Genomic DNA, 57,499 nt, shown 5'->3' on the forward strand with positions numbered 1-57,499 from the left:
GCTCACTGCCTGCAAACCGAACTGCAGCCAGTGGGCGTGAAGTCAAAGTCAAACAACGCGCCCGTCGCACCTCAAAGCTTGTAGACCTCCTGTGTAAACCCCGCTCCGTCCCGCCCTACCTCTGCGTCACCCCTGAGCGCCCCCCTGTCGACCGTGTGCCTCCCACCTGACGAAGCTGATTGCAGATTTGCGTCGTCGTCGCTTGTGCCCGCTGGCAAAGCGGCAAGGTTCATTCGTCAAAACAGGGAACACATCCATGATTTTTTTTCAGGGCAAACGTATTTTCAGCGCCCTCTTCGACATGGACGGCACCATGTTCGACACCGAGCGCTTGCGCTTCAAAACGCTCAAGCAAGCTTCGCTGGAGATCTTCGGCAAGGCGCTGAGCGAGCAGACGCTGATCGGCTCGCTGGGCCTGAGCGCCAAAAAAGCCGAGGCACTGGCCAAGGCGCACAACGGTGAAGACTTCCCGTATGCGCAAATTCGCCAACGCGCCGATGAACTTGAACTGGAGCACGTGCGCAATCACGGCGTGCCGATCAAGCCCGGCCTGCTGGAAGTGCTCGAACGGCTGCGCAAGTCTGGCCTGACCATGGCGGTGGCCACGTCCAGCCGCCGGGCCATTGCCGAGGAGTACCTGATCAACGCCAACGTGCTCAAGTATTTCGACGTCACCGTGTGTGGCGACGAAGTGGGCCAGGGCAAACCCCACCCGGAAATTTTCCTGCGCGCTGCCAGTGCGCTCAACTGCGAGCCGGGCCAGTGCCTGATGCTCGAAGACTCCGAGAACGGCCTGCTGTCGGCCATTCGCGCCGAAGGGCAGGCCATCCTGATCGAAGACATCAAACCGCCGGCCCCCGAGGTCAAGGCAGGCGCGTTCAAAGCCTACCGCAGCATGCATGAATTCCTCGCCGACCTGAGCGAGTGCGTTCCGCACCTGGGCACGCCAGCACTGCACGAGCCGTTTCCCGCCTCACTGAACCAGTTCCGCGTCGGCATCCATGGTTTCGGGGCCATCGGCGGCGGTTACCTGACCCAGGTGTTCTCCCACTGGGACGGCTATACCCGGCCATGCGAAATCATCGCCGCCACCCGCTCGCGCATGCTGCGCGAAACCGTCAGCGCGTTCGGCAATTACAGCGTGCGCTACGGCGCCACCTCGTTCGACCAGGCCATCGACAATGTGCGCATGATCGACATGGGCGATGAAGACGCCGTGGTCGCGATGTACACCGCGGCAGAAATCATCGGCCTCAGCCTGCCAGAGCAGGCCATTCGCAAACAGGCCCGGGTCATCGCCAAAGGCCTGCTGCAACGCTTCGAACGCCGCGGCCGCGCGCTGACCATTCTGACCGTGCTGAACAAGATCGGCGGCGCCGCATTCGTGCGGCTGCAAGTACAGGCAGAGCTTGAACTGCTGTGCCCACCCGCCATCAGCCAGCAGGTGCTGGAAAAGACCCATTTTGCCGAGACCGTGGTCAGCCGCATTGTTTCCAAAATCAGCAATGACGCACTGGTGCGGCAACTGCGCATCAAATCGCAGATGTTCCAGAACAGCCTGGAAGACGAGCCTGCGCAAGCCGGCAAACCCACCACGCCGCTACCTGAATACGACCGGCTGCTCGGCCGCTTCCGGCCCTTCGCCCAGTCCAGCAGCGTGATGAGCCAGCTGCACCTGATCCTGTTCAACAGCGAGCCGGACATGCCCCTGTACGTCGAGCGCGGCAGTGACCTGCTGGAGCGCTTGCGCCAAGTCAAGACCGTCGCCGACATCGGCTTGATCCAGCTCATCAAGAACCGCCTGTGGAACGGCCCGCACGCCATCATTGCCTGGTACGCCAGCGTGTTGGGGTATGACTGGGTAGGCCAGGGCATGGGCGATGCGCGGGTGAGTGCGCTGGCCGAGCGCCTGATCAACCAGGAAGTCGCGCCCGCGCTGACGGCCGAGCACCCACACATGGCAGACGTGATCCGCAGTTTTGCGCAAACCTTTCTGGAGCGCTGCAAAACCTCGTTCAAAGACCCCTGCACCCGGGTAGGCCGCGACCCGCTGCGCAAGCTGCAGCGCAACGAGCGCATCCTCAGTAGCATCGACCTTGCCCGCAAGCATGGCATTGCAACGCCCAGCCTGACATTCGGCGCAGCCCTTGCCGTGCACTATGCGCTGCGGTGCGCTGACAGCAAGGACCAGGAAGCGCAGCTGATGAAACGGCTGTACCAGTCTAACGGCGACAGCCTCGAGGCTGTGCTGACCCATGACGGTGACTACAACGGCAAGCCCTACCCCGGCATGGACGCGTCTGATGATGCCGAACTGATCGCTGCTATCGCCGATCATTTCGAGCAGTTGCAGCGACTGCGTTCGTGCTCAACCACAGAAAAGATGGCGCTTGCCTGATCCACATGCAGGGTGGGGGCTAGCGCCCCCTGACCTGCGCAGGGCTCACGCCAAACGCCTGCTGAAAATACTGCGCAAACCGCCCGGCATTGCTGAACCCATGCTGTAAGGCCACCTGCGCCACCGAGCCACCCCGCCCGCTCGCCAGCACCCGCCGCGCCTGCTCCAGCCGCACCTGCCGCTGGTAACCGACAATCGAAGTACCGGCAAACCGCTTAAAGCCATCCTGCAGCGCACGCAAACTTACATTCACCCGCCCCGCCAGGTCGCTGCCAGTGAGCAGGCTCAGCGGCTGCTCGTGGATATATTCCATGGCCAACTTCACATGCCTGGGCGCGATCGAAGGCATCGGGCTGCGCAAGGCCTCGCTGTAATTGTGCGGCCAGGTTTCCAGCACCGCATCGACCAGCATCTCCTGCAGCCGCACCGGCATCAGCAGGCCGCTGCTGATGAGTTGATCGAACTCCGTGCCCGTGGCCATTTCCAGCAACGCACGGATGCCTTTGAACGCCGCCACATTCAGGTCCACCACCGGGGCAAACCGAACTGGCGCGGCCAGTGGCCGGCCCAGCAACGCCGAAAGCCGTTCGGCAAACAACCCACGGCGAATCGACATCCCGCATTGGGCATGGCCCTCGGCGAAGCGCACCGAACGGATGTCCAGCTTGTCGACCGCCAGGCCAACCTGCGCCCCGCCGATCGACTCGCCACGGTGATCGAAAATGATCTTGCCCGCCGTGGGCAGCACAAAGGTGATCTCATCCTGCGGCGTGGGCAAGGCGATGGTGAAGTCGCCCTGGTAGTGCATGCGCCGCACGCTCATGCCCTCGAAGCGGCCATACACACCGCCAATGGCGATGGCCTCCCCCAGCGGCGGCATGTCGGCATACAGGTTGCCGTGCAATTGCGTGAACAGCGCAGCGAAATCGTCGCTGCGCATGTTGTCGGACCGGAGCATGAACGTGTTGCGGGTTGTGCTGGCGTACACCGTGTCGCACACCTTGTGTCGGAGAAGGGACCCGCACGCTAGCAAGCGCACGTGACAGCTACATGACGTGGCGGCTCAACCGAGCCAGCACACGAGTGCAAAGCCTGTGAAAGTCATCAGCAACGACCCCAGCACATGCGCCGATACCGTGGCCATCGCCCAGCCATAACTACCCTGCATGAGCATCGAAAGCACCTCGGCGGAAAACGTCGACGCCGGGCAATAGCCTACGCGCCCGTTATCACAGGGGTACGTAGGCATCATCAGCGCGGGGGCGGTTTGGGGAGGAATGCCCTCTCCGGACGGCTGGAATGCTAATGGCCAATAGCATGCATTGAGATGATTCTGACTTTGGCTCACGCACTCACCGAGGCTTCTAAACGGACGTCTTGGCTTCCACGAGTGGCACAATGTGAAGGACCGCTAACGACCCATTGCTGCCCTCCACAATCGGCTGGAGTCGGCGAGAAGCGGTCATTCCGCCTGCGTACAAAACTAGAAGGATTCGGACTGCAATATATGGCCTCTTCTAGGCTTGATGCGCTTATTCGGTACGATCCTTCCTTAGGGTTTAGAAACGTCCAGAACAAACACATCGATTAGCCCAGCTAGCTCTGGTGGCATCGTTTTCTCGATGCTGCTTTTCAGTTCCTGAGAGGTGTGGATATTTCGGTTTTTAATTCCTGCGACGTTCACATCTCGGCCAAACCAGATCACAAGATAAATGCCTTGGTGTTCAGCATCGGGATGGATCGAGTAGCGCGCATATAGTTGCGCCGCCGCCGCAGTATATAACTCTCTATGCCACTGACCCTTTACCTCAGTCACAAGCAGCCGTCTTGTACCGCCAATCAATTTTGTCGCAGTGAAATCGCTGCGGTTAGCACTTTTTAGCTGGTGCTCCGTCGTAATTGTGATGCCTTGAGGCTTGAGTATTAGACTGAGACGTTCAGCAATGATCTCGGTAGCTCGCACTTCGTTCAAGTGCTTATCATTGTCGTAAAAGCGATCCGCAGAGTTAAATTCACCACCATTTATTGCTTTCTGGAAATCTTGAAGCTCTTGGAGGACGACTTGGCGCAAACCCTCAACATTCACCACCATGTCGCGATCCAGTCGATCGACGATTTCCTGTGGCGTTGGCGGTTCGAAAGACCTCAGTGCAATCTGACTGATTTTACGAGCACGTATGCTCCTAAGATCGTTGTACATGTCTGCGAAATTCGGATCGGCAAGGAGACGATCAATGACACGGACGGCGTCATCGGAGACGTCTAAATCTAATAACCAAACAATTTCTTTCAAAAAGCGGTACGCATTTTCTTCATCGGGGCTTCCCGTACCCCAATGGCTCGGGAGGTCTACCTTTGGCCACTTGTCAATGAAGGCCTCTAGAACCGCCACCACTTTACTTAATGTGAGCTTGGGCCAATGGGAGTGCTCGCCATAGTTAAATCGTCCTGAGCGCTCACTAAGCCAAAATAAGTTATTCTTTTCGGTTTTTAGCCAGTTCCAATATGTTTCAGGCGCGTCTTCTAAAAAATAGAAAGCGCGCACTAACCAGAAAATGCGCCTATTTTCCAGGTCTTCATCGCCGGTCGGACTAGGCCACGCGGACATAAAAGCAGAACAACGTTCTGCGATGATTTTTTGAAGAGCATCGCGATCACCGAACTCGGCCGCAATTTCAAAGAGCGTATCAAGCGGCCCGAGCGCCAGATCAGAAAATCGGTCAAGCCATTCTATTGAGATTGCTGCCCGTAGTTGGCTGAAGACCTCATCACCGCGTAACAACCAAATTTCGGGGTGTTGACAGCCCTTTTGTGCGAGCTGGGGCTCGACATATTGCCGGAGAAAGGTTTCGGCACTTGCCGTACCTGCGAAAATCAATCGGTTGACTTCATCTTTCAGCGCATCACGTTCTTCATCCGACACTGCACCGTAGCCCATGTCGAGATTAGTTCGTAGCGCATTCAGTAACGGCAGATCGACATCTTCTAGGTTTCCGTCGCTGCGCATGATTTCCAAGCAAGCTGCAAAAAGAACAGGCTCAGTTTGCGCGCCCTGCGATGCACACTGTAATTGTGCAAGCCTGAGCAGATTAGGTACATTGGGAGCAATGAAATCCAGGCAGTTTCTGAGAGCTTTACGAACGAGCACTTCATCACCGAATTCATGCTCAATTTGATCGGGCGCATTAAGTACGAGATCAGCAAAGCGCGCAAGGCAATTCCAATGCCGACCACTTTCAATAAGCTCTCGATTGTCCCGCAAATATTGGATGTTCAACTTATTGATGTCGCTTTGTTCCCGGTGGCGGCGTCTCATTATCCGCCTGTGGGTAGACATGCTTTTTTGTTGGGATTGTGCAAGTTGCGAGATTGCTCTGTTGAACTTTGCCCACTCGCGCATTAAAGAAGGCTTATCCAATGCCTGTTCACGCATGTGTCGTCGCAATTTGTTTGGACCCCGCAGTGCCTGGCTTTGATTGAAGCTATGCATTGCGATGTAGCTCGCCCACAGGGCTGGGTTATCAATTTCAAATGCCAGGTCGACTATAAATTTGTAATCATCGGATTGAAAGCGAAGGCCGGAGTGAGCGTGAACATCAAATTTCTGTATTTTGGTCTCGAAAATATCCTCGCTATTGGTAAGTGGGCCAAGTGCTTGCACCATAATTTCTCGGCGCAATCCATGATCATTTTGAAGCACTTGAACTGACTTGCTCTGATCTGTTGATTTTTGCTCATGAAAAATCAGATTTTCGATCCAATGCCAAACCTTTTTAGCGGCAAAAGGAGGCATTGCCAGGTCAAAATATCGATCCAGCATTAGCCCTACAATTTTGCTGATTCCAATTCGACAGTCGCATTCATAATGTTTTTTCTTGCATGTGCAACCAAGATCTTTGGTTAAGTCATCAAGTAGCCACTCGATTGACATTAAATCAAGTCCGCCAACGAAGCGCCTTATGAAGTAACGAGTGCTGAGTGAGGACTTGTAAGATACTTGATGACGGGGATAAAGGCTTGAGCAGACTCGAAAAAAGCTGGCGAGGTAATCTAAACCTAAAGCTTCTACGCCGATAGTCGTTAGGATGGTTACCGCAATTTTCAGAGAAGTATGACTGGCCTCAGAGACTAGGACTGCTAAATCGGCGCGATGGTCATGGCCGGACAGGTCGAGCAGACATCTGCTAGCCAACAAGCGAGTGTGTTCGCTCTCGCTTGAGTCGAACACTAGTTGACGCAGCTCTTGCGTCAGATGCGCAATCGCTGGTGACCCCGTCAACAGTTCAAGAATTAAATCACGCAAATGCCCATCACTGCCGCTCGCTAGCAGGGGTTTAATCTCTGTCATAACCTCTTGGGTGAAGAAGCCTGAAGCACTGAACCGGCGCCAAGCATCTCCTCGGCGGAAATATGGGTCCTTCGTTTCGACGTCTTTCAGGCCCTGTATAAGTAGACGTTTTGAGGAGTGCTCAAGTTGAGAGGGATCACCGTTCGCAAGTACCGCATAGGGATCAAGCTCAATAGCAGTCTCTTGAATGGATCTGTTGCCTAGCGCCGCGAGCCAACCCAGTAATCCCCGGAGTTCATCTCGAACTGCATTGTTCGGGGCGATGATAGGTAGGCATTTATGTAATGTCAGAGGGTCAACTGGATCAGCGATCCGCTTTGCAAGGTAGTCTGCCGCACAGTATTCAGCAACGATCTTGTGGACGGGTCGATGCTGATCTGCACTATCGCCAGGTTTGAAAAGCCGAGTTGCCAAGATGCCTTCAGCAGCTGTGTGCTTGTCAAAAAGTGATGCCAGCAGTGGATAGATTCGATCTGCGGTTAACTCGCTCGTCCCTATGCCTTCTGCTCCGGACAGCAAAAGCTTGGCGAACACTTCGGACGACAGAGCAACCCTTTGCTTGATGGATAGCGTTTGCGCTACATTGACGTTAGCTTCCTTCGCCAGCCGCTCGACCGCCTGTGAAAATATATTTCGCTTATCTGTAAAGTGTCTGCCGCTTTCAATATAGGCATCTGCAAACATCTTGAGAAATTGGGGGTTAGGGAGTAACGCTCTTAAGTCGAATCGAGCTACTTCTGCTTGGAACTTTGAAAATTCCTCACCCCGGACATGATGATGAAAAATTTCTCGCTGCTCCCCCTCTTCAAACTCGCAAAGCCAAACCACCAGCGGTGAGCATCCTAGATAGTCTTCGAATGCATTGGTGGCAGCAGTACCCCACTCGCTGGATCGGCTCGAAATAATGACGTGCGTTGGCTTAGCTTTTCTGGCGTTAGCTAGAAGGCTGTGAATGCCCGTTTGATCGAGTTTGGCCAACTCATCAAACGCATCGATCACGAGTGGGGAATTCTCGGTATCGGCCCCCAAGTGTTTGAACTTATTTGCGGTAACGGTTGAGGTTCCTAGCTGTCGCGCTAGGCTTCCCATAAATTCAGTTTTTCCGCCTCCGGGTTCTGCTAGGACAACAACGTAATTCGAAGCGGCAAGCAACGCTTCTTCAGTGTAAATTCTTTCTTTACTGAAGAGGCTGCGCGGAAGGTAGAAAGTTGAATTCATAGGATAAATTCTGCGTTTTTGAATGCACCTTATTTACGGTGCTACGTCAGCTCAGTCAGGTCAGTTTCACTGACTGTTCCTGCTGATGATGGTACGCCATTTTACCCTCAATTGGGCTTGTAAAAAACTTGACGCTCAGTTTTTTCGGTACGGTGCCAATCTCAGCAAAAGCTAGCTGTCTGATCATCGGTGCGTGATGCTGTGTTTAGACTCTACATCGCCTCCAAGTTGGTAGATACATCTGAGTGACCGCTTATGGCCGTCAGCTGCCCTCCGTGAACGGCAGCTATGGGTCGAAAGCGGACGGTCTCCATTGGCCTATTTCGCCCATGGCGGACATCCGAAGGCCGGGGCCGCTTCGCGGCCCATCGCCGGCAAGCCCGGCTCCCACAGGTACTGCGCAGGCCCGGAGACTGGTTATATGTCTGTGGGAGCCGGCTTGCCGGCGATGAGGCCGGTACTGACTACACAGTGTTGGGGCGGTGTCCGCCATGGGTCGAAAAAACAGCCATTCACAATGGGCCGCTTTCGACCCAAAGCTGCCGTTGAGCCCTAACACAATCTATTGTGGGAGCGTAGCTCTTCTACGGTGACTTGATGCTACTTGAGCAAATCAAAAATTACGCGCTTCACACCGATGATCGATGCAATAAAAGCCGCACCCAGGACAGGTACCAATGCAGACATTACAGTCGCCAGCGCTGACAGCTCGAAATCTCCCGACCGAAGTCCCAGCAACTCAATACCTTTGATCGAGCCGAACACCAGGAGAAAGCAGGGAACAAGGTATACAAGATAATAGACCTGGCTTTCAGTACCCAGCAAACCCATGTGCCCTGCAACAGTGATCATCAAGCACATGACCGAGACCACCGCCAAGATTTCGTTAGCGCTGGTAAACAGCTGCCAGATATCAAAAAACAGAAAAAAAACGGATAATACACCTAAGGAGAATTTAAAAACCCCAAAGTGATCGTATATTTCAGCTACAAAAACCCAGACGCTTTTCATACCAAGCTCCAAAATGGCCTACACCCCTTATCGGCAAAAAACTCCAAAGCCTTAGCTGGGACATCCATAGCCTGGAGGACAAACAGCCAAGCAGAACTTGGTCCATACTATAGGACTAGCTCTTCACCTCTCGCCGGCTTGCCTGGCCCTGCACAGTGAGTGTCATCAGCAGCGTGCCGCACGCTGCGGTACAGCAGTTCGGCATTTCTAAAATGTAGAATCAAGAAGGATCCCACAGCCAGCAGGAGCCCACGCTATCGAACAGGAAAAGGAATCACCCGTTCAGGGACAGAACCTCAGTACTCGCGAGCTAGACGTACTCTCCTGCATGTTACAAGCCATGGGCTGCAAACAGACCGCCCGGCGGCTTGGCATTGGCGAGCACACCGTTCGTAAACACCGGGGAAGCCTGCTGCGCAAGTTCGGCGCGCGAAATGCCGCGCAATTAGTTGCGCTCGCCCTGGCGGAAAAATCTGAGATGGCGACTGCGGCATCGGACTACGCACGCTGGCGCTGGCCACTCGGCTAACGAGCCGCGAGTTCACAGTCGCCCGCCTGGTCGCGCGAGGGTCGAGCAGCAAGCAAATCGCTCGCGAGTTGGGCATCAGCGACCTGACGGTTCGCAAACATCGAGAAAATGTGTACCGGAAGCTGGAGCTGTGCGACGCGGCCCAGCTGGCGATCTGCTGGCCGTCATTTGCACAAAGCCTTGAGAGCACTGCGGCTGACAACGCTGCTGATTGAAAAAGCCACACAGTCAATACGCTATCGGTGCCGTTGCCGGCGCGACGCCAGCTGTTCGATTCTTCATTTGCCTGCTCGCAACGTCCCGGTTATGGACTGAGCCAAATGGCAGGCTTACCCAAAACGAAGTATTGATCTACAAGGAGTGTTCATCATGTCTCGTACCCTCTACGTACCTGGTACCTGGATTGGCAACTGGCCTGGCGTACGCGTGTAGCAACGCAACCATGGCCAATATGCAGACATTACCGCCAACTGGAATTGGTCGACCCAATACCACGAGCACTATGAAGTTCTGGCCCTGCAAAATGGCGCGTGGTGGGTACCGGTGTCGACCACCCCGCCACACTTCTGGGGCGGTTCAACACCGGTCATTGGCACTCAGCCTCCTGGTGTGCAGCCAGTCGATCCCAACCATGTCGAATTCCGCCCCATTGGTACCTACATCTGGATACCAAACGGCAGCATTCCCGGGTACCTTGTGCCTGGCGTGACCACAAACACGGTAATCTGTCATGCGCCAACCGCCTATCCGCCTGCCCATGCGGGCGCAGCGTTGACGCTAGAGCAAGCTCAGTTGGCCAACCCGCACGAGTTGCTGGACTCCGTACTGGCGCTGTCGGACGATGACCAGTCGGCCTTCCAGGATTCGGACGGCCTGATCTCGTTCGTTAACCTGTCCAGCTCGTTCGTGACTTCAAACCCGGAGTTCACCACCGGCCGCGGGGTATGCGACAAAGTTTCCAACTTCTTCGCCACGCTGCGTATCAAAGTGTTCCAGTTCCTGAAGGCGAACCCAAGCAAGGTATTACCTGGGGACATCGCACCGACTTCTCAGTGGTCGGCATCTGTGACGCACTACATGCAGTTCTTGCTGGCACAAGCTGGCGGTTTGACTAACTATCGCGTCACAACTGAAACCTACTCCGTGACGCAGGTAATCACCGAGTTCAACACTGCCTTTCTGAAACTTGTGTTTGACGCGGTAGTCGTGCCAGAAGCAGTAATCGCAGATGTGACAGCATTCATCCAGGGCGTCGGCAATAGCCTTCGTGCCAGCTGGGATGACCGCGAACGCAACTACGAGACCGCCATTCTCGCGCAGTGCCATGAAGCGGTGCCAACCGACAGTTCCGGCAATACTACGGTCTATTTCCCTAAGATCAAGTACTATTACCTGTCCGTCGATTCGTCTCAGCAGGCGTTCACGTCCCCCTGCAGTTCAGTGGAGAAGATCACCTTCAACTTCAAGTATGAGTACTACGTTACCGGGCTAAAGGCATCTATCCTCGACCCGAATTCCGAGGACTATGCCAATTTTGTAGCCTTCCTCGACAAGGCCCAAGGCATCTCGTATCAGCAAGCGAACAACAACCTGAATGCGGTGCTGGAGGGCACCACCTCACCGGGCTCATCGTCGGCGCCAGCGGCAGATGTTCAACTCGAGGCCGGGCAAATGCTTGGCGTCAACCTGGTAGAGTACCCGCGCACCGTCGGCAAGCCGCCTCGTACCATCGAGACCTTGCTGAACACCCGCCAGACTGTGAAGCCAGCTTACGCTAAGGCGTGATTGAGAGGGCCGGCTGCTGAAGCTATTGGCAACAGTGGCTGGCCCTGCACACCGCATTAATACAGCAGAGACACAGACTCTGCGGGAGCTTGGCGCTGATACTGATTGATGGCTTGTGTTTAGGCTCAACGGCAGCTTTGGGTCGGAAGCTGCCCTTCGCGAGTGATCGCTTTCGACCCATTGCGGACGTTCGCGTCTGAAGCGTGAGAGCAGTTGGCCTTTGTGAAGCACCTCAGATCTGCTATAACGCCCTGCCGCCTCAAAGGATTGAAATCATGAAGTTAACTGCTTTTTTGCTTATCTCTACCGCAATTCTATCAAGTTCCGCCTTCGCCGCCGACGATCTGGACTACTCCGTTTCAGAAGAACATTGCACGCCTGAGTATTGGGAGAAGCTCCCGGATGACAGTAAGACAGATGCTTTGATCGACAAGTGTGAGGATTTGGAGCCGTCCGAATAGGCGCGCCAGCGAATAGCGCCACTCAACAGTAGGAACAAGTAGAGGAGCCATCAGGCTCCTCTTTTAGTGGGCTGGTTTCGACGTGATTAATGCTTCAATACTTGCCCTCGGGGCTTTTCTCAAATTTCCACTCAGTCATCTTTTTTGCGGCCAGGAAGCTCTTGCAATTTGCAGTGAACTCGTTCCGGTTCGATTCTTTTGACAAACCAGCCAGGTTTTTTTCATACATCCCAGGAGCGCAGTTGTCTGCCGTTGGCCCAGGTATTTTTTCTTCTGTGCAACCTGCCAAGGTCACAGCCAGTCCAAGAGCTGCTACGAGCTTAGCCGATTTGATATCCATTGTTCGATCCCTGTAAATCATATCCCGTGTGAAAACGAGCCCTCTGAGCCCGGTGAAATCATACGGACGGACGCCTGCAAGGGCCACTATAGGCGTTGGTTTTTTCATCCGCCCGCGTCAGCTATGGGTCGATTGCTGCCTCTCGCCAACGGTAGTCATGGATCGAAAGCGGTCGATCATGATGCCTGCGTACTGGGAAACAAGAACACCCAATCCGAGTAAAAAATCAGATTTGCCTTCTTCCTTGTAGTCCGTTTCCCAAAGATACTCCCGCCACCTTTTTTCCGTTGCGGTCGCTCTGACAGCGCTCTAGTCTCGGCAGGTCGCTGTCTTCAGCGATCGGCTTTGACAGGCCGCGACGGTATTATGCAAACGGCTTGCCTTCAATGGCGGCTGTACGTGCGGGCACGCTTGCGTGCGCCGGAACTTTGCATAGTCCGCCGGTCTGTCAACCCACGTACAGCTGCCACCCTTCTGTTTGACAGCAACAAGGGGGCGCACCTTGGAAGGACTATGTAATGCTTAAGATCGTCCCCGATCCACCCCACAACCACCACTCCCTCGAAGACACCATCATCCAAGCTACGGAGTACGCTCTGTGCGCACAAATGGTGGCGCAGCAGGCTGTTTCGATGCAGCCCAAGTCGCCCGCGTCGGTTCTGATGATGGCCACGATGCATGAGCTTGAATCGCTGCGTGTGCTGCTTGAGTCGGCTTTGATTCAGATGCAGATGCCAGCGGCGCCGCGCACCCAGCACTAAGCCGTTAATTGTGTATTGCCTGGGCTGGCGCTATCGCCGGCAAGCCGGCTCCCGCAGTGACAGCGGCGCGGTAGTGTGAGGTGCTTACCCGCGAAGATGCCCGCCCAGGATCCAGGACTCCAGGGAGATCAAGAAATGCCTACAGATGAGATCAATATTAAAACCACGGTCGGCAAGACCAAGTTCTATCAAGGCGAGAAAAAGACACGACCGTTGTTCTGCATCGAGCCTGGCATCCCATGCCAGGATGCTCGCGAGCAAGCGTCGGAACTGATGGGATGCGTGCGGGACCTGACCATCGCGGGCCTGATGGACGATAACCCCCAGTTGATCTGGGCCTCACATTATCTGAGCGCGTTGGCCAAGGCGCTGATGGATGATGCAGAGTTGGGCATGATGCATTGAATTGACTGCCAAATCGCAGGCATAAAAAAGAGGCCTTAGGCCTCTTTATTGTGATCCCAGCGACGCACTGAGGATCGAATTTGGAGCGGGAAACGAGACTCGAACTCGCGACCCCGACCTTGGCAAGGTCGTGCTCTACCAACTGAGCTATTCCCGCGTCGTGATGGGTGCCATTCTAGCAACATCTAAAACGGCGTCAACCCCTTGATTCAAAAAAGTTTTATTTTTGCTCAGAACCTTCGCGCAGGTGCGGCCAGGCCGCCAGCAGGTAGTGCACCATCGACCACAGCGTCAGCGCGGCAGCCACCAGCAGCAGGCCGTAACCGAGAATGACCCAGAACGTCACCGCCGGTGGGTTGGCCAGCAGGATCACCAGCGCCAGCATCTGCGCTGCGGTTTTCCATTTGCCCAGGTTGGACACCGCGACGTGCGCCCTCGCCCCCAGCTCGGCCATCCATTCGCGCAACGCCGACACGACGATTTCACGGCCAATGATCACGGCGGCCGGCAGGGTCAGCCAGAAGTTGGCGTGTACCTGCACCAGCAGCACCAGCGCCACGGCGACCATCAGCTTGTCGGCCACAGGGTCGAGGAAGGCACCGAACGGCGTGCTCTGCTGCAGGCGACGCGCCAAGTAGCCGTCCAGCCAGTCGGTGGCGGCGGCGATGGCGAACACCGTGCTGGCGGCCATGTAGCTCCAGTGATAGGGCACATAGAACAGCAGGATGAAGATCGGGATGAGCAGGACGCGTAGAACGGTGAGCAGGTTTGGAATATTCATCGGTACGACTGGCTGCGGGTTGAGCCCGGCATTCTACTCGCTATGCAGGCTGGCATAAATCGACTCGGCAAGCTTTTTACTGATGCCGGGGGCTTTGGCGATCTCATCGATACTGGCGCGGTTGAGCTCTTGCAGGCCACCGAAATGTTTCAGCAGGTCGCGGCGACGCTTGGGCCCTACCCCGGCAACGTCTTCCAGGCTGGACACGCGCCGGGCCTTGCCACGGCGGGCGCGGTGGCCGGTGATGGCAAAACGGTGGGCTTCGTCGCGGATCTGCTGGATCAGGTGCAGCGCCGGGTTGTCGCCCTTGAGGGTGAACTCGTGGGCCACATCGTTGAGGTACAGGGTTTCGAAACCGGCCTTGCGGGTAACGCCCTTGGCCACGCCGAGCAGGGTCAGGTCGGTGAAGGCCAGCTCCTGCATCACTTCGCGGGCCATGTTCAACTGGCCTTTGCCGCCGTCCACCAGCAGTACATCGGGCAACTTGCCCTCACCGTCCTTGATGCGCCCATAACGGCGCATCAAGGCCTGGCGCATGGCGGCATAGTCGTCGCCAGCGGTCACACCTTCGATGTTGAAGCGGCGGTAGTCGGACTTCAGCGGGCCTTCCGGGCCGAACACCACGCAACTGGCCACCGTGGCTTCGCCGCTGGAATGGCTGATGTCGTAGCATTCAAGACGCTGTGGCACTTCATCCAGGCCCAGCACCTCGGCCAGGGCCTCGAAGCGCGCAGCCATGTGCTGGCGGTTGGCCAGTCGGGCATTGAGCGCTTGCTCGGCGTTGGTGACCGCCAGTTGCTGCCAGCGGGCGCGCGTGCCGCGCACCCGGTGGCTGATGGTCAGCTCGCGGCCGCGCAGGGTCTGCAGCGCCTCGCTGATGGCGGCGAAGTCCTCGTGCACCACGTTGACGATCAACTCGCCCGGCAATTCCCGCTCGGCGTTGCCCAGGTAGTACTGGGACAGGAAGGCCGCCATGACTTCGGCCACCTCCTCCTCGATGCCCACCTGGGGGAAGAAGTTCTTGCTACCCAGCACGCGCCCGCCGCGCACGCTGATCAAGTGCACGCAGGCACCACCTGGGTTGACGAAGGCGGCAACCACATCGACATCGCCAGAGCCGCCTTCCATGTATTGCTGGTCCTGCACCCGGCGCAACAGGGCGATCTGGTCGCGCAGTTCGGCCGCTTTCTCGAAGTTCAAGGCCATGGCGGCCTTTTCCATCTCGGCGTTGAGCTCGTTGCCCAGCTGCTGGCTGCGGCCTTCGAGGAACATCACCGAGTGGCGCACGTCCTCGGCGTACTCTTCGGCGGCGACCAGGTCGACGCACGGCCCCTTGCAGCGTTTGATCTGGTACTGCAGGCAGGGCCGGGTGCGGTTGGCGTAATAGCTGTCCTCGCACTGGCGCACCGAGAAGGCCTTCTGCAGAAGGCTGAGGCTCTCGCGGATGGCGCCGGCGCTGGGGTATGGCCCAAAGTATCGGCCCTTGGCTTTTTTTGCACCGCGGTGAATGCCCAAACGTGGGAATTGGCCGTCAGACAGGAATACATACGGGTAGGATTTGTCGTCGCGCAACAGAATGTTGTACGGCGGCCGCCACTCTTTGATGAGGTTCTGCTCAAGCAGTAGCGCTTCGGTTTCGTTAGCCGTGATGGTGGTTTCGACCTGGGCGATACGCGCCACCAGCGCGGCGGTTTTCGGCGCCAGGCCGGCCTTGCGAAAATAGCTGGCCAGACGCTTCTTGAGGTTCTTGGCCTTGCCCACATAGAGCAGCCGAGCCTCGGCGTCGAACATCCGGTAAACGCCCGGGCGACCGCTGCAGGTCGCCAGGAATGCGCTGGCATCAAAGATTTGAGACATGAGGTTTTACAGGCTTGCGTCGACCATACCGTGGCGAACGGCCAGCAAGGTCAGTTCGACGTCGCTGGTGACCGAGAGTTTTTCGAAGATCCGATACCGGTAAGTATTGACGGTCTTGGGAGACAGGCACAACTTGTCGGAGATGATCTGCACTTTCTGGCAACCGACAATCATCAGGGCAATCTGGATTTCCCGCTCCGACAGCGCGTCGAAGGGCGAGCCCTGCGGCTGGAACGACTTGAGCGCCAGCTGCTGGGCGATCTGCGGGCTGATATAGCGCTGCCCGGCAAACGCCAGGCGAATGGCTTGGACCATTTCGTCCAGGCCCGCGCCCTTGGTCAGGTAACCGGCCGCACCGGCCTGCATGAGGCGCGTGGGGAACGGGTCTTCTTCGCACACGGTGACCGCAACCACCTTGGTATCGGGGTGGCTGCGCAACAGTTTGCGGGTGGCCTCCAGGCCGCCGATCCCAGGCATCTTGACGTCCATCAGCACGACATCCGGCTTGAGCTCTCGGGCCTGTTTGAGCGCCGACTCGCCCGAATCCGCCTCACCCACCACCTGCAAGCCGTCGATGTCGGCCAACATGCGTGTAATACCGGTTCGTACCAGATCGTGGTCATCGACCACTAGGACCCTAATCAAGCAGACACCTCGTCAACAGGGCGATTGGATCCCGCCACCTTAACAAAATTTTTCAAGGTGGACCTAGCGTAAAACTTCCGACAGAAACGTCTGACGTTCCAAGCGCTGAGGCCGCGACACCTCACGGCTACCCCCCTCGCCCACCAGGCGCCCCAGCAAATGCCACAAAGCAGCCTGATCGGCCACCGGCAAGCGCCGAAAAGCGCCCAGCAGACCGGCTTCCTCCGCCGACAGGCTTTCCAGCGGCGCAGGCGTACGCATACCGCTGAGCACATACAGCGCATCCACGCCCTTGCCCGCAAGGGCCGCCAGGTAATCAAGCCGTGGGGTGCGCTCACCACTTTCGTACTTGCCTTGGGCATTGGGTTCGACGCCGCCGATATCACCGAATACCCGCTGGGTCATGCCCAGGCGTTCACGCTCTTCCCTAAGACGCGGACCGAGTCCATTCATATGACGTTTCTCCTTGTTTCCTGATCGTCACCGGATAACGCTCACGACCCTGTGAGCACTTGCAGACTGCACAGTCACTATGCCCATCGCGGGGTTTCGTCGCAAGCCAGCATCGCGCCCTCAAGCCGCGACTCCCGGCCACCCGGTCTGGCGCTGCATGCGCACAAAACACGCGTCATCGCCCATTTCCATAAAACCGTGGCGAAGGTACAGCCGCCGTGCGGGGTTGCTCTTGAACACCATCAAGCGCAACAGCGGCAGGCGCCGTTGCGCGGCCCAGGTGGCCAGCACTTCCAATACCTGGCCGCCGACACCGTGCCCGCGGTGCTCGGGCAACAGGTGCAGCTCACGAATGAACAACGCCTGGCGGTCCTGGCTGAGGCTGCAGAAACCCAGCACGCTTTCGCCGTCGACCACCAGCCACTGCTCGCGCCAGCCCCAGGCCTGATCGAATGCTTCTTCGATCCACAACAGGTCGAACTCCCGGTAGTACGGCAGCATCGCCCGGCGAGTGAGGTCACGGGCGAAGGTGCGGTGGTGGTCGGTGGCCGGGATGAGATCAATGGGCATAGCACACCGGCGAACTGCCAGGCCCGCGCCGCTCAAGCTCATCTTCAAGCCAGGCGGCCAATACCTGGGCATTGTTGTGCTCGATGTCCTTGCTGGCATACAGCAATGTGAGGTCTCCCTGGGCTGCCAGGTCCAATAATGAATACCAGTGCTCGGGATGCGCCGCGAGCTCCTGCTGGTAGCGTTGGGCGAAGCCGATGTAATCCACCTCGCCCTGGTGAAACGCCTTGCGCAAGGCGTTCGAAGGCGCGACCTCGCGCAACCACTGCCCGTGCAGATCTTCCTTGCGTTTATTGCGCGGCCACAGGCGGTCCACCAGCACACGCTGGCCATCGCACTGGTCGACCGCGTCGTAGACACGCTTGCAGCGAATCATCGGTTGCTCCTGCCTTTACCACTCGTCTTGAGCCTAGGTAATCCATTGACCGAGGTCACGTCCCAGTAACGATTTGTTTCTATGCTGACAGCCTTCGGCACCTTCGCCCGACGCCAATCGGAGCCCCCATGGCAACCCCGTCACTGGCCAGCCAGCCGCAACTGGCCCAACGCGATGCCCGCCCGCAGCTCTCACACAAACCCGGGCGTGCCACCCTCTTTCTGTTCTTCAGCCTGCTCATGGCCGGCATCGCCTACACCGCCTGGAGCCTGAAGCAGGATGTCAGCGCCAGCGGCACCGTGATCACCACAGTCACGCCGTTTCTGCTGCTGGGCCTGGCCTTGCTGATTGCCTTGGGCTTCGAGTTCGTCAATGGCTTCCACGATACCGCCAACGCCGTGGCCACGGTGATCTACACCCACTCGTTGCCAGCACCGGTGGCCGTGGTCTGGTCCGGGCTGTGCAATTTTCTGGGGGTGTTGTTTTCCAGTGGCGCGGTGGCGTTCGGCATCATTGCCTTGCTGCCGGTGGAGCTGATCCTGCAAGTGGGCTCCACGGCCGGCTTTGCCATGGTTTTTGCCCTGCTGCTTGCTGCAATCATCTGGAACCTGGGCACCTGGTGGCTGGGCTTGCCAGCGTCTTCCTCACACACCCTGATCGGCTCGATCATCGGGGTTGGCGTGGCCAATGCACTGATGCATGGGCGTGACGGTACCAGCGGGGTGGACTGGGGCCAGGCCAGCAAGGTCGGCTACGCCCTGCTGTTCTCGCCGCTGATCGGCTTTGCCTGTGCAGCCTTGCTGCTGCTCGCCCTGCGTGCACTGGTCAAACGCAAAGAGCTGTACCAGGCACCGCAAGGCCAGACACCCCCGCCGTGGTGGATCCGTGCCGTGCTGATCCTGACCTGCACCGGCGTGTCGTTCGCCCATGGTTCCAACGATGGGCAGAAAGGCATGGGCCTGATCATGCTGATCCTGGTCGGTACGCTGCCCATGGCCTACGCGTTGAACAAGACCATGCCCAGTGAGCAGGCGCTGCAGTTCTCTGCCGTGGCCGAGGTCACCCGCCAGGCACTGGTACGCAGCGACCCGCAACCATTACCGGCAGACCCTCGCCAGGTGCTTACCCTGTTTATCACCGAGCCCAAGGCCAACCCACAACTGGTGCCAGCCCTTGCAGCGCTCACCGGCATGATCGGTGAAGAGGTCAAGGGCTATGGCTCGCTCAAGCGCGTACCGGCCGAAGCCATGGCCAACGTGCGCAACGACATGTACCTGACCAGCGAAGCCATTCGCCTGATCGAGAAGCACCAGCTGGTGGCGTTCGACGCTGACACCCGCAGCCATGTGCAGCTGTTCAAGACCCAGCTGGACGACGCCACGCGCTACATTCCGCTATGGGTCAAGGTGGCTGTGGCGATTGCCCTGGGCCTGGGGACCATGGTCGGCTGGCGGCGCATCGTGGTGACGGTGGGCGAGAAGATCGGCAAGACCCACCTGAGCTATGCCCAGGGTGCGTCGGCTGAAGTGGTTGCGATGTGCACCATTGGTGCAGCAGACATGTTCGGGCTGCCGGTGTCGACCACCCATGTGCTGAGCTCAGGGGTGGCCGGGACCATGGTTGCCAACGGTTCGGGGGTGCAGACGCGTACGTTGATCAACTTGCTGATGGCGTGGGTGCTGACCTTGCCGGCGGCGATGCTGCTGGCGGGTAGCCTGTACTGGCTTCTGAACCAGATTTTCTGATCAGGTCAGCCCCTATCGCCGGCAAGCCGGCCCCACTGGTGTGACGCAGTATTCGAGGGCTGCGCTGGACCTGCAGGAGCCGGCTTGCCGGCGATAGGGCCCGACCTGCGAGCCTCAGCCCGGGATTTTCAGGCCACGCTGAACGGCCGGCCGCTCCAGGAATGTGGCCAGCACGCGCTGCACTTCCTTGAACTCATCGAACCCCACCAGCTCACGGGCGTTGTAGCGTTCGACCAGGTTGCGCACCCAAGGGAAGATGGCAATGTCGGCAATGCTGTACTCGTCGACCACCCACTGCCGGCCTTGCAGATGCCGGTCGAGCACGCCAAGCAGGCGCTTCGATTCGTTGACGTAGCGATCCCGCGGGCGCTTGTCTTCGTATTCCTTGCCAGCAAAGAAGTGGAAGAAGCCCACCTGGCCGAACATCGGCCCGATGCCGCCCATCTGGAACATCAGCCACTGAAGGGTCTGGTAGCGGGTAGCCGGGTCCTGGCTTAGCAGTTGCCCGGTCTTTTCCGCCAGGTATTGCAGGATCGCGCCGGACTCGAACAACGGCAGCGGTTTGCCACCCGGGCCATCGGGGTCGAGGATCGCCGGGATCTTGTTGTTGGCGCTGAGCGAGATGAACTCGGGGCTCATCTGGTCATCGTTGTCGAAGCTGACCTTGTGCGGCTCGTAGGGCAGGCCGATCTCCTCCAGCATGATCGAAACCTTGACGCCGTTGGGCGTGGGCAGCGAGTAGAGCTGAAGGCGCTCGGGGTGTTGCGCGGGCCATTTGCGGGTGACGGGGAATGCGCTGAGATCGGTCATGGTCAACCTGTGCCGGATGGATGGAACTGTCACTGTAGTGGACATCCCCGGCGGCTGACCATCACCTGCCTTCATCAGCCCGGTTGGCCATGCGCCTTGAGCTTGAGCTTCTCGGTGTCCACACGAACGAATACGGAATCGGCGCTGACAGTCAGCACATCCCCCGCCCATACTTCGCACACCACCCGTGTCTTGCGCCCGACTTCGCCTTCCACTCGCGCCTTGAGCAGAAGCTCGACGCCCATGGGGGTGGGCTTGAGGTAATTCAGGCCAAGGCTGCCAGTGACGCAATCAATGCGCGGCAGGCTGCCTGCTTCGCGACCTTCGGCCCGGTAGTGATAGGCCATGGCAGTCCAGTTGGAGTGGCAGTCGACCAGCATCGCCAGCAGCCCGCCGTAAACCAGGCCGGGCCAGCCGGTGAACGTGCCATCAGGCGTGTGCCGGCACAGCAGGTGAATACCATCGGCGTCCCAATGGCTTTGCACATGTAGCCCGCTAGGGTGGGCACAACCGCAGCCGTAACAAATACCATCAGGTGCGGCCAAGGCCTGCAGAGACAGAGCTTGTTCGTTCATACGCTTCCTGTGCTTGTTGGAATGGGAAGGAATGCAAGCTGTGATGGTAGCGCCGCTTCTTGTCAGCGCCAATGACAAAGGGGCGCCAGGCGCCCCTCGTGGTTCACGCCGTCTGCGCAACCACCCTGCCGCGCCGCTGGGTGAACGAAACCAGCAGGATGAACAAGGTCACGCCGGCCGTCATCAGCGTTTCATAACGGTAGGCATCGCTGAACAGCATATAGCCCAGGACCATCACGATGGTGCCGATCACCAGCCAGGTCAGCCAGGGGAACAGCCACATCTTCAGCTCCAGCGGCCGCCCTTCGCGATCGGCACGGGCACGCATGCGCAGCTGCGATACCGCGATCACCAGGTACACCAGCAAGGCGATTGCGCCGGTGGTCGACAGCAGGAAGCCGAACACCTTGCCGGGGAACACGTAGTTGACGAAGCAACCCGCAAAGCCTGCCAGGGTCGAGAGAATGACTGCCACGGTGGGCACACCGGCGCCGGAAATGCGTTTGGTCATGCTCAGCGCCTGGCCACGCGCGCCCAGCGAATACAGCATGCGCGAGGCGGTATAGAGGCCGGAGTTCATGCAACTGGTGACCGCTACCAGCACCACCAGGTCGACCAGCAGCTTGGCGCCGGGCACGTTGAGCACCTCCAGCACACGCTGGAACGAACCCACCGCCTTCAGCCCTGGGTCGTTCCAGGCTACCAGCGATACCACCAGGAAGATCGACGCCAGGTAGAAGATCGCAATGCGGTACACCACCAGGTTGGTAGCACGGCGGATCTTGTCTTTCGGGTTGGCCGTCTCATCAGCGGCGATGGTGACGATTTCGGCGCCGAAGAACGAGAAAATGGTGATCAGCACACCGCCCAGCACCGTGCCGAAACCATTGGGCATGAAGCCGCCGTTATCCCACAGCCGGCTGACCCCGGAAACCTCGGCCAGCGGCCAGAAGCCGAACACGGCCAGGCTGCAGACCGCGATGAAGGCGACGATCGCGATGACCTTGACCAGGGCAAACCAGTACTCGAACGCACCGAAGTTCTTCACGCTGATCAGGTTGGTGCACGACAGCAACAGCATGATCAGAAAGGCGAACAGCCAGGACGGTACGCCCGGGAAATACGCGTGCAGGATGTCGGCACCGGCAATGGCTTCGACCGGAATGATCAGCACCCAGAACCACCAGTACAGCCAGCCGATGGTGAAGCCGGCCCAAGGGCCGATGGCCTCGGAGGCGTAAGTCGAGAACGAACCGCTGTTGGGGTTGGCGATGGCCATTTCGCCGAGCATGCGCATCACCAGCAGCACCAGCAGGCCGGTCATGGCATAGGAGATGAGAATGGCCGGGCCGGCCGTGGCAATGGCGTTGGAGGAACCGATGAACAGGCCGGCGCCGATGATGCCGGCGATGGAGATCATGGACACCTGACGGGACGTCAGGCCGTGCTGCAGGGAACGCTGTTTGTTGTTTTCTAGCGAAGCCATGGAGAACCCTCGAATGGGTCGGCCGCCGCGCGGACGGCTGAAAGTTGGAGCAGAATTCTGGTAGGTCGTATTGCTCTTTTTTCTTGTTGTGAAGTCCCCGGCGGTGCACTTGCCTCCTCTTCGCAGTACCGGTTGTAATCGTTGACTCAGGTCAGTATTAATCTATAGGGCGAGGTCAACAAACGACCTTTTCGAAGCACATGATTCCGATATGGAATGAACTTCTTCCTTTTTTGCTCGGTACGCGCCTGCCATGTCCAAACGCCTGATGCCCTCGACCACCGCCCTGCAGTGCTTCGAAGCCGCCGCCCGGCACCTGAGCTTCACCCGTGCCGCCCAAGAGCTGCACCTGACCCAGAGCGCCGTCAGCAAGCAGGTCGCGCAACTTGAGGAAATGCTCTCGCACTCGCTGTTCCAGCGCATTCGCCGGCGCCTGCACCTGACCCCGGCCGGCGCGCTGTACCTCACCGAGGTAAACAAGATCCTCACTCAGATCGACATCTCCAGCCGCTACATCCTCAGCTACGGCGACGAGACCGAAGTGCTGCGCATTGCCACTCAGCCGACCTTCGGTGCCCGCTGGCTGGTACCCAGGCTCAAGGGCTTTGGCGACCGCTACCCGCGCATTCACCTGGACATCCGCAACGAGCTGGAGCCCTTCGACCTGGTGCAGGCCAAGGCCGACATCGCCTTCTTTTTCGGCCAGGGCACCTGGCCTGGGGCAACCTGCATCGAGCTGTTCAGTGAGGAGGTGGTGCCGGTGTGCGCCCCGCAGCTGCTGGCCAAGCACAGCTTCGGCAGTGCCGGGGCGCTTACCGAGCACCGCCTGCTGCAGTGCGCGTCGCGGCCGGAGGCCTGGCACGAATGGTTTCTGGGCCTGGGGCTGCACAGCCAGAACAGCTACCACGGCCCGCGGTTCGACACGTTTTACCTGTGTATTCGCGCAGCCATCGCCGGTTGCGGTATCGCCTTGATTCCGCGCTACCTGGTGGCCGAGGAGTTGAGCGAAGGCAAGCTGGTGGTGGCCTGGGACCACCCGGTGGCTAGCAACGGGCGGCACTTCATCGCCCATGCCGAGCACGCGGCCGAAGTGCCGAAGATCAGGGCCTTCGTGCAGTGGATCCGCGAGCGGGTGGCGGAGGGGGATTGACCAAGTTCACGAATCGAGGGAATGATCGCAATCGAATAATTCGTTTGCGGAATAACATGTCGGCGCGCTTCGATATTAAGAAACTCGAACAAGGTCCGCGTGCCCATGAATCTGGAAAGTATCAGCCAATCCATTGCCGTCGTTCACCCGATTACACTTTCCCATGGCCGTAATGCCGAAGTTTGGGATACCGATGGCAAACGTTATATCGACTTTGTCGGCGGTATCGGTGTGCTCAACCTGGGCCACTGCAACCCGGCCGTGGTCGAGGCGATCCAGGCTCAAGCCACCCGCCTGACCCACTACGCGTTCAACGCCGCGCCCCATGGCCCATACCTGGAACTGATGGAACGCTTGAGCGAGTTCGTCCCGGTCAGCTACCCGCTGGCCGGCATGCTCACCAACAGCGGTGCGGAAGCGGCGGAAAACGCGCTGAAAGTTGCCCGCGGCGCCACTGGCAAACGGGCGATCATCGCCTTCGACGGTGGCTTCCATGGCCGCACCCTGGCAACCCTGAACCTGAACGGCAAGGTCGCCCCGTACAAGCAACGGGTGGGTGAACTGCCGGGGCCTGTGTACCACCTGCCCTACCCCAGCGCCGATACCGGCGTGACCTGCGAACAGGCGCTCAAGGCCATGGACCGCCTGTTCAGCGTCGAGCTGGCAGTCGAGGACGTGGCGGCGTTCATTTTGGAACCCGTGCAGGGCGAAGGCGGCTTCCTCGCCCTCGACCCAGCCTTCGCCCAGGCCCTGCGCCGCTTCTGCGACGAGCGTGGGATCCTGATCATCATCGATGAAATCCAGTCCGGCTTCGGCCGCACGGGCCAGCGTTTCGCCTTCCCACGGCTGGGCATCGAGCCGGACCTGCTGCTGCTGGCAAAAAGTATTGCCGGCGGCATGCCGCTGGGTGCAGTGGTCGGGCGCAAGGCACTGATGGCGGCGCTGCCCAAGGGCGGCCTGGGTGGCACCTATTCGGGCAACCCGATCGCCTGTGCAGCAGCGTTGGCGAGCCTGGCGCAGATGACCGATGAAAACGTCGCCACCTGGGGCGAACGCCAGGAGCAGGCGATCATCAGCCGTGTTGAACGCTGGCAAGGCCAATACCCGTTCATCGGCCGCCTGACCGGCGTGGGTGCGATGCGCGGGGTCGAGTTCGTCAATGCCGATGGCAGCCCGGCGCCAGCTCGCCTGGCCAAGGTCATGGACGCGGCGCGGGGCAAAGGTTTGCTGTTGATGCCCAGCGGCAAGGCGCGGCACATCATCCGCCTGCTCGCACCGCTGACCATCGAGGCCGAGGTGCTCGAAGAAGGGTTGGATATCTTCGAGCAGTGCCTGGCCGAGTTGAACTGAGGCTTACAGGCCCAGTTCCTCAGGGGTGAGCATGTCCGACTCGAAGGCGATCCAGCCGCCTTCGAGTTCGGCGTGGCCGTTGACGATCGGGCCGTAGTAGGTCAGGCCGTTCTCCAGGGTCACGCAAATGTGCGTGGCCGATTTCTCGGGGGCCGCGAGCGTACCGACGAAATGCACCTTCTTCAGGGTTTCGGTCACCGCTTCCAGGCCCACGCGCATCTTGGGGTTTTCCGAGGCCTCGGTGTCACCGCCTCGGTCTTCGGCGCTGATGGTCACGGTGGCGGTGTACGGGTACTTGTTGCTCAAGCGGGTTACCTCGGTGTTGAAGGGTTTGTTCTGCGGGCGCGTAGAGTACGGCAGCGGCCAGCACTTGTCTCTATTGGCCTTATGGGCGGCACGCCACAACACATGGCCTCCCCCGCCCCGATCTGTTAGGGTGCCCGCCGATGCACGCCACACCACACGAGGACACCGAGTGAGCGCCGAAGAACCCCTGATCGCCGACCTGTTCGAGGTCGATAAACGCCTGACCCTCAAGCCCGTCGTGGACTTCAACAGCTACCTGCGCAATGCCTTCGGCGAAGGCCCGTGCCGTTGCCACCGCTGCACCGAAGGCAGCGACCAGAGTGCCTATAGTCATGCGCACAACTTCACGTTCGAAGGGCGCCAATGGCACCGCCGCTTCGCCAGCACTGCCGGCAGCGATGTCGCCCAGGTGCTGAAAAAGGCCTGGTTGTCCTACACCAAAGCCGACCTGAACCTGATGGGTGCGCTGGACCTGAGCACACTCAAGACCTTCACCGATGCCACCCTTCACGAGCGCCTGCTGGCCCTGCTGCCGGCCAGCGGCCTGGCCCGCGAAGTGGACGGCCAGTGGTTGCTGCAAGCCCAGGCCGACTGACGGCTCGGCGGTAAAGCAGGATTCTCCCGCTCTGCTACCGTGGGAGAATCCGCACAGCCGCAGGTAGTCCGTCATGGCCCGCACAACGCCCATCGAGCTGTACCGCAACATTGGTATCGTCGCCCACGTGGACGCCGGCAAGACCACGACCACCGAGCGCATCCTGTTCTATACCGGCGTCAACCACAAAATGGGCGAAGTGCACGACGGTGCCGCGACCATGGACTGGATGGCCCAGGAGCAGGAGCGCGGCATCACCATCACCTCGGCGGCCACCACGGCCTTCTGGCAAGGCTCCACCAAGCAATTTGCCGACAAGTACCGCTTCAACATCATCGACACCCCCGGCCACGTCGACTTCACCATCGAAGTGGAGCGCTCCTTGCGCGTGCTCGATGGCGCGGTGGTGGTGTTCAGCGGCGCCGACGGGGTCGAGCCGCAATCCGAGACGGTGTGGCGCCAGGCCAACAAATACCACGTGCCGCGCCTGGCCTACATCAACAAGATGGACCGCCAGGGCGCCGACTTCCTGCGCGTGGTCAAACAGATCGACAAGCGCCTGGGGCATCACCCGGTACCCATCCAGCTGGCCATCGGCAGCGAAGAAAACTTCATTGGCCAGATCGACCTGGTGAAGATGAAGGCCATCTACTGGAACGATGCCGACAACGGCACCAGTTACCGTGAAGAAGAGATCCCCGCCGAACTCCAGGCGCTGGCCGATGAATGGCGCGCGCACATGATCGAAGCTGCAGCCGAGGCCAATGATGAGCTGACCATGAAGTTTCTCGATGGCGAGGAGCTGAGCATCGACGAAATCAAGGCCGCCCTGCGCCAGCGCACCATCGCCAACGAGATAGTGCCGACCATCCTCGGCTCGTCGTTCAAGAACAAGGGCGTACCGCTGATGCTCGACGCGGTCATTGACTACCTGCCCGCGCCGTCGGAAATCCCGGCTATCAAGGGCACCCACCCGGACGACGAAGAAAAGCACCTGGAGCGCCACGCCGACGACAAAGAGCCCTTCTCGGCCCTGGCTTTCAAGATTGCCACCGACCCGTTCGTCGGCACCCTGACCTTTGCCCGGGTGTACTCCGGCGTGCTCAGTTCCGGCAATGCCGTGCTCAACTCGGTCAAGGGCAAGAAGGAACGCATCGGCCGCATGGTGCAGATGCACGCCAACCAGCGCGCTGAGATCAAGGACGTGTGTGCCGGCGACATCGCCGCACTGATCGGCATGAAGGATGTCACCACCGGCGACACGTTGTGCGACATCGACAAGCCGATCATCCTCGAGCGCATGGACTTCCCCGACCCGGTGATCTCCGTAGCCGTCGAGCCGAAAACCAAAGCCGACCAGGAGAAAATGGGCATCGCCCTGGGCAAGCTGGCCCAGGAAGACCCATCGTTCCGCGTGCGCACCGACGAGGAAACCGGCCAGACCATCATCTCCGGCATGGGCGAGCTGCACCTGGACATCATCGTCGACCGCATGCGCCGTGAGTTCAACGTCGAGGCCAACATTGGCAAGCCGCAGGTGGCCTACCGCGAAAAGATCCGCAACACCTGCGAAATCGAAGGCCGTTTCGTTCGCCAATCCGGCGGGCGCGGCCAGTACGGCCACTGCTGGATCCGCTTCGCACCTGGCGATGAGGGCAAGGAAGGCCTGGAGTTCATCAATGAAATTGTCGGCGGCGTGGTGCCGCGCGAGTACATCCCGGCGATCCAGAAAGGCATCGAGGAGCAGATGAAGAACGGCGTGCTCGCCGGCTACCCGTTGATTAGCCTGAAGGCAGCGGTGTTCGACGGCTCCTACCACGACGTCGACTCCAACGAAATGGCCTACAAGATCGCCGCTTCAATGGCCACCAAACAGCTGTCGCAGAAAGGGGGGGCCGTGCTGCTGGAACCGGTGATGAAAGTCGAGGTGGTCACGCCCGAGGAGTACCAGGGCGACATCATGGGCGACCTGAGCCGCCGCCGCGGGATGATCCAGGATGGTGACGAGACGCCTGCCGGCAAGGTGATCCGCGCCGAAGTGCCGCTGGGGGAGATGTTCGGCTATGCCACCTCAATGCGCTCCATGACCCAGGGCCGCGCCAGCTACACCATGGAATTCACCCGGTACGCCGAGGCGCCGGCGAGCATTGCCGATGGGATCGTGAAGAAAAACCGCGGGGAGTGATCAAGCGAGGGCTGCGCCCTAGATCGCCGGCAAGCCGGCTCCCACAGCTAACGCGCATGCCTCGAAACATGCGCTGTACCTGTAGGAGCCGGCTTGCCGGCGATAGGGCCATTGCAGACCGCAAAAAAATTCAGTGTTGCTCGCCCGCCCGCTTCAACAGCTTCTTGCAGCGCTCGGAAAGGTGCACCACCCGCAACTGCTTGCCGGCCTTGGCATAGCGCTCGCGCAAGGTCTTGAGAGCCGCAATTGCCGAGTAATCGACAAAGCTCAAGTGCCTGCAGTCCAGCGTCACCTTGGCCGGGTCGCCTGCCGCATCGAACTGGTTGAGAAACGGTGTGACCGACGCAAAGAACAACGTGCCATGCACCTGGTAATGCTTGACCCCTTCGCCATCCTCGTGGCTGTCGGCATACAGCTCGCGCGCGTGCTGCCAGGCAAAGTTCACCGCCGCGATGACGATACCGAACAGCACAGCCGTGGCCAGGTCGGTAAATACCGTAACCAGCGTGACCGCAATGATCGCCAGTACATCGCTCACAGGCACCTTGTGCAGCACCCGCAGGGACGCCCAGGCAAACGTCTGCTGGGCGACCACGAACATCACCCCGACCAACGCCGCCAGTGGTATACGCTCGATCAGCGGCGACAGGAACAGCACGAACAACAGGATCATCACCCCCGCCACCACACCCGAGAGCCGGCCTCGACCGTTGGAACTGAGGTTGATCACGGTCTGGCCGATCATCGCGCACCCACCCATGCCGCCGCACAGGCCCGAGACCATATTGGCCGCGCCCAGGGCCACGCACTCACGGTCCGGGTAACCGCGGCTCTCGGTGATTTCGTCGGTGAGGTTGAGCGTCAGCAGGGTTTCCAGCAACCCGACCATGGCCATCAGCAGCGCATAGGGGGCGATGATTTTCAGGGTTTCCAGGTTCCAAGGCACATCCGGCAGGGCCAGCGCCGGCAGGCCACCGGCGATGTGCGCCATGTCGCCGAGGGTGCGGGTCGGCAGGTCGAGCAGGTATACCAGCAAGCCAACGCCAAGGATCGCCACCAGCGCAGGCGGTACGGCGCGGGTGAGCTTCGGCAGTACGTAGACCACCAGCATGGTCAGCGCCACCAGGCCGATCATGAGGTAAAGCGGCGAGCCGCTGAGCCAGTGCTCGCCCTGTTTGAAGTGCTCCAGCTGAGCCAGGGCGATGACGATCGCCAGGCCGTTGACGAAGCCAAGCATCACCGGGTAAGGCACCAGGCGTACCAGCTTGCCCAGGCGCAGCAGCCCGAACAGGATCATCACCCCGCCACCCAGCAGCACCGTGGCCAGCAGGTATTGCGCACCGTGCTGCACCACCAGCGCGACGATCACCACGGCCATCGAACCGGCGACACCGGAAATCATGCCCGGGCGGCCGCCGAACAGCGCGGTCAGGGTACAAATGATGAAGGCGCCATACAGGCCCATCAGCGGATTGAGGTGGGCCACGAGGGCGAAGGCGATGCACTCGGGCACCAGGGCGAAGGACGTGGTCAGGCCGGCAAGCAGGTCGGCGCGAAGGCGAGCGGGTTTCATCAAGATCCTACAGGGACGGCAACAATCGAGGGGCGCGATGTTACGGAATTTGTCTGACAGCAGCCACCGCTTGAGGTAATCACCCGTGGCTATGTCGAGCACCATCGAGTGCGCGGCGCTGCGGGAACGGGCCTGCGATTATCCGCAACCATCATGCTGACTATAATTTGTCGCTAGCCGGATAATGCCAGGATAAAAAAGCTGCCCTTGATGTGCATCCAGTGCAAGCTGAACCCTTTTGACATCATGGCAAATTCTACCTGCGGAGATCATGGACATGCCGCTACGCCCCCTTTGCGCCTCACTGCTGCTGGCTGCAAGCCTGACCGCCCAGGCGGCTACCGAAGTGCTGCCCCTGCAGCACCGCAGCAGCGTCGAACTGCTGCCTGCCGCGCAATCCTTCATCGGCAAGGACGGCAGCGTCAACGCTTTCGAGAACAAACTGATCGTCAATGCCAGCCCCGAGCGCATCGACGACCTTCGCGCCCTGCTGCAGCAACTGGACACCGCCCCCAAGCGCCTGCTGATCAGCGTCGACAACAACGACAGCAATTACCAGGACAACCGCGGCAACGCGCGTGTCATCCATTACGGCACCAGCAACCGTGACGGCGGCCTGCAGCAGGTTCAGGCCAGCGAGGGCCAGCCGGCGCTGATCCAGGTTGGCCAGAGCATCCCGGTCACCAGCAGTAGCACCGATGGTTATGGGCGCATCCAGAGCAACACCGAATACCGCAATGTGACCCAGGGTTTCTACGTAACTCCAAGCCTTAGCGGCGAAACGGTTCGTCTGCAAATAAGCACCAATAACGACCGAATGAGCCAGGAACGTGCTGATGTAGTGAAAGTGCAAAGTACCGACACGACCATCACCGGCAAGCTCGGCGAGTGGATCACCCTGGCAGGGTTCAACCAGCAGAGCCAAGCCGACCGCAGCGCGTCAAGCCACACCTACAGCACGCAACGGGGTGAAAACATGACATTGCGTGTCAAAGTCGACCTTGTCGACTGATCCCAGGCAATTCAAGGCCTCGACCCAAGGCCTTGAAACTGACCGCCGAGTCGCATTAGACCAAAGATGTAGTAAGCCAAAAAAAGCACTACAAAACATTTGACAGGCACTTTTTACCAAGGGCATGATGGCCTCGCTCCCGCTAATCAGGGGCCCTGGCAAGGGCCTTCGAGGCGTGCTCCTCCCACCCCTGGAGGCGCCTCGTGTCTATACGGCCCACAAGGCGGTTCGACGGGATTGCGACTGCAACGAAGAAGTTGTCCCGAGGGACGGAAGCGCATCACCGCAGTTCTGGCAATCGCGTAGCACCGCAGCAAGGCAACCACGAGCCGACCTGCCGGAGCACTCCTGCGCCAGGCCTGTACCTCCTTCCCCCTTCGAGCCTTCGCGTTCGCCGCCGCCTTCCTCCGGACAGGACAGCCGCCAGGTCCCTGATTCGTACCCGAGCATCAGCACAATTACCCCAAGATCGATGCGACGAGGTTTATTTCCATGGCACTGACACGCGAACAGCAAATTGCAGCCCTCGAGAAAGACTGGGCCGAAAACCCGCGCTGGAAAGGCGTGACCCGTACCTACACCGCCGCTGATGTCGTTCGCCTGCGTGGCTCCCTGCAGCCGGAGCACACCCTGGCCCGCCAGGGCGCAGAAAAACTGTGGAAGCTGGTCACCCAAGGTGCCCACCCATCCTTCCGCCCCGAAAAAGATTTCGTCAACTGCATGGGTGCCCTGACCGGCGGCCAGGCAGTGCAGCAGGTAAAAGCCGGTATCCAGGCCATCTACCTTTCCGGCTGGCAGGTTGCCGCCGACAACAACTCGGCCGAGTCCATGTATCCTGACCAGTCGCTGTACCCGGTCGACTCGGTACCGACCGTGGTCAAGCGCATCAACAACTCGTTCCGCCGCGCCGACCAGATCCAGTGGAAAGCCGGCAAGAACCCAGGCGACGAAGGCTACATCGACTACTTCGCCCCCATCGTGGCTGACGCCGAAGCCGGCTTCGGGGGCGTACTGAACGCCTACGAACTGATGAAGAACATGATCGAAGCGGGCGCCGCCGGTGTGCACTTCGAAGACCAGCTGGCCTCGGTGAAAAAATGCGGCCACATGGGTGGCAAGGTACTGGTACCGACCCAGGAAGCAGTACAGAAGCTGGTTGCCGCACGCCTGGCAGCTGACGTGTCGGGCGTGCCGACCATCATCCTGGCCCGTACCGACGCCAACGCCGCCGACCTGCTGACCAGCGACTGCGACCCGTACGACCAGCCGTTCGTGATTGGCGAGCGCACCCGTGAGGGCTTCTATAAAGTGCGCGCTGGCCTTGACCAGGCGATCTCCCGTGGCCTGGCCTACGCACCGTACGCCGACCTGATCTGGTGCGAGACCGCCAAGCCGGACCTGGACGAAGCCCGTCGCTTCGCCGAAGCGATCAAGAAGGAGTACCCGGACCAGATTCTGTCGTACAACTGCTCGCCTTCCTTCAACTGGAAGAAAAACCTGGACGACGCCACCATCGCCAAGTTCCAGCGCGAACTGTCCGCCATGGGCTACAAGCACCAGTTCATCACCCTGGCTGGCATTCACAACATGTGGCACGGCATGTTCAACCTGGCGCACGACTACGCCCGTAACGACATGACCGCCTACGTGAAGCTGCAAGAGCAGGAATTCGCTGACGCCAGCAAAGGCTACACCTTCGTGGCGCACCAGCAGGAAGTGGGCACGGGTTACTTCGATGACATGACCACCGTGATCCAGGGTGGCGCTTCGTCGGTGACTGCCCTGACCGGTTCGACCGAGGAAGAGCAGTTCCACTGATAGTGGCTAGCGGCTGAAGAAAGGCCCGGGGCTGGTGAGGACCCTGGGCTTTTTTTTGGGGCGCGCCACTTTAGCTCAAGATTTGAGATCTTCGGCGCTCATGAAATCGAGCGCCGCCCGCGCGGCGCTTCGCGGGGCAAGCCCGCTCCCACATTTGTTGCAACGCGCCGTTCCAGTCAGGCCATGGTTGTTCGCCTTGGCGCATGACTGAAGACAGGTGAGGCGGCAGCAGTACCAGCCGAAATATCTCGTCGAGCCAACAAGGCTGACAACTATGGCCTATCAGGCCATGGCACGTTGCAACAAATGTAGGAGCGGCTTTAGCCGCGATGCGCCGCGCGGGCGGCGCTCGATCTCACAGGCACCACTCCCCTCACGCCAAGCACCTACCCGCCCCACCCCTCACCAAGGCATGCAAAGGCAGAACCCAGAATCCGGACTATGCTTGGGGCTCCATCTTTCTGGCCATCAACGCGACACCTGCCGCGCTCCCTTCGCCGCCCCACAAGCGCTCAACCGATAAAGTATTGACCCAGAGCGGTGCACGGGCCGTCGAAAGCTGCTAGAACAGGAGTCTTTCGCATTTGCAAGTAGGGCAAATCGCCAGATGAACTTTACAAGGCACAGAACAGCCAAATTACATGGCATTAGGTCAAATGATATTAATTATCATTACGGAACTTGTAATTCGTTACCAGTCGCAAGAAACATAATTAACAAAACCGCACGCAATGCCCGAATTTCAAGGCTTTCAGCCAGTTACGAAGGGCTTTTGTTCTAAATGCTACGAATAAATTTGCGACAGAAATTTTACTTGCACCGGGTTTACCCATAAAATCAGCGCGATTGATTCAGCTGCGACATTTGGTCACTGCACCTGCGACACCACGTCGCCGCTTTACTTATTTCAGACTGCAGAGCTGGGTCTCTGTATAAGGATCTCTAGCATGTCCGATTCGGCAGGACTCATCGCCCACAACTGGGGCTTTGCCATCTTCCTTCTGGGTGTCGTCGGCCTGTGCGCCTTCATGCTCGGCCTGTCCAGCCTGCTCGGTAGCAAGGCATGGGGCCGCGCCAAGAACGAACCCTTCGAATCCGGCATGCTGCCCGTCGGCAGCGCCCGCCTGCGCCTGTCCGCCAAATTCTATCTGGTCGCGATGCTGTTCGTGATCTTCGATATCGAAGCCCTCTTTCTCTTTGCATGGTCTGTGTCCGTCCGCGAAAGCGGCTGGACCGGGTTCGTCGAAGCTCTCGTTTTCATAGCAATTCTGTTGGCAGGTCTTGTCTACCTATGGCGCGTCGGTGCTCTTGATTGGGCTCCCGAAGGTCGCCGCAAGCGGCAAGCGAAGCTGAAACAATGAGGCTTTGGCAATGCAATACAATCTCACCAGAATCGATCCGGATGCGCCTAACGAGCAGTACCCGGTAGGTGAACGGGAAACCGTCACCGACCAACTGCTAGAGGACCAGGTCCACAAGAACATCTACATGGGGAAACTCGAGGATGTGCTGCGTGGCGCGGTCAACTGGGGTCGCAAGAACTCCCTCTGGCCGTACAACTTCGGCCTGTCCTGCTGCTACGTGGAAATGACCACGGCCTTCACGGCGCCCCACGACATCGCCCGCTTCGGCGCCGAAGTCATCCGGGCCTCGCCGCGTCAGGCCGACTTCATGGTCATCGCCGGTACCTGCTTCATCAAGATGGCGCCGATCATTCAGCGCCTCTACGAGCAGATGCTCGAGCCGAAGTGGGTCATCTCCATGGGCTCGTGCGCCAACTCCGGTGGCATGTACGACATCTACTCGGTCGTTCAGGGGGTCGACAAGTTCCTCCCCGTGGACGTCTATGTGCCTGGCTGCCCGCCACGCCCTGAGGCTTTCCTGCAAGGCTTGATGCTGCTGCAGGAGTCGATCGGCCAAGAACGACGCCCGCTTTCCTGGGTTGTTGGTGATCAAGGTATTTACCGTGCCGAGATGCCAGCCCAGAAAGACCTGCGTCGTGAGCAGCGCATTGCAGTAACCAACCTGCGCAGCCCCGACGAAGTCTGATCCAGCGACCTGCCGCCCGCTCCCCCTGGAGCCGGCGGCCTGGCTTCATTCTTAACGTTGACCCAAAGCGACCGAGACCATGACAGCGGACAACGCTATTTTCATTCCGCCCTACAAGGCTGACGACCAGGATGTGGTCGTCGAACTGAACAACCGTTTTGGCGCCGAAGCATTCGTCGCCCAGGAAACCCGCACCGGCATGCCTGTGCTGTGGGTCAAACGCGCCCAGCTCAAAGAGGTGCTCAGCTTCCTGCGCGGTGTCGCCAAGCCCTACAGCATGCTGTACGACCTGCACGGCGTCGACGAACGCCTGCGCACCCAGCGCCGCGGCCTGCCCGCCGCCGACTTCAGCGTGTTCTACCACCTGCTGTCGGTTGAACGTAACAGCGACGTGATGATCAAGGTGTCGCTCAGCGAAGGCGACCTGAACCTGCCGACCGTGACCGGCATCTGGCCAAACGCCAACTGGTACGAGCGCGAAGTCTGGGACATGTTCGGCATCGACTTTGCCGGCCACCCGCACCTGAGCCGCATCATGATGCCGCCCACCTGGGAAGGTCACCCGCTGCGCAAGGACTACCCGGCCCGTGCGACCGAGTTCGACCCTTACAGCCTGACCCTCGCCAAGCAACAGCTTGAAGAGGAATCGGCGCGTTTCAACCCGGAAGCCTGGGGCATGAAACGTCAGGGCGCCAACGAGGACTACATGTTCCTCAACCTCGGCCCCAACCACCCGTCCGCCCACGGTGCGTTCCGTATCGTCCTGCAGCTGGACGGCGAAGAGATCGTCGACTGCGTGCCGGACATCGGCTACCACCACCGTGGTGCCGAGAAGATGGCCGAGCGTCAGTCCTGGCACAGCTTCATCCCCTACACCGACCGTATCGACTACCTCGGCGGTGTGATGAACAACCTGCCGTATGTACTGGCGGTGGAAAAGCTGGCAGGCATCAAGGTGCCGCAGAAGGTCGACGTGATTCGCATCATGCTCGCCGAGTTCTTCCGCATCACCAGCCACCTGCTGTTCCTGGGTACCTATATCCAGGACGTCGGCGCCATGACCCCGGTGTTCTTCACCTTCACCGACCGCCAGCGCGCCTACACCGTGATCGAAGCGATCACCGGTTTCCGCCTGCACCCGGCCTGGTACCGCATTGGTGGCGTCGCCCACGACCTGCCGCGCGGCTGGGACAAGCTGGTCAAGGACTTCGTCGAGTGGCTGCCCAAGCGCCTGGACGAATACACCAAGGCTGCCCTGCAGAACAGCATCCTCAAGGGCCGTACCGTCGGCGTTGCCGCCTACAACACCAAGGAAGCGCTGGAATGGGGCACCACCGGTGCCGGCCTGCGTTCCACCGGTTGCGATTTCGACCTGCGTAAAGCACGCCCGTACTCCGGCTACGAGAACTTCGAGTTCGAAGTACCGCTGGCCCACAACGGTGATGCCTACGATCGCTGCATGGTCCGTGTCGAGGAGATGCGCCAGAGTATCCGCATCATCGACCAGTGCCTGCGCAACATGCCGGAAGGCCCGTACAAGGCGGACCACCCGCTGACCACGCCGCCGCCGAAAGAGCGCACCCTGCAGCACATCGAAACCTTGATCACGCACTTCCTGCAAGTCTCGTGGGGCCCGGTGATGCCGGCCAACGAGTCGTTCCAGATGATCGAGGCGACCAAGGGCATCAACAGTTACTACCTGACGAGCGATGGCGGCACCATGAGCTACCGCACCCGGATCCGCACCCCGAGCTACCCGCACCTGCAGCAGATCCCTTCGGTGATCAAAGGCAGCATGGTCGCCGACCTCATTGCGTACCTGGGCAGTATCGACTTCGTTATGGCTGACGTGGACCGCTAAGCATGAACAGCACGCTTATCCAGACAGACCGTTTCGCCCTTAGCGAAACCGAGCGCTCGGCCATCGAGCACGAAATGCATCACTACGAGGACCCGCGCGCGGCGTCCATCGAAGCCTTGAAGATCGTCCAGAAGGAACGTGGCTGGGTGCCGGACGGCGCCATTCACGCGATCGGCGAAGTGCTGGGCATCCCTGCCAGCGACGTCGAAGGTGTAGCCACCTTCTACAGCCAGATCTTCCGCCAGCCGGTTGGCCGCCACATCATCCGTGTGTGCGACAGCATGGTCTGCTACATCGGCGGCCATGAGTCGGTGGTCAGCCAGATCCAGAGCGAACTGGGCATCGGCCTCGGCCAGACCACGCCTGACGGGCGCTTCACCCTGCTGCCGGTATGCTGCCTGGGCAACTGCGACAAGGCCCCGGCGCTGATGATCGACGACGACACCTTTGGCGACGTGCAGCCTGCTGGCGTTACCAAACTGCTGGAGGGTTACGTATGACCATTACTTCCTTCGGCCCGGCCAACCGCATCGCGCGTTCGGCCGAAACCCACCCGCTGACCTGGCGCCTGCGTGACGACGGCGAACCGGTCTGGCTGGCCGAGTACGAATCCAAGAACGGCTACGCCGCTGCCCGCAAGGCGCTGGCGCAGATGTCGCAGGACGACATCGTTCAAGCGGTCAAGGACTCCGGCCTGAAGGGCCGCGGCGGCGCGGGCTTCCCCACTGGCGTGAAGTGGGGCCTGATGCCCAAAGACGAATCCATGAACATCCGCTACCTGCTGTGCAACGCGGATGAAATGGAGCCGAACACCTGGAAGGACCGCATGCTGATGGAGCAACAGCCCCATCTGCTGGTCGAGGGCATGCTGATCAGCGCCCGCGCCCTCAAGGCCTACCGCGGCTATATCTTCCTGCGCGGCGAATACACCACCGCAGCGAAAAACCTCAACCGCGCCATCGACGAAGCCAAGGCCGCAGGCCTGCTGGGCAAGAACATCCTCGGTTCGGGCTTTGACTTCGAACTGTTCGTGCACACCGGTGCCGGCCGCTACATCTGCGGTGAAGAAACCGCACTGATCAACTCGCTGGAAGGCCGCCGCGCCAACCCGCGCTCCAAGCCGCCCTTCCCTGCCGCCGTCGGCGTGTGGGGCAAGCCGACCTGCGTAAACAACGTCGAGACCCTGTGCAACGTGCCGGCCATCGTCGCCAACGGCAACGACTGGTACAAGTCGCTGGCCCGCGAAGGCAGCGAGGACCACGGCACCAAGCTGATGGGTTTCTCCGGCAAGGTGAAGAACCCAGGCCTGTGGGAACTGCCGTTCGGCGTGACCGCCCGCGAGCTGTTCGAAGACTACGCCGGCGGCATGCGTGACGGTTTCAAGCTCAAGTGCTGGCAGCCAGGCGGCGCCGGTACCGGCTTCCTGCTGCCCGAGCACCTCGATGCGCAGATGTACGCCGGTGGTATCGCCAAGGTCGGCACCCGTATGGGTACCGGCCTGGCCATGGCGGTCGACGACAGCGTCAGCATGGTCTCGCTGCTGCGCAACATGGAAGAGTTCTTCGCCCGCGAATCGTGCGGCTGGTGCACCCCATGCCGTGACGGCCTGCCGTGGAGCGTGAAGATGCTGCGCGCACTGGAAAACGGCCAGGGCCGTGCCGAAGACATCGAGACCCTGCTGGGTCTGGTCAACTTCCTCGGCCCAGGCCGCACCTTCTGTGCTCACGCACCGGGTGCCGTCGAGCCATTGGGCAGTGCCATCAAATACTTCCGCTCCGAGTTCGAGGCCGGTGTCGCACCAGCCAGTGCTGCCGACGCCCTGCGCCCGAACCTGGCCAAGCCAGTGCCGAGCGGGCCGATCGTGGTCGGCGCATAACAAGATGAGCTGCGGGTGGTCCGTGCCACCCGCCAGCCTGCAGGCCGGCCCGAACGATTCGTGGCGGGCCGCAGGCGTACAGATTTCCATTAGCCACGCCCGCTCACGCGGGCCAACGAAGAACTTTGAACAATGGCCACTATCCACGTAGACGGCAAAGCGCTCGAAGTCAACGGTGCAGACAACCTGTTACAGGCCTGTCTGTCACTCGGCCTCGACATCCCTTATTTCTGCTGGCACCCGGCGCTTGGTAGCGTTGGCGCCTGCCGGCAGTGTGCGGTCAAGCAGTACACCGACGAGAACGACACCCGTGGTCGTATCGTCATGTCGTGCATGACCCCTGCCTCCGACGGCACCTGGATCTCCATCGAAGATGACGAGTCCAAGGCATTCCGCGCCAGCGTCGTCGAGTGGCTGATGACCAACCACCCGCACGACTGCCCGGTGTGCGAGGAAGGCGGTCACTGCCACCTGCAGGACATGACGGTAATGACCGGCCACAACGAGCGCCGTTACCGTTTCACCAAGCGTACCCACCAGAACCAGGACCTCGGCCCGTTCATCGCCCACGAGATGAACCGCTGCATCGCCTGCTACCGCTGCGTGCGTTACTACAAGGACTACGCAGGCGGCACCGACCTGGGTGTCTATGGCGCCCACGACAACGTGTACTTCGGCCGCGTTGAAGACGGCGTGCTGGAGAGCGAGTTCTCCGGCAACCTGACCGAGGTCTGCCCGACCGGCGTGTTCACCGACAAGACCCACTCCGAGCGCTACAACCGCAAGTGGGACATGCAGTTCGCCCCAAGCATCTGCCACGGCTGCTCCAGCGGCTGCAACATCAGCCCGGGCGAGCGCTACGGCGAGCTGCGCCGGGTCGAAAACCGCTTCAACGGCTCGGTCAACCAGTACTTCCTGTGCGACCGTGGCCGCTTCGGCTATGGCTACGTCAACCGCACTGACCGCCCGCGCCAGCCACGCCTGGCCGATGGCACCAAGCTGAGCCTGGACGCCGCCCTGGACAAGGCCGCCGACCTGCTGCGCGGCCGCACCATCGTCGGTATCGGCTCGCCGCGCGCCAGCCTCGAAAGCAACTACGGCCTGCGTGAGCTGGTCGGCGCCGAGTACTTCTATTGCGGTATGGAAGCAGGCGAACTGGCCCGCGTGCGCCTGGCCCTGAACGTGCTGAACAACAGCCCGCTGCCGGTGCCGACCCTGCGCGACATCGAAGACCACGACGCCGTGTTCGTGCTCGGTGAAGACCTGACCCAGACCGCCGCCCGTGTGGCGCTGTCCGTGCGCCAGGCCACCAAAGGCAAGGCCGAGGCCATGGCCGAAGCCATGAAAGTGCAGCCTTGGCTGGACGCCGCCGTGAAGAACATCGGCCAGCATGCGCTGTACCCGCTGTTCATCGCCTCGCTGGCTGAAACCAAGCTGGACGACGTGGCTGAAGAATGCGTACACGCAGCGCCTGCGGACCTGGCCCGCATCGGTTTCGCCGTGGCCCATGCCATCGACCCGAGCGCACCCGCAGTGGCTGGCCTGGACGACGAAGCCAAGGCCCTGGCCCAGCGCATCGCCGACGCCCTGGTGGCGGCCAAGCGCCCCCTGGTCATCGCCGGTACTTCCCTGGCCGACCCGGCGCTGATCGAAGCCGCCGCCAACATCGCCAAGGCCCTGAAGCTGCGCGAGAAGAACGGTTCGCTGAGCCTGGTCGTGCCTGAGGCCAACAGCCTGGGCATGGCAATGATGGGTGGCGAGTCGGTCGATGCGGCGCTGGACGCAGTCATCAGCGGCAAGGCCGATGCCATCGTGGTTCTGGAAAACGACCTGTACACCCGCGTGCCGGCCGCCAAGGTCGATGCCGCGCTGGCTGCCGCCAAGGTGGTGATCGTCGCCGACCATTCCCACACCGCTACCCTGGAGCGCGCCCACCTGGTGCTGCCAGCGGCGTCGTTCGCTGAAGGCGACGGTACCCTGGTCAGCCAGGAAGGCCGTGCCCAGCGCTTCTTCCAGGTATTCGACCCGCAGTACCTGGACAGCAGCATCCTGGTCCATGAAGGCTGGCGCTGGATGCACGCCCTGCGTGCCACCCTGCTGAACAAGCCGGTCGACTGGACCCAGCTGGACCACGTCACCAGCGCCTGCGCCGAAGCCGCGCCGCAACTGGCCGGTATCGTCAACGCAGCACCCAGCGCCGCGTTCCGCATCAAGGGCATGAAGCTGGCGCGTGAGCCACTGCGCTACTCCGGCCGTACCGCCATGCGCGCCAACATCAGCGTGCACGAGCCACGTACCCCGCAAGACAAGGACACCGCGTTCGCCTTCTCGATGGAAGGCTACTCGGGCTCCGTTGAACCGCGCCAGCAGGTGCCGTTCGCCTGGTCGCCGGGCTGGAACTCGCCGCAAGCCTGGAACAAGTTCCAGGACGAGGTCGGTGGCCACCTGCGTGCCGGTGACCCGGGCGTGCGCCTGATCGAATCGCAAGGCGATCGCCTGAACTGGTTCAACGCCATCCCGGGTGCTTTCAACCCGGCCCGTGGCACCTGGACCGCCGTGCCGTTCTTCCACCTGTTCGGCAGCGAAGAAAACTCGTCGCGCGCCGCTCCGGTGCAAGAGCGCATTCAGCCTGCCTACGTGGCCCTGGCCAAGTCCGAAGCCGACCGCCTGGGTGTCAACGAAGGTGCCCTGCTGAGCCTGAACGTCGCCGGTGTGGCCCTGCGCCTGCCGCTGCGCATCAATGAAGAGCTGGGCGCTGGCCTGGTCGCGCTGCCGAAAGGCCTGGCCGGCATTCCGCCGGCCATCTTCGGTGCATCCGTCGAAGGCCTGCAGGAGGCAGCACAATGAGCTGGTTCACCCCCGAAGTGATCGATGTGATCATCCAGGTCGTCAAGGCCATCGTGGTGCTGCTGGCCGTCGTCGTCTGCGGTGCGCTGCTCAGCTTCGTCGAGCGCCGCCTGCTGGGCTGGTGGCAGGACCGCTACGGTCCTAACCGCGTCGGCCCGTTCGGCATGTTCCAGATCGCCGCCGACATGCTGAAGATGTTCTTCAAGGAAGACTGGAACCCGCCCTTCGTCGACAAGATGATCTTCACCCTGGCGCCGGTCGTGGCCATGAGCGCCCTGCTGATCGGCTTCTCGATCATCCCGATCACACCGGGCTGGGGCGTCGCCGACCTGAACATCGGCCTGCTGTTCTTCTTCGCCATGGCCGGCCTGTCGGTCTACGCGGTGCTGTTCGCCGGCTGGTCGTCGAACAACAAGTACGCCCTGCTGGGCAGCTTGCGTGCTTCGGCACAGACCGTGTCGTACGAAGTGTTCCTGGGCCTGGCGCTGATGGGCGTGGTGGTGCAGGTGGGCTCGTTCAACATGCGCGACATCGTTGAATACCAGGCCCAGAACCTGTGGTTCATCATTCCGCAGTTCTTCGGCTTCTGCACCTTCTTCATCGCTGGCGTCGCCGTGACTCACCGTCACCCGTTCGACCAGCCGGAAGCGGAACAGGAACTGGCCGACGGCTACCACATCGAGTATGCCGGCATGAAATGGGGCATGTTCTTCGTCGGTGAGTACATCGGCATCATCCTCATCTCGGCGCTGCTGGTCACGCTGTTCTTCGGTGGCTGGCACGGCCCGTTCGGCATCCTGCCGCAAGTGCCGTTCCTGTGGTTCGCGCTGAAGACCGCGTTCTTCATCATGCTGTTCATCCTGCTGCGCGCCTCGATCCCGCGCCCACGCTATGACCAGGTGATGGACTTCAGCTGGAAGTTCTGCCTGCCGCTGACCCTGATCAATTTGCTGGTGACCGCTGCGATCGTGCTCTACAACACGCCAGCCGTCGCGGCCCAGTGAGGATTTGACCCATGTTCAAGTATATCGGCGACATCGTTAAGGGCACCGGCACACAGCTGCGCAGCCTGGCCATGGTGTTCTCCCACGGGTTCCGCAAGCGCGACACCCTGCAGTACCCCGAAGAAGCTGTGTACCTGCCGCCGCGCTACCGTGGCCGTATCGTCCTCACCCGCGACCCCGATGGCGAAGAGCGCTGCGTGGCGTGCAACCTCTGCGCGGTGGCCTGCCCGGTTGGCTGCATCTCGCTGCAGAAGGCCGAGACCGAGGACGGTCGTTGGTATCCGGAGTTCTTCCGCATCAACTTCTCGCGCTGCATCTTCTGCGGCCTGTGCGAGGAAGCGTGCCCGACCACCGCGATCCAGCTGACCCCGGATTTCGAAATGGCCGAGTTCAAGCGTCAGGACCTGGTGTACGAGAAAGAAGATCTGCTGATCTCCGGCCCCGGCAAGAACCCTGACTACAACTTCTACCGTGTTGCGGGCATGGCGATCGCTGGCAAGCCGAAAGGCTCTGCGCAGAACGAGGCCGAGCCGATCAACGTGAAGAGCTTGCTCCCATAAGGACAGAAAGATGGAATTCGCTTTCTACTTCGCATCCGGGATCGCCGTGGTTTCCACCCTTCGTGTGGTCACCGGCACCAACCCCGTGCACGCCCTGCTCTACCTGATCATTTCGCTGATTTCCGTGGCAATGATCTTCTTCGCCCTGGGTGCGCCGTTCGCCGGCGCCCTGGAAGTGATCGCCTACGCCGGCGCCATCATGGTGCTGTTCGTGTTCGTGGTGATGATGCTCAACCTGGGGCCGGCCTCGGTCGCCCAGGAACGTGGCTGGCTCAAGCCGGGCATATGGGCGGGGCCGGTGATACTCGGCACCCTGCTGTTGCTGGAGCTGCTGTACGTGCTGTTCGTCACCCCGAGCGGTGCCGGCATCAGCGGCACCACCGTGGGCCCGAAAGAAGTGGGCATCAGCCTGTTCGGCCCGTACCTGCTGGTGGTCGAACTGGCTTCGATGCTGCTGCTCGCTGCAGCCGTCACCGCCTTCCACCTGGGCCGCAACGAGGCGAAGGAGTAAATCATGGGTGCTATCCCTCTCGAGCATGGTCTGGCGGTTGCCTGCATCCTGTTCTGCTTAGGTCTGGTTGGCCTGATGGTCCGCCGCAACATCCTCTTCGTGCTCATGAGCCTGGAAGTCATGATGAACGCCTCTGCCCTGGCGTTCGTCGTCGCCGGTGCCCGCTGGGTCCAGCCCGACGGCCAGGTGATGTTCATTCTGGTGATCAGCCTGGCAGCCGCCGAGGCCAGCATTGGCCTGGCAATCCTGCTGCAGCTGTATCGCCGCTTCCACACTCTCGACATCGATGCTGCCAGTGAGATGCGCGGATGAACCTTATCTTCCTGACTTTCGTCTTCCCCCTGATCGGCTTCTTGCTGCTGTCGTTCTCGCGCGGGCGGTTCTCGGAGAACCTGTCTGCCCTGATCGGCGTCGGCTCGGTCGGCCTCTCGGCCGCAACAGCCGCCTACGTCATCTGGCAATTCAATGTCGCCCCGCCTGAAGGCGGCGCATACAGCCAGCTGCTGTGGCAGTGGATGTCGGTGGACGGCTTTGCGCCGAACTTCACCCTGTACGTGGACGGCCTGTCGGTCACCATGCTCGGCGTGGTCACGGGCGTGGGCTTCCTGATCCACCTGTTCGCGTCCTGGTACATGCGTGGCGAAGCGGGCTACTCGCGCTTCTTCTCGTACACCAACCTGTTCATCGCCAGCATGCTGTTCCTGGTGCTGGGCGATAACTTGCTGTTCATCTACTTCGGCTGGGAAGGCGTGGGCCTGTGCTCGTACCTGTTGATCGGTTTCTATTACAGCAACCGCAACAACGGTAACGCGGCACTCAAGGCGTTCATCGTCACCCGTATCGGCGACGTGTTCATGGCCATCGGCCTGTTCATCCTGTTCGCCCAGCTGGGTACCCTGAATGTGCAGGAACTGCTGGTGCTGGCACCGCAGAAGTTCCAGGCAGGTGACACCTGGATGGTCCTGGCGACCCTGATGCTGCTGGGTGGCGCGGTCGGTAAATCGGCCCAGCTGCCGCTGCAGACCTGGCTGGCCGACGCGATGGCAGGCCCGACCCCGGTTTCGGCACTGATCCACGCCGCAACCATGGTGACCGCGGGCGTATACCTGATCGCCCGTACCAACGGCCTGTTCCTGCTGGCGCCGGACATCCTGCACCTGGTCGGCGTAGTCGGCGGTGTGACCCTGGTGCTGGCCGGCTTCGCCGCGCTGGTACAGACCGATATCAAGCGTATCCTCGCCTACTCGACCATGAGCCAGATCGGTTACATGTTCCTGGCCCTGGGCGTCGGTGCCTGGGACGCGGCGATCTTCCACCTGATGACCCACGCCTTCTTCAAGGCCCTGCTGTTCCTTGCTTCCGGTGCGGTGATCGTTGCCTGCCACCACGAGCAGAACATCTTCAAGATGGGCGGCCTGTGGAAGAAACTGCCGTTGGCCTACGCCAGCTTCGTGGTCGGTGGCGCCGCCCTGGCAGCCCTGCCGATCGTGACCGTCGGTTTCTACTCCAAGGACGAGATCCTCTGGGAAGCCTTCGCCAGCGGCAACACCGGCCTGCTGTACGCTGGCCTGGTCGGTGCGTTCATGACCTCGCTGTACACCTTCCGCCTGATCTTCATCGCCTTCCATGGCGAAGCCAAGACCGAAGCCCACGCCGGCCACGGCATCAGCCACTGGCTGCCACTGGGCGTGCTGATCGTGCTGTCGACCTTCATCGGCGCCTGGATCACCCCACCGCTGGCAGGTGTGCTGCCTGAAAGCGCAGGCCATGCTGGTGGTGACGCCAAGCACTCGCTGGAGATCGCCTCGGGCGCCATCGCCATCGCCGGTATCCTGCTGTCGGCCATGCTGTTCCTGGGCAAGCGCCGCTTCGTCAGCGCCGTTGCCAACAGCGGCATCGGCCGCGTCCTGTCGGCCTGGTGGTTCGCCGCCTGGGGCTTCGACTGGATCTACGACAAGCTCTTCGTCAAACCTTACCTGCTGATCAGCCACATCCTGCGCAAGGACCCGGTTGACCGCAGCATCGGCCTGATCCCTCGGATGGCACGTGGTGGCCACGTCGCCATGAGCAAGACCGAGACCGGCCAGCTGCGCTGGTACACCGCTTCGATCGCCGTCGGCGCCGTGCTGGTACTCGGTGCTGTGGTAGTGGCTGCGGTATGACTATGAATCTTGCGACTTTGCCAAAGGAAACCAACCCGTCATGATTTTGCCTTGGCTGATCCTGATCCCCTTCATCGGCGGCTTCCTGTGCTGGCTGGGTGAGCGCTTCGGCGCCACCCTGCCGCGCTGGATCGCGCTGCTGACCATGTCCCTGCTGCTCGGCATCGGCCTGTATCTGTGGGGCACCGGCGACTACACCCTGGCCCCTGCTCCGGGCGCCGAACCTGCCTGGGCACTCGAATACAAAGTCGAGTGGATCAAGCGCTTCGGCATCAGCATCCACCTGGCCCTGGACGGCCTGTCGCTGCTGATGATCCTGCTGACCGGCCTGCTCGGTGTGCTGTCGGTACTGTGTTCCTGGAAAGAGATCCAGCGCCACGTCGGCTTCTTCCACCTCAACCTGATGTGGATCCTCGGCGGCGTGGTCGGTGTGTTCCTGGCCCTGGACCTGTTCCTGTTCTTCTTCTTCTGGGAAATGATGCTGGTGCCGATGTATTTCCTCATCGCGCTCTGGGGTCACAGCTCTGCAGACGGCAAGAAGACCCGGATCTACGCTGCGACCAAGTTCTTCATCTTCACCCAGGCCAGCGGCCTGATCATGCTGGTGGCGATCCTTGGCCTGGTGCTGGTCAACTACAACACCACCGGCGTGCTCACCTTCAACTACAGCGACCTGCTCAAGGCCGAGCTGCCCGCGGGCGTCGAGTACGTGCTGATGCTGGGCTTCTTCATCGCCTTTGCGGTGAAGCTGCCGGTGGTGCCGTTCCACTCCTGGCTGCCTGATGCGCACGCCCAGGCCCCGACCGCAGGTTCCGTGGACCTGGCGGGTATCTTGCTGAAGACTGCGGCCTACGGCCTGCTGCGCTTCGCCCTGCCGCTGTTCCCGAACGCCTCGGCCGAGTTCGCGCCGATCGCCATGACCCTGGGCCTGATCGGTATCTTCTACGGTGCCTTCCTGGCGTTCGCGCAGTCCGACATCAAGCGCCTGATCGCCTTCTCCAGCGTTTCGCACATGGGCTTCGTGCTGATCGGGATCTACTCCGGCAGCCAGCAGGCCCTGCAAGGCGCGGTAATCCAGATGCTGGCCCACGGCCTGTCGGCCGCTGCGCTGTTCATCCTGTCCGGTCAGCTGTACGAGCGCCTGCATACCCGTGACATGCGCCAGATGGGTGGCCTGTGGCACCGCATCGCGTACCTGCCTGCAATCAGCCTGTTCTTCGCTGCTGCCTCCCTGGGCCTGCCCGGCACCGGCAACTTCGTCGGCGAGTTCCTGATCCTGATCGGCAGCTTCGCCAGCGTGCCATGGATCACCGTGATCGCCACCACCGGCCTGGTCTTCGGCTCCGTCTACTCGCTGATCATGATCCACCGCGCCTACTTCGGCCCAAGCAAGAGCGACACCGTGCTGGCCGGCATGGACGGCCGCGAGATGATCATGGTGCTGGGCCTGGCGGTGCTGCTGATCGTGCTTGGTGTGTACCCGCAGCCGTTCCTCGACACTTCTGCCGCCACCATGAGTGGTGTGCAGCAGTGGCTCGGTTCCGCTTTCACTCAACTCGCTTCGGCCCGGTAAGAGCGCTATGGAATTCACCACTCAACACTTCATCGCATTGGCGCCGATGCTGATCACCACCATCACCACGGTGGTGGTGATGCTGGCGATCGCCTGGAAGCGCAACCACTCGCAGACCTTCCTGCTGTCCACCGTGGGCCTGAACCTGGCCTTGCTGTCGATCTTGCCGGTACTGAAGGTCGCGCCGCTGGCGGTTACCCCGCTGATCACCATCGACAAGTTCGCCTGCCTGTACATGGCGATCATCCTGGTCGCCACACTGGCCTGCGTCACGCTTGCCCACGCTTACCTGGGCGAAGGCTCCAAGGGCTTCCCGGGCAACCGTGAAGAGCTCTACCTGCTGCTGCTGATGTCGGCACTCGGTGGGCTGGTGCTGGTCAGCGCCAACCACCTGGCCGGCCTGTTCATCGGCCTGGAGCTGCTGTCGGTGCCGGTCTACGGCCTGGTGGCGTATGCCTTCTTCAACAAGCGTTCACTGGAAGCGGGCATCAAATACATGGTGCTGTCGGCTGCGGGTTCTGCCTTCCTGCTGTTCGGCATGGCACTGCTGTACGCCGATGCTGGCAGCCTGAGCTTCGACCAGATCGGCAAAGCGCTGGCAGCCACCAACATGCCAAGCCTGGTCGCGCAACTGGGCCTGGGCATGATGCTCGTGGGCCTGGCCTTCAAGCTGTCGCTGGTGCCGTTCCACCTGTGGACCCCGGACGTGTACGAAGGCGCCCCGGCGCCGGTGGCCGCGTTCCTGGCCACCGCCAGCAAGGTCGCTGTATTCGCCGTGGTGGTGCGCCTGTTCATGCTGTCCCCGGCAGCCAGCAGCGGCGTGCTGAGCACCGTGCTAGCCGTGATCGCAGTTGCCTCGATCCTGATCGGCAACCTGCTGGCGCTGACCCAGAGCAACCTCAAGCGTCTGCTCGGTTACTCGTCCATCGCCCACTTCGGCTACCTGCTCATCGCCCTGGTCGCAAGCAAGGGCCTGGCCCTGGAAGCCATGGGCGTGTACCTGGTCACCTACGTGATCACCAGCCTCGGCGCCTTCGGCGTGATCACCCTGATGTCCTCGCCTTACGGCGGCCGTGACGCCGATGCGCTGTACGAGTACCGCGGCCTGTTCTGGCGCCGCCCGTACCTGACCGCCGTACTGACCGTGATGATGCTGTCGCTGGCCGGCATCCCGCTGACCGCAGGCTTCATCGGCAAGTTCTACATCATCGCCACCGGCGTCGAGTCGCACCTGTGGTGGCTGGTCGGTGCCCTGGTGATCGGTAGCGCCATCGGCGTTTACTACTACCTGCGCGTCATGGTCACCCTGTACCTGGTCGAACCAAACCTGCGTCGCCACGACGCCCCGCTGAAGTGGGAACAGCGCACCGGTGGCGTCATGCTGCTGGCCATCGCCATCCTCGCCTTCGTGCTGGGTGTCTACCCGCAGCCGTTGCTGGAAATGGTCCAGCAGGCTGGCCTGCAACTGATCGGCTGACCTGCAGCGATCCTGAAGAACCCCGCCTCGGCGGGGTTTTTCTTTTTCCGGCCTACAGAACAAAAGCTGTGCTTCGTCTGACACTTGCAGCGTCAGATTCCCGCTTATCGCTCTGGAAGCCCTTGTCATGCGCCCTACCCTCCCCTTTTCCCTGCTGGCCCTGATGATCACCAGCGCAGCCCAGGCCACCGGCCGCGTCGAACTCGACCAGGTATTGATCGAAGGCCAGCAACAGACCGAACTGGAAGACGCCGCCGAACGGCTGCGGGAAGTCCCCGGCGCCAGCAATCTGGTGGACATGAACCGGGTGGGGCAAGGCCGGGTTGCCAGCAACCAGGATGTGCTCGCCTATCAGCCTGGTGTTTTCGCCCAGTCGGCAGGCAACGATGGCATCAAGCTGTCGATCCGCGGCTCGGGCATCAACCGGGCGCCTGGCGCTCACGGCTCCGGGGTGTACACGATGTTCGACGGCCTGCCGCTGACCGGCCCGGGCGGTACGCCCTACGAGCTGTTCGAACCGCTATGGTTGAGCCGCGCCGAAGTGCTGCGCGGGGCCAACGGCTTCGATCAGGGCGCCCTGGCGCTTGGCGGTGCCATCAACTATGTCACCCATACCGGCTACGATGCCGCGCCGTTGCAGGTGCGTTACGAGGTCGGCAGCCGGGGCTACCAGCACCGGCATATCAGCTCTGGCCAGGTATTGGGTAACCTCGATTATTACGTGGCCCTGACCGACTCCGAATACGACGGCTATCAGCACCACAGCAGTGGCAGCGCCAAGGGCATCGCGGCGAATGTCGGCTACCGTTTCAACCCGAACCTGGAAACCCGCTTCTACTTGCGCTACCGGGAAACCGAGAACGACCTGGCCGGGCGCCTGACCAAGGACCAGATCAAGCACGACCCGCGTGCTGCCAACGCGGCCTACCTGGCGCGCGACGACAGCCGGCCACAACCGGGCAGTACCTGGGTGGCCAACAAGACCACCTTCTACCTCGAGGACGATGCCCGCCTGGAAGCCGGGCTGGTGTATCACGACTTCCCGATGGACCTGCGCGAAGGCCCGATGCGCTTGAAGGTTGCCTACACCGATGTCAGTGGCACGCTGAATTACTCGCGCCGCGACACCCTGCTCGGGCACGAGAGCAAGACCACCTTCGGCTGGCGCACCACCAAGCACCTGCCCAACAGTGGTGCCTCGCAGTTTGCGCGTACCAGCGGCGACAACTTCGGGGCGCGCAGCCGCGACTTCAGCTACCAGGGGTCGGACACCGTGCTGCATGTGGGCAACGACCTGGAGCTGGTCCCGGACCTGTGGCTGACAACCGGCCTGGCGATGATCTACACCCGCCGAGAAAGCGACGTCACCTACCCCGCCACGGGCGGCAAGGTCAGCCAGCACGACTGGGACTACGCGCCACGCCTGGGCCTGCGTTATGACTTCAGCCCGCAACTGCAGGTGTATGGCAACCTGAGCCGGTCCGTCGAGCCGCCACACCCGTGGTCGCTGATCTGGAGCTCCACGGTCGCCACGCAGCCGATCGAGATGCAAAACCAGACCGCCACCACGCTGGAACTGGGCGCACGCGGCGATTCGGTGCTGGGGCGATGGGACCTGGCCTGGTACTACTCGCAGGTACGCCACGAACTGTTGGCCGTGGAAATCGTGCAAGGCCAACCGGCCAAGGAGTTCAATGCCAGCGCTACCGTGCACCAGGGTGTTGAAGCCGGGCTGGACAGCACGCTGTGGGAGCGCCCCGGCACAGGCAAGCTGAGCCTGCGCCAGGCCTATACCTTCAGTGACTTCCACTACCGCGACGATGACACGTTTGGCGACAACCGCTTGCCAGGCATCCCGATGCACTATTACCAGGCCGAACTGCGCTACGACTGGCCAAGCGGCTTGTACGCCGGGGTCAACACGCAGATGGCCTCCAAGGTGCAGGTGGACTACGCCAACAGTTACCATGCCGACGCCTATGCGCTGCTGGGCGCACGGCTGGGCTGGGACTCGCCGAAGCAGGACTGGCAGACATGGCTGGACCTGCGCAACCTGACCAACAAACGCTATGCCGCGACGGTGACGCCGGGGTACAACGATGCCGGTCAGGACATTGCCCGCTCGACACCCGGTGAAGGGTTTGGGGTGTACGCCGGGGTGTCGTACAGCTTCCGTTAGTCAAATGCCCAGGGGCCGCCTCGCAGCCCCTACTGCGGCAATTGCACCTGCGGCTTGGTCGCTGCGAAAATCCCCCAGCTCGAGATGAACAACGCAGCGATCAGCGGCCCGATCACAAAGCCGTTGAGCCCGAACACCGCTAGCCCACCCAGGGTGGAGACCAGGATCAGGTAATCGGGCATCCGCGTATCCTTGCCCACCAGGATCGGCCGCAGCACGTTGTCCACCAGGCCGATCACCAGCACGCCAAAGGCGGTCAGAATCGCCCCCTGGAGGATCGCCCCGGTCAGCAGGAAGTAAGCCGCCACCGGCGCCCAGATGATTCCGGCACCTACCGCAGGCAGCAGCGACAGGAAGGCCATCAGTACCGCCCAGACCAGCGCGCTGGGAATGTCCAGCACCCAGAAGATGAAACCACCCAGCGCGCCCTGGGTAATCGCCACCAGCACATTGCCTTTGACCGTTGCCCGCACCACGCGGTTGAACTTCAGCTGCAGCCGGCGCTTCTGGTGTTCCGGCAGTGGTATGGCAAGGCGTACCCGGCGCGCCACTTCCGCCCCCTCGCGCAGAAAGAAGAACAGCAGGTAGAGCATGATGCCGAAGCTCACCAGAAACTCGAAGGTACCCTGGCCAAAACTGAACGCCTGGCTGGCCAGCACCTGGCTACCCTGGGTTGCCCACTTGGTGATCTTGTCACGCAGCCCGTCGAGGTTGCCCACGCCCATGCTGTCCAGCCCGTGCTGGACGAATGGAGGCAGCATGTTCATGCCGCGCTCGACATAGCCGGCGATGTCCAGTTGCCCGCTCTCGATACGCTGGTACAGCGTGGCGCCTTCCTGCACCAGCAGCGCACTGGTGATGATCACCGGCAAGATCGCCACCAGCAGGCACACCAGCAAGGTGGCGGCGGCCGCCACGTTGCGCCGCCGGCCAAAACGCATGAGCAGATTGCGCTGCAACGGCGCGAACAGGATGCCAAGAATCACCGCCCAGAAGATGGCGCCATAGTACGGCAACAGGATCCAGCCGAAGGCGATGGTCACCAGCGCCAGCAGCACTGCCAGGGCCTTGTTCTGCAAAGCGGTTTGGTTCATGGATTTTCCTCAAGTGTCCTGAACGTTAGTGCACGGCGTATTCATAAAAGTGCCGTCGCTCCGTTGATTCAAATCAATATGCCCTGGGCGGCCAGGCCCTAGCATCCGCGCTTTTTGCACCGGTGCGCACATGAAGCTACCCGCCAAGCCCGAATTGCTGGCCCCTGCCGGCACCCTCAAGACCATGCGTTACGCATTCGCTTATGGTGCCGACGCGGTCTATGCCGGCCAGCCGCGCTACAGCCTGCGGGTGCGCAACAACGAATTCGACCATGCCAACCTGGCATTGGGCATCGAGGAGGCGCATGCCCTGGGCAAGCGCTTCTACGTGGTGGTCAACATCGCGCCGCACAATGCCAAGCTCAAGACCTTCCTCAAGGACCTGGCCCCCATCATTGCGATGGCGCCCGATGCGCTGATCATGTCCGACCCCGGGCTGATCATGCTGGTGCGCCAGCACTTCCCGCACATGCCCGTGCACCTGTCAGTGCAGGCCAACACGGTCAATTGGGCCAGCGTGCGGTTCTGGCAGCAATTGGGCCTGAGCCGGGTGATCCTGTCCCGGGAGCTGTCACTGGACGAAATCGAGGAGATTCGCCAGCAGGTGCCCGGCATGGAGCTGGAAGTGTTTGTCCATGGAGCCCTGTGCATGGCCTATTCCGGCCGCTGCCTGCTGTCGGGCTACCTCAACAAGCGTGACGCCAACCAGGGCAGTTGCACCAACGCCTGCCGCTGGAAGTACCAAGCCACGCCGGCCACCGAGAACGCCACCGGCGACATCGTGCGCGAGGTCGAGCCGACCCTGGGGCTGGGCGCGCCGACCGGGCAGGTGTTCCTGCTGCACGAGAGCAACCGCCCCGGCACCGAGATGCCGGCGTTCGAGGATGAACACGGCACCTATATCATGAACGCCAAGGACCTGCGCGCCATCCAGCACGTCGAGCGCCTGGCCGCCATGGGCGTGCATTCTCTGAAAATCGAGGGCCGCACCAAGTCACACTTCTATTGCGCCCGCGCGGTGCAGGCGTACCGCAAGGCCATCGACGACGCGGCAGCCGGGCGCCCCTTCGACATGGCCCTGATGGACAACCTCGAGTCGCTGGCGCAACGCGGTTACACCGAAGGCTTCCTGCGCCGCCATGTGCACGACGAATACCAGAACTACCTGCGGGGCAACTCGATGTCCGAGCGCCAGCAGTTCGTCGGCGAACTGACCGGTGTACGGGTGGACGGCCGCGCCGAGGTCAAGGTGAAGAACCGCTTCGCCGTGGGCGATCATCTGGAGTTGATGACCCCACGTGGCAACTACCATTTCGACCTGCACCACCTGTACGGCCGCCAGCAGCAGGCGATCGACGTGGCGCCCGGCGACGGGCACGTGGTGTACCTGCCGATCCCCGAACAGGTATCGCTGGAACATGGCCTGCTGATGCGTGACCTGGGCCACGACGACTACGCCGCCTGACAAAGTTGTAATGTGCACCTCAGCTGGCTGACAGGCGTCGCAGGCGACGATCATGGCTGGCCGACAGTAGGGTCGGCCTGCGCCTGCGATTTAAAATATCCCGCGGCTTCGCCCCTATGTCGGGGTAAGCTTCCACCGCCTGCACGGTGACCGCGCCGACCAGGCCCGCCTGGTAGCAGGCGTGCATCTGCGTTTCTGAAGGAGTGCCTGGACGATGCTGCATAAACACCTGATCGCTTTCGGCCTGCTGGCCATCACCGGCCTGGCCCAGGCCGCCGAAACCATCGACGTGTACCGCGACCCTAACTGTGGTTGCTGCAAGGCCTGGATCAGCCACTTGCGCGACAACGGTTTCACCGTCAATGACCATGTCGAGCCGAACATGAGCGCCGTGAAGCAACGCCTGGGCGTGGCGCCGCGCCTTGCGTCGTGCCACACCGGGGTGATCGACGGCAAGTTCGTCGAAGGCCATGTGCCGGCCGAACAGGTGCGCCTGCTGGCCAAGCGCAGCGACCTCAAGGGCCTGGCCGTGCCAGGCATGCCGATGGGTTCGCCAGGCATGGAAATGGGTGACCACAAGGACGCCTATCAGGTTATCGGGGTGACTCAGGACGGCCAGGACACCGTGGTCGCCACTTACTGATGCTCAGCCTCTGGGCGCTGTTCCTCAGCGCCTTTGGCGCCGCCACGTTGCTGCCGCTGCAATCGGAGGCAGTGCTGGTTGGCCTGCTGCTAAAGCAACCGGACGCCTGGTTGACCTTGTTGCTGGTCGCTACCTTGGGCAACGTGCTGGGCTCGGTGGTCAATTGGTTGCTCGGGCGGGCCATCGAGCACTGGCGCGACAAACGCTGGTTCCCGTTCAGCGCCGGGCAGCTGGAACGCGCACAGCAGCGTTATCAGCGATGGGGGCAGTGGTCGCTGCTGCTGAGCTGGATGCCAGTAATCGGCGACCCGTTGACCTTGATTGCCGGGATCATGCGTGAGCCGTTCTGGCGTTTCATGTTGCTGGTAACCCTGGCCAAGGGCGGGCGCTACATCGTCGTGGCCATGATTACGCTGGGCTGGTTTCATGCCTGGTAACACCTTTAACGTTTAAGGTGCTTCACCGGCTGCTAAAGTCGCCCTTTCCTACATGGTCCTACATGGAGTGCCCCTATGCTGCGCGCAACCGCCCTGGCCCTGGCCTGCCTCGTCGGCGCCCCGGCCATCGCCGCCGAACCGCCCACCTACGGCAAACAGCTCGAAGGCTTCAGTTACCCTCACCCGCTCAAGCATTTCGACTTCCAGTCACAGGGCCAGCGCCTGCAGATGGGCTACATGGATGTGCCGGCCAAAGGCCAGGCCAATGGCCGCAGCGTGGTGCTGATGCACGGCAAGAACTTCTGCGCCGCCACCTGGGAAACCACGATCGACGCGCTGAGCGAGGCTGGCTACCGGGTCATCGCCCCAGACCAGGTCGGCTTCTGCACATCGAGCAAGCCGGACTACTACCAGTACAGTTTCCAGCAGCTGGCCGACAACACCCATGCCCTGCTGGACCAACTGGGCATCAAGCGGGCGGTTATCCTTGGCCATTCCACCGGCGGCATGCTGGCTACCCGCTACGCGCTGATGTACCCCCAGCAGGTCGAGCGCCTGGCGATGGTCAACCCCATCGGCCTGGAAGACTGGAAGGCTCTGGGCGTACCGTACCGCACGGTGGACCAATGGTATGCCCGCGAACTCAAGCTCGATGCCGAGGGCGTACGCGAGTACGAGCGCAAGACGTACTACGCGGGGCGCTGGAAGCCTGAATACGAGCGCTGGGTGCAGATGCTGGTAGGGCTGAACAAAGGCCCAGGGCACGAAGCGGTGGCGTGGAACTCGGCGTTGATCTACGACATGATCTTCACCCAGCCGGTGTACCACGAGTTCAAGGATTTGAAGATGCCGACCTTGCTGATGATCGGCGATCAGGACACAACCGCTATTGGCAGTGATATTGCCCCGCCGGAGGTGAAGGCGCGGTTGGGTCACTACAAGGATTTGGGGCCCCAGGTGGCCAAGCTGATTGCGCAGGGTGAGCTGGTGACGTTCGAGGGCATGGGGCATGCGCCGCAGATCGAAGAGCCACGGCGCTTCAACAAGACGCTGATCGAGTGGCTGGGGCAGTAACGTCGTCTGGGGGCGCTTTGCGCCCCATTCGCGAAACAAGGCCGCCCCCACAGTGATTACGCCGTTTGTGTCAGCGCGGCCCCTGCTGCTTCCAGACTTGCCCTTCGGTCCAGCCCAACTCGGCAAAGTCCCCTACCCGCAACACGGCTTCCTCCTCGCAGAAAAACTCATCCAGCTGTGGTGGCCGCACCGCCGTGCCGCTGAGCATCGCATGCACCTGGCCACGGTGATGAACCTGGTGCTCGAACAGGTGCGCAAGAAGGCGTACACGTTGTTCGCGCTGCACGCGGTCGGGCCGCACGATGCTCACGTAGCGGGCCAACTGGTCGTCATGCAGCGCGCTGCAGTAGGTGATCAGCCGCCGGTCGGCCTGGACCTGCTGGGCATGCAGGTCGGTACACGTGGCAAACGGTTGTTCCGGGTCGAAGAACCGCTCGCCATCAGGCTCAGGCGCCTCGCCACGCTGCTCGCACTCGAGCATGTGCAAGTAGAACCAGTCCACCGTCAGCAAATGGTTGAGGGTGGCCTTGATCGACGGGAAGAAGCTGCAACGCGGGGCGACGAACTCGTCCTGGGTCAGTTGCAGGCACGCCTTGTACAGGCGGTGATTGGCCCAGCCATTGTTGTAGGCCTGGGTCAGCAGATGGTGTGACAGCGGCTCCATGGGGCAACTCCTTCAAGCGAAGCGTTGCAGTTGCATCTCCCGTAGCCGGCTCAGGGTCCGTTGGTACGGGAACGCCAGATACCCTTGAGTGTAGAGCGCTTCGAGCGGTACCTGCGCTTCCAGGTACAACGCGACCTTGCGGTCATAGCATTCGTCGACCAGGGCAATGAAACGCCGCACGGCATCATCCTTGGGTGACAGCGCCGGCAGCTGGCGATCGCCCGCCTCCACGCGTGCAGCACCATCCTCGGTACCACGGGCAATTCGCCCCGCACGCTGCTGACCGCTCAATGCAGGTATGCCTTCGACCAGAATCGCCGGGAAACGGTCGCACAACGCCATGAATTCCATGGCGGCCAGTGGCTGCTCGCAAAGGTCGCTGAAACGGCACCAGAGCGCCTGCGGGCTGTGCCTGACCACTTGAATTTGCCGTGGGCCTATCGACAAGGGCTCTGCACTGCCCGGCTCAGCAGGGCTGAGCTGCGCGAACACCGCTGCAAGCGCCCCTGCCTTGCCCGCTTCAGCTACCCAATAGCGCTGGCAGGCGGCCCCAGGGTGAAGCCGGTGGTCCTGCTCACCGGCCACTGCAAGCACCTGCATATGCCGCTCGATGGCGCTGATGGCCGGCAGGAAACGCTCGCGGTTGAAACCGTCACGGTACAGCTGCTGCGGCGGCTGGTTGGAGGTGGCGACCACCACCACCCCATGATCGAACAGCACTTGGAACAAGCGGCCGAGGATGATCGCGTCGCCGATATCGCTGACGAACAACTCGTCGAAGCACAGCACGCGGATGTCCCCGGCCAGTTCGCGGGCCAGCGCTTGCAGCGGGTCGGCGGTGCCGTTGAGCTGGAACAGGCGCTGGTGCACCCAGGCCATGAAATGGTGGAAATGCTGGCGTCGGGCCGGGATGCTCAGGCAACGGTGGAACAGGTCCATAAGCCAGGTCTTGCCGCGGCCGACCGGGCCCCAAAGGTAGATGCCCTGGGCTGTACGCCCGCGCTCGATGGCCTCGAAGCAGGCTTGCAGGGCGCTGACGGCCTGGGCTTGAGCCGGGTCGGGCGCGTAGCCTTGGTCAACCAGGGCCTTGTTGTACAGCGAGCTGGGATCGAGCGTCATGCGGCATTATCATCATCGGCCGTGTCGCCGGCAACGGGCTTCAACCGTCGCTCAGTCCAACTTTCAACAACAGGCCGTCCTTGTCATCGGTCAGCACATACAGGTAACCGTCCGGCCCAACCCGCACGTCACGAATACGCGCCTTCAGGTCACCCAGCAGGCGCTCTTCATGGACGATCTTGTCCCCCTCGAGCTGCAGCCGAATCAACTCCTGAGTGGCCAGTGCACCTATGAACAGGTTGTGATCCCACGCTTTGAACGTCGGGCTGTCATAGAAGGCCATGCCGCTGATGCCAGGCGATTTTTCCCAAACATGGTGCGGGTCGACCATGCCGTCGACGTGTTCGCCCTTGGCTTCGGG

The 57,499-nt window shown here is 61.1% G+C and carries 51 protein-coding genes, 1 tRNA gene and 1 riboswitch (1 of these 53 only partly in view); of the genes, 32 read left to right on the forward strand and 20 right to left on the reverse strand.

The window, feature by feature from the left end; translation table 11 throughout:
• Positions 1-256 precede the first annotated feature (256 nt).
• Positions 257-2,398 carry a bifunctional mannitol-1-phosphate dehydrogenase/phosphatase gene (mtlD, locus tag ACNQPL_RS16605; RefSeq protein ID WP_416467278.1) on the forward strand — a complete coding sequence of 714 codons (2,142 nt, stop codon included), beginning with the start codon at positions 257-259 and terminating at the stop codon, positions 2,396-2,398.
• 19 nt (positions 2,399-2,417) lie between these two features.
• Here the strand turns inward: mtlD and ACNQPL_RS16610 are convergent, their stop codons facing one another.
• From ACNQPL_RS16610 to ACNQPL_RS16620, 3 genes are all read right to left on the reverse strand, one after another.
• Positions 2,418-3,338 (reverse strand): AraC family transcriptional regulator, encoded by a 921-nt coding sequence (locus tag ACNQPL_RS16610; RefSeq protein WP_416467279.1) that lies wholly within the window; start codon positions 3,336-3,338, stop codon positions 2,418-2,420.
• Positions 3,339-3,633: 295 nt separating this feature from the next.
• A riboswitch (Fluoride riboswitch) is annotated at positions 3,634-3,695 on the reverse strand.
• 255 nt (positions 3,696-3,950) lie between these two features.
• Positions 3,951-7,964, reverse strand: coding sequence for an NACHT domain-containing protein (locus ACNQPL_RS16615; RefSeq protein WP_416467280.1), 4,014 nt, complete (start codon positions 7,962-7,964; stop codon positions 3,951-3,953).
• Positions 7,965-8,564: 600 nt separating this feature from the next.
• The gene (locus ACNQPL_RS16620; RefSeq protein WP_416467281.1) at positions 8,565-8,975 is read right to left on the reverse strand and encodes a hypothetical protein; all 411 of its coding nucleotides are present in this window, start codon (positions 8,973-8,975) and stop codon (positions 8,565-8,567) included.
• Between the two features lie 256 nt (positions 8,976-9,231).
• Between ACNQPL_RS16620 and ACNQPL_RS16625 the strand changes: the two genes are divergently transcribed.
• The 4 genes from ACNQPL_RS16625 to ACNQPL_RS16640 all read left to right on the forward strand — a co-directional run bounded on the left by ACNQPL_RS16625 (position 9,232) and on the right by ACNQPL_RS16640 (position 11,750).
• Positions 9,232-9,504, forward strand: a complete 273-nt coding sequence (locus tag ACNQPL_RS16625; RefSeq protein ID WP_416467308.1) for a response regulator transcription factor — start codon at positions 9,232-9,234, stop codon at positions 9,502-9,504.
• A 56-nt stretch (positions 9,505-9,560) separates the two neighbouring features.
• A complete protein-coding gene (locus ACNQPL_RS16630; RefSeq protein WP_416467309.1) occupies positions 9,561-9,719 on the forward strand; it encodes a LuxR C-terminal-related transcriptional regulator in 159 nt (52 codons plus the stop codon).
• Positions 9,720-10,047: 328 nt separating this feature from the next.
• Positions 10,048-11,289: a hypothetical protein gene (locus ACNQPL_RS16635; RefSeq protein ID WP_416467282.1), complete on the forward strand. Its 1,242-nt coding sequence runs from the start codon at positions 10,048-10,050 to the stop codon at positions 11,287-11,289.
• A 275-nt stretch (positions 11,290-11,564) separates the two neighbouring features.
• Positions 11,565-11,750, forward strand: coding sequence for a hypothetical protein (locus ACNQPL_RS16640; RefSeq protein ID WP_416467283.1), 186 nt, complete (start codon positions 11,565-11,567; stop codon positions 11,748-11,750).
• A gap of 94 nt (positions 11,751-11,844) precedes the next feature.
• Here ACNQPL_RS16640 and trbK read toward each other — a convergent pair whose 3' ends face one another.
• A complete protein-coding gene (gene trbK, locus ACNQPL_RS16645; protein ID WP_416467284.1) occupies positions 11,845-12,090 on the reverse strand; it encodes an entry exclusion lipoprotein TrbK in 246 nt (81 codons plus the stop codon).
• Positions 12,091-12,608: 518 nt separating this feature from the next.
• Here trbK and ACNQPL_RS16650 point away from each other — a divergent pair.
• Positions 12,609-12,851, forward strand: coding sequence for a hypothetical protein (locus tag ACNQPL_RS16650; RefSeq protein ID WP_346612882.1), 243 nt, complete (start codon positions 12,609-12,611; stop codon positions 12,849-12,851).
• Between the two features lie 135 nt (positions 12,852-12,986).
• Positions 12,987-13,256: a DUF3077 domain-containing protein gene (locus tag ACNQPL_RS16655; RefSeq protein ID WP_416467285.1), complete on the forward strand. Its 270-nt coding sequence runs from the start codon at positions 12,987-12,989 to the stop codon at positions 13,254-13,256.
• A gap of 81 nt (positions 13,257-13,337) precedes the next feature.
• Here the strand turns inward: ACNQPL_RS16655 and ACNQPL_RS16660 are convergent.
• From ACNQPL_RS16660 to ACNQPL_RS16690, 7 genes are all read right to left on the reverse strand, one after another.
• Positions 13,338-13,413: transfer RNA gene (locus tag ACNQPL_RS16660), tRNA-Gly, on the reverse strand.
• 63 nt (positions 13,414-13,476) lie between these two features.
• Positions 13,477-14,037, reverse strand: coding sequence for a CDP-diacylglycerol--glycerol-3-phosphate 3-phosphatidyltransferase (pgsA, locus tag ACNQPL_RS16665; protein WP_346612880.1), 561 nt, complete (start codon positions 14,035-14,037; stop codon positions 13,477-13,479).
• Between the two features lie 33 nt (positions 14,038-14,070).
• Positions 14,071-15,894, reverse strand: a complete 1,824-nt coding sequence (gene uvrC, locus ACNQPL_RS16670) for an excinuclease ABC subunit UvrC (protein ID WP_346612879.1) — start codon at positions 15,892-15,894, stop codon at positions 14,071-14,073.
• A gap of 6 nt (positions 15,895-15,900) precedes the next feature.
• Entirely contained in the window at positions 15,901-16,539 is a 639-nt protein-coding gene (gene uvrY, locus ACNQPL_RS16675) for a UvrY/SirA/GacA family response regulator transcription factor (protein ID WP_346612878.1), read from the reverse strand.
• 63 nt (positions 16,540-16,602) lie between these two features.
• Positions 16,603-16,992, reverse strand: a complete 390-nt coding sequence (locus ACNQPL_RS16680; RefSeq protein ID WP_346612877.1) for a helix-turn-helix domain-containing protein — start codon at positions 16,990-16,992, stop codon at positions 16,603-16,605.
• A gap of 120 nt (positions 16,993-17,112) precedes the next feature.
• The gene (locus ACNQPL_RS16685) at positions 17,113-17,562 is read right to left on the reverse strand and encodes a GNAT family N-acetyltransferase (protein WP_416467286.1); all 450 of its coding nucleotides are present in this window, start codon (positions 17,560-17,562) and stop codon (positions 17,113-17,115) included.
• The gene (locus ACNQPL_RS16690) at positions 17,552-17,938 is read right to left on the reverse strand and encodes a DUF488 domain-containing protein (RefSeq protein WP_346612875.1); all 387 of its coding nucleotides are present in this window, start codon (positions 17,936-17,938) and stop codon (positions 17,552-17,554) included. Before ACNQPL_RS16690 ends, ACNQPL_RS16685 begins: the two co-directional genes overlap by 11 nt.
• Before the next feature lie 128 nt (positions 17,939-18,066).
• Between ACNQPL_RS16690 and ACNQPL_RS16695 the strand changes: the two genes are divergently transcribed.
• Positions 18,067-19,683: an inorganic phosphate transporter gene (locus ACNQPL_RS16695; RefSeq protein ID WP_416467287.1), complete on the forward strand. Its 1,617-nt coding sequence runs from the start codon at positions 18,067-18,069 to the stop codon at positions 19,681-19,683.
• A 114-nt stretch (positions 19,684-19,797) separates the two neighbouring features.
• Here ACNQPL_RS16695 and ACNQPL_RS16700 read toward each other — a convergent pair whose 3' ends face one another.
• The 3 genes from ACNQPL_RS16700 to ACNQPL_RS16710 all read right to left on the reverse strand — a co-directional run bounded on the left by ACNQPL_RS16700 (position 19,798) and on the right by ACNQPL_RS16710 (position 22,554).
• The gene (locus ACNQPL_RS16700; protein WP_346612873.1) at positions 19,798-20,493 is read right to left on the reverse strand and encodes a glutathione S-transferase N-terminal domain-containing protein; all 696 of its coding nucleotides are present in this window, start codon (positions 20,491-20,493) and stop codon (positions 19,798-19,800) included.
• A 74-nt stretch (positions 20,494-20,567) separates the two neighbouring features.
• A complete protein-coding gene (locus ACNQPL_RS16705) occupies positions 20,568-21,068 on the reverse strand; it encodes a PaaI family thioesterase (protein WP_346612872.1) in 501 nt (166 codons plus the stop codon).
• A 103-nt stretch (positions 21,069-21,171) separates the two neighbouring features.
• Positions 21,172-22,554: an amino acid permease gene (locus ACNQPL_RS16710; RefSeq protein ID WP_416467288.1), complete on the reverse strand. Its 1,383-nt coding sequence runs from the start codon at positions 22,552-22,554 to the stop codon at positions 21,172-21,174.
• A gap of 253 nt (positions 22,555-22,807) precedes the next feature.
• On the opposite strand from ACNQPL_RS16710, the gene ACNQPL_RS16715 reads away from it, so the two are divergent.
• A complete protein-coding gene (locus tag ACNQPL_RS16715; protein WP_416467289.1) occupies positions 22,808-23,704 on the forward strand; it encodes a LysR substrate-binding domain-containing protein in 897 nt (298 codons plus the stop codon).
• 105 nt (positions 23,705-23,809) lie between these two features.
• Entirely contained in the window at positions 23,810-25,054 is a 1,245-nt protein-coding gene (locus ACNQPL_RS16720; protein WP_416467290.1) for an aspartate aminotransferase family protein, read from the forward strand.
• Between the two features lie 3 nt (positions 25,055-25,057).
• Here the strand turns inward: ACNQPL_RS16720 and ACNQPL_RS16725 are convergent, their stop codons facing one another.
• Positions 25,058-25,360, reverse strand: coding sequence for a hypothetical protein (locus ACNQPL_RS16725; RefSeq protein WP_346613193.1), 303 nt, complete (start codon positions 25,358-25,360; stop codon positions 25,058-25,060).
• A 169-nt stretch (positions 25,361-25,529) separates the two neighbouring features.
• Here ACNQPL_RS16725 and ACNQPL_RS16730 point away from each other — a divergent pair, with 169 nt between their 5' ends.
• Both ACNQPL_RS16730 and fusA read left to right on the forward strand, forming a co-directional pair.
• Positions 25,530-25,955, forward strand: coding sequence for a hypothetical protein (locus ACNQPL_RS16730; protein ID WP_416467291.1), 426 nt, complete (start codon positions 25,530-25,532; stop codon positions 25,953-25,955).
• Between the two features lie 73 nt (positions 25,956-26,028).
• Positions 26,029-28,140: an elongation factor G gene (gene fusA / locus ACNQPL_RS16735; RefSeq protein ID WP_346612867.1), complete on the forward strand. Its 2,112-nt coding sequence runs from the start codon at positions 26,029-26,031 to the stop codon at positions 28,138-28,140.
• 130 nt (positions 28,141-28,270) lie between these two features.
• Here the strand turns inward: fusA and ACNQPL_RS16740 are convergent, their stop codons facing one another.
• Positions 28,271-29,713, reverse strand: coding sequence for a SulP family inorganic anion transporter (locus ACNQPL_RS16740; RefSeq protein ID WP_416467292.1), 1,443 nt, complete (start codon positions 29,711-29,713; stop codon positions 28,271-28,273).
• Positions 29,714-29,990: 277 nt separating this feature from the next.
• On the opposite strand from ACNQPL_RS16740, the gene ACNQPL_RS16745 reads away from it, so the two are divergent.
• The 16 genes from ACNQPL_RS16745 (at position 29,991) to ACNQPL_RS16820 (ending at position 50,642) form a co-directional block, all read left to right on the forward strand.
• Entirely contained in the window at positions 29,991-30,725 is a 735-nt protein-coding gene (locus ACNQPL_RS16745; RefSeq protein WP_416467293.1) for a secretin N-terminal domain-containing protein, read from the forward strand.
• Positions 30,726-31,217: 492 nt separating this feature from the next.
• Complete coding sequence (aceA, locus tag ACNQPL_RS16750; protein ID WP_012273289.1) at positions 31,218-32,543, forward strand: isocitrate lyase; 1,326 nt, start codon at positions 31,218-31,220, stop codon at positions 32,541-32,543.
• Between the two features lie 947 nt (positions 32,544-33,490).
• Positions 33,491-33,904 (forward strand): NADH-quinone oxidoreductase subunit A, encoded by a 414-nt coding sequence (locus ACNQPL_RS16755; protein ID WP_003251427.1) that lies wholly within the window; start codon positions 33,491-33,493, stop codon positions 33,902-33,904.
• A 10-nt stretch (positions 33,905-33,914) separates the two neighbouring features.
• Entirely contained in the window at positions 33,915-34,592 is a 678-nt protein-coding gene (locus ACNQPL_RS16760) for a NuoB/complex I 20 kDa subunit family protein (protein WP_012313769.1), read from the forward strand.
• A 79-nt stretch (positions 34,593-34,671) separates the two neighbouring features.
• Positions 34,672-36,453, forward strand: a complete 1,782-nt coding sequence (gene nuoC, locus ACNQPL_RS16765) for an NADH-quinone oxidoreductase subunit C/D (RefSeq protein WP_346616122.1) — start codon at positions 34,672-34,674, stop codon at positions 36,451-36,453.
• Positions 36,454-36,455: 2 nt separating this feature from the next.
• Positions 36,456-36,953: an NADH-quinone oxidoreductase subunit NuoE gene (gene nuoE, locus ACNQPL_RS16770; protein ID WP_008096184.1), complete on the forward strand. Its 498-nt coding sequence runs from the start codon at positions 36,456-36,458 to the stop codon at positions 36,951-36,953.
• Positions 36,950-38,329 (forward strand): NADH-quinone oxidoreductase subunit NuoF, encoded by a 1,380-nt coding sequence (nuoF, locus tag ACNQPL_RS16775; RefSeq protein WP_346616123.1) that lies wholly within the window; start codon positions 36,950-36,952, stop codon positions 38,327-38,329. Before nuoE ends, nuoF begins: the two co-directional genes overlap by 4 nt.
• Before the next feature lie 132 nt (positions 38,330-38,461).
• Positions 38,462-41,176 carry an NADH-quinone oxidoreductase subunit NuoG gene (nuoG, locus tag ACNQPL_RS16780; protein WP_416467294.1) on the forward strand — a complete coding sequence of 905 codons (2,715 nt, stop codon included), beginning with the start codon at positions 38,462-38,464 and terminating at the stop codon, positions 41,174-41,176.
• Positions 41,173-42,180 (forward strand): NADH-quinone oxidoreductase subunit NuoH, encoded by a 1,008-nt coding sequence (gene nuoH / locus ACNQPL_RS16785; RefSeq protein WP_012273297.1) that lies wholly within the window; start codon positions 41,173-41,175, stop codon positions 42,178-42,180. The genes nuoG and nuoH overlap by 4 nt, the downstream gene beginning before the upstream one ends.
• Before the next feature lie 11 nt (positions 42,181-42,191).
• Complete coding sequence (nuoI, locus tag ACNQPL_RS16790; protein WP_027592814.1) at positions 42,192-42,740, forward strand: NADH-quinone oxidoreductase subunit NuoI; 549 nt, start codon at positions 42,192-42,194, stop codon at positions 42,738-42,740.
• A 10-nt stretch (positions 42,741-42,750) separates the two neighbouring features.
• Positions 42,751-43,251: an NADH-quinone oxidoreductase subunit J gene (gene nuoJ / locus ACNQPL_RS16795; protein ID WP_012313764.1), complete on the forward strand. Its 501-nt coding sequence runs from the start codon at positions 42,751-42,753 to the stop codon at positions 43,249-43,251.
• A gap of 3 nt (positions 43,252-43,254) precedes the next feature.
• Positions 43,255-43,563, forward strand: coding sequence for an NADH-quinone oxidoreductase subunit NuoK (gene nuoK, locus ACNQPL_RS16800; protein WP_416467295.1), 309 nt, complete (start codon positions 43,255-43,257; stop codon positions 43,561-43,563).
• Positions 43,560-45,413 (forward strand): NADH-quinone oxidoreductase subunit L, encoded by a 1,854-nt coding sequence (gene nuoL, locus ACNQPL_RS16805; protein ID WP_346616125.1) that lies wholly within the window; start codon positions 43,560-43,562, stop codon positions 45,411-45,413. The genes nuoK and nuoL overlap by 4 nt, the downstream gene beginning before the upstream one ends.
• A 40-nt stretch (positions 45,414-45,453) precedes the next feature.
• Positions 45,454-46,986, forward strand: coding sequence for an NADH-quinone oxidoreductase subunit M (nuoM, locus tag ACNQPL_RS16810; protein WP_387532827.1), 1,533 nt, complete (start codon positions 45,454-45,456; stop codon positions 46,984-46,986).
• A gap of 7 nt (positions 46,987-46,993) precedes the next feature.
• Positions 46,994-48,463 (forward strand): NADH-quinone oxidoreductase subunit NuoN, encoded by a 1,470-nt coding sequence (nuoN, locus tag ACNQPL_RS16815; protein WP_416467296.1) that lies wholly within the window; start codon positions 46,994-46,996, stop codon positions 48,461-48,463.
• A 127-nt stretch (positions 48,464-48,590) separates the two neighbouring features.
• Complete coding sequence (locus ACNQPL_RS16820; RefSeq protein WP_416467297.1) at positions 48,591-50,642, forward strand: TonB-dependent receptor family protein; 2,052 nt, start codon at positions 48,591-48,593, stop codon at positions 50,640-50,642.
• A gap of 29 nt (positions 50,643-50,671) precedes the next feature.
• Here ACNQPL_RS16820 and ACNQPL_RS16825 read toward each other — a convergent pair whose 3' ends face one another.
• Positions 50,672-51,736, reverse strand: coding sequence for an AI-2E family transporter (locus ACNQPL_RS16825; RefSeq protein ID WP_346616128.1), 1,065 nt, complete (start codon positions 51,734-51,736; stop codon positions 50,672-50,674).
• A gap of 130 nt (positions 51,737-51,866) precedes the next feature.
• Between ACNQPL_RS16825 and yegQ the strand changes: the two genes are divergently transcribed.
• The 4 genes from yegQ to ACNQPL_RS16845 all read left to right on the forward strand — a co-directional run bounded on the left by yegQ (position 51,867) and on the right by ACNQPL_RS16845 (position 55,355).
• Positions 51,867-53,201, forward strand: coding sequence for a tRNA 5-hydroxyuridine modification protein YegQ (gene yegQ / locus ACNQPL_RS16830; RefSeq protein ID WP_416467298.1), 1,335 nt, complete (start codon positions 51,867-51,869; stop codon positions 53,199-53,201).
• Between the two features lie 214 nt (positions 53,202-53,415).
• Positions 53,416-53,844 (forward strand): DUF411 domain-containing protein, encoded by a 429-nt coding sequence (locus tag ACNQPL_RS16835; RefSeq protein ID WP_387532795.1) that lies wholly within the window; start codon positions 53,416-53,418, stop codon positions 53,842-53,844.
• Complete coding sequence (locus tag ACNQPL_RS16840) at positions 53,844-54,281, forward strand: YqaA family protein (RefSeq protein WP_416467299.1); 438 nt, start codon at positions 53,844-53,846, stop codon at positions 54,279-54,281. The genes ACNQPL_RS16835 and ACNQPL_RS16840 overlap by 1 nt, the downstream gene beginning before the upstream one ends.
• A 75-nt stretch (positions 54,282-54,356) precedes the next feature.
• Positions 54,357-55,355, forward strand: coding sequence for an alpha/beta hydrolase (locus tag ACNQPL_RS16845; RefSeq protein WP_346616132.1), 999 nt, complete (start codon positions 54,357-54,359; stop codon positions 55,353-55,355).
• Between the two features lie 70 nt (positions 55,356-55,425).
• Here the strand turns inward: ACNQPL_RS16845 and ACNQPL_RS16850 are convergent, their stop codons facing one another.
• The 3 genes in view from ACNQPL_RS16850 to ACNQPL_RS16860 are tightly spaced (at most 40 nt apart) and all read right to left on the reverse strand, a layout consistent with a single transcriptional unit that may run on beyond the window.
• Complete coding sequence (locus ACNQPL_RS16850) at positions 55,426-56,019, reverse strand: DinB family protein (RefSeq protein WP_416467300.1); 594 nt, start codon at positions 56,017-56,019, stop codon at positions 55,426-55,428.
• A 12-nt stretch (positions 56,020-56,031) separates the two neighbouring features.
• Positions 56,032-57,138, reverse strand: coding sequence for a cell division protein ZapE (gene zapE / locus ACNQPL_RS16855; protein WP_416467301.1), 1,107 nt, complete (start codon positions 57,136-57,138; stop codon positions 56,032-56,034).
• Between the two features lie 40 nt (positions 57,139-57,178).
• On the reverse strand, positions 57,179-57,499 hold the final stretch of the coding sequence (locus ACNQPL_RS16860) for a PQQ-dependent sugar dehydrogenase (RefSeq protein WP_416467302.1). 828 nt of this gene lie beyond the right edge of the window; 321 of the gene's 1,149 nt are visible here — the last part of the coding sequence; its start codon lies beyond the right edge, outside the window; its stop codon occupies positions 57,179-57,181.

Source organism: Pseudomonas sp. LFS044 (genome assembly GCF_047978245.1).
Taxonomy (GTDB): domain Bacteria; phylum Pseudomonadota; class Gammaproteobacteria; order Pseudomonadales; family Pseudomonadaceae; genus Aquipseudomonas.

Bases quoted from the DNA above. Each gene is read 5' to 3' on its own strand.
- mtlD (WP_416467278.1), top strand. From the start codon at position 257: ATGATTTTTTTTCAGGGCAAACGTATTTTCAGCGCCCTCTTCGACATG.
- ACNQPL_RS16610 (WP_416467279.1), bottom strand. From the start codon at position 3,338: ATGCGCAGCGACGATTTCGCTGCGCTGTTCACGCAATTGCACGGCAAC.
- ACNQPL_RS16615 (WP_416467280.1), bottom strand. From the start codon at position 7,964: ATGAATTCAACTTTCTACCTTCCGCGCAGCCTCTTCAGTAAAGAAAGA.
- ACNQPL_RS16620 (WP_416467281.1), bottom strand. From the start codon at position 8,975: ATGAAAAGCGTCTGGGTTTTTGTAGCTGAAATATACGATCACTTTGGG.
- ACNQPL_RS16640 (WP_416467283.1), top strand. From the start codon at position 11,565: ATGAAGTTAACTGCTTTTTTGCTTATCTCTACCGCAATTCTATCAAGT.
- trbK (WP_416467284.1), bottom strand. From the start codon at position 12,090: ATGGATATCAAATCGGCTAAGCTCGTAGCAGCTCTTGGACTGGCTGTG.
- ACNQPL_RS16650 (WP_346612882.1), top strand. From the start codon at position 12,609: ATGCTTAAGATCGTCCCCGATCCACCCCACAACCACCACTCCCTCGAA.
- ACNQPL_RS16655 (WP_416467285.1), top strand. From the start codon at position 12,987: ATGCCTACAGATGAGATCAATATTAAAACCACGGTCGGCAAGACCAAG.
- pgsA (WP_346612880.1), bottom strand. From the start codon at position 14,037: ATGAATATTCCAAACCTGCTCACCGTTCTACGCGTCCTGCTCATCCCG.
- uvrC (WP_346612879.1), bottom strand. From the start codon at position 15,894: ATGTCTCAAATCTTTGATGCCAGCGCATTCCTGGCGACCTGCAGCGGT.
- ACNQPL_RS16680 (WP_346612877.1), bottom strand. From the start codon at position 16,992: ATGAATGGACTCGGTCCGCGTCTTAGGGAAGAGCGTGAACGCCTGGGC.
- ACNQPL_RS16685 (WP_416467286.1), bottom strand. From the start codon at position 17,562: ATGCCCATTGATCTCATCCCGGCCACCGACCACCACCGCACCTTCGCC.
- ACNQPL_RS16690 (WP_346612875.1), bottom strand. From the start codon at position 17,938: ATGATTCGCTGCAAGCGTGTCTACGACGCGGTCGACCAGTGCGATGGC.
- ACNQPL_RS16695 (WP_416467287.1), top strand. From the start codon at position 18,067: ATGGCAACCCCGTCACTGGCCAGCCAGCCGCAACTGGCCCAACGCGAT.
- ACNQPL_RS16700 (WP_346612873.1), bottom strand. From the start codon at position 20,493: ATGACCGATCTCAGCGCATTCCCCGTCACCCGCAAATGGCCCGCGCAA.
- ACNQPL_RS16705 (WP_346612872.1), bottom strand. From the start codon at position 21,068: ATGAACGAACAAGCTCTGTCTCTGCAGGCCTTGGCCGCACCTGATGGT.
- ACNQPL_RS16710 (WP_416467288.1), bottom strand. From the start codon at position 22,554: ATGGCTTCGCTAGAAAACAACAAACAGCGTTCCCTGCAGCACGGCCTG.
- ACNQPL_RS16715 (WP_416467289.1), top strand. From the start codon at position 22,808: ATGTCCAAACGCCTGATGCCCTCGACCACCGCCCTGCAGTGCTTCGAA.
- ACNQPL_RS16720 (WP_416467290.1), top strand. From the start codon at position 23,810: ATGAATCTGGAAAGTATCAGCCAATCCATTGCCGTCGTTCACCCGATT.
- fusA (WP_346612867.1), top strand. From the start codon at position 26,029: ATGGCCCGCACAACGCCCATCGAGCTGTACCGCAACATTGGTATCGTC.
- ACNQPL_RS16740 (WP_416467292.1), bottom strand. From the start codon at position 29,713: ATGAAACCCGCTCGCCTTCGCGCCGACCTGCTTGCCGGCCTGACCACG.
- ACNQPL_RS16745 (WP_416467293.1), top strand. From the start codon at position 29,991: ATGCCGCTACGCCCCCTTTGCGCCTCACTGCTGCTGGCTGCAAGCCTG.
- aceA (WP_012273289.1), top strand. From the start codon at position 31,218: ATGGCACTGACACGCGAACAGCAAATTGCAGCCCTCGAGAAAGACTGG.
- ACNQPL_RS16755 (WP_003251427.1), top strand. From the start codon at position 33,491: ATGTCCGATTCGGCAGGACTCATCGCCCACAACTGGGGCTTTGCCATC.
- ACNQPL_RS16760 (WP_012313769.1), top strand. From the start codon at position 33,915: ATGCAATACAATCTCACCAGAATCGATCCGGATGCGCCTAACGAGCAG.
- nuoC (WP_346616122.1), top strand. From the start codon at position 34,672: ATGACAGCGGACAACGCTATTTTCATTCCGCCCTACAAGGCTGACGAC.
- nuoE (WP_008096184.1), top strand. From the start codon at position 36,456: ATGAACAGCACGCTTATCCAGACAGACCGTTTCGCCCTTAGCGAAACC.
- nuoF (WP_346616123.1), top strand. From the start codon at position 36,950: ATGACCATTACTTCCTTCGGCCCGGCCAACCGCATCGCGCGTTCGGCC.
- nuoG (WP_416467294.1), top strand. From the start codon at position 38,462: ATGGCCACTATCCACGTAGACGGCAAAGCGCTCGAAGTCAACGGTGCA.
- nuoH (WP_012273297.1), top strand. From the start codon at position 41,173: ATGAGCTGGTTCACCCCCGAAGTGATCGATGTGATCATCCAGGTCGTC.
- nuoI (WP_027592814.1), top strand. From the start codon at position 42,192: ATGTTCAAGTATATCGGCGACATCGTTAAGGGCACCGGCACACAGCTG.
- nuoJ (WP_012313764.1), top strand. From the start codon at position 42,751: ATGGAATTCGCTTTCTACTTCGCATCCGGGATCGCCGTGGTTTCCACC.
- nuoK (WP_416467295.1), top strand. From the start codon at position 43,255: ATGGGTGCTATCCCTCTCGAGCATGGTCTGGCGGTTGCCTGCATCCTG.
- nuoL (WP_346616125.1), top strand. From the start codon at position 43,560: ATGAACCTTATCTTCCTGACTTTCGTCTTCCCCCTGATCGGCTTCTTG.
- nuoM (WP_387532827.1), top strand. From the start codon at position 45,454: ATGATTTTGCCTTGGCTGATCCTGATCCCCTTCATCGGCGGCTTCCTG.
- nuoN (WP_416467296.1), top strand. From the start codon at position 46,994: ATGGAATTCACCACTCAACACTTCATCGCATTGGCGCCGATGCTGATC.
- ACNQPL_RS16820 (WP_416467297.1), top strand. From the start codon at position 48,591: ATGCGCCCTACCCTCCCCTTTTCCCTGCTGGCCCTGATGATCACCAGC.
- ACNQPL_RS16825 (WP_346616128.1), bottom strand. From the start codon at position 51,736: ATGAACCAAACCGCTTTGCAGAACAAGGCCCTGGCAGTGCTGCTGGCG.
- yegQ (WP_416467298.1), top strand. From the start codon at position 51,867: ATGAAGCTACCCGCCAAGCCCGAATTGCTGGCCCCTGCCGGCACCCTC.
- ACNQPL_RS16835 (WP_387532795.1), top strand. From the start codon at position 53,416: ATGCTGCATAAACACCTGATCGCTTTCGGCCTGCTGGCCATCACCGGC.
- ACNQPL_RS16840 (WP_416467299.1), top strand. From the start codon at position 53,844: ATGCTCAGCCTCTGGGCGCTGTTCCTCAGCGCCTTTGGCGCCGCCACG.
- ACNQPL_RS16845 (WP_346616132.1), top strand. From the start codon at position 54,357: ATGCTGCGCGCAACCGCCCTGGCCCTGGCCTGCCTCGTCGGCGCCCCG.
- ACNQPL_RS16850 (WP_416467300.1), bottom strand. From the start codon at position 56,019: ATGGAGCCGCTGTCACACCATCTGCTGACCCAGGCCTACAACAATGGC.
- zapE (WP_416467301.1), bottom strand. From the start codon at position 57,138: ATGACGCTCGATCCCAGCTCGCTGTACAACAAGGCCCTGGTTGACCAA.